This window comes from Pseudomonas sp. H3_E04, from assembly GCF_054668915.1.
The window spans coordinates 2006129-2062817 of the sequence record NZ_CP162797.1 but is presented as its reverse complement, the minus strand read 5'-3'; the positions used below and the strand labels follow the sequence as shown (position 1 = coordinate 2062817).

General features: G+C 60.3%; 52 protein-coding genes (2 of these 52 cut by a window edge). 23 read left to right on the top strand and 29 right to left on the bottom strand.

Annotated elements, in window-relative coordinates:
• A protein-coding gene (locus AB4N53_RS09260) for a sensor domain-containing diguanylate cyclase (RefSeq protein ID WP_400555641.1) crosses the window boundary here: on the top strand, nt 1-542 show its 3' portion. 421 nt of this gene lie to the left of the window's left edge; only the last 542 of its 963 coding nucleotides appear in the window; its start codon lies off the left edge, out of view; its stop codon occupies nt 540-542.
• A 147-nt stretch (nt 543-689) separates the two neighbouring features.
• Here AB4N53_RS09260 and AB4N53_RS09255 read toward each other — a convergent pair whose 3' ends face one another.
• From AB4N53_RS09255 to gloB, 9 genes are all read right to left on the bottom strand, one after another.
• Nucleotides 690-3812, bottom strand: coding sequence for a hypothetical protein (locus AB4N53_RS09255; protein ID WP_460119990.1), 3123 nt, complete (start codon nt 3810-3812; stop codon nt 690-692).
• Between the two features lie 150 nt (nt 3813-3962).
• Complete coding sequence (fabI, locus tag AB4N53_RS09250; RefSeq protein ID WP_014339032.1) at nt 3963-4757, bottom strand: enoyl-ACP reductase FabI; 795 nt, start codon at nt 4755-4757, stop codon at nt 3963-3965.
• 19 nt (nt 4758-4776) lie between these two features.
• Nucleotides 4777-6387, bottom strand: a complete 1611-nt coding sequence (locus tag AB4N53_RS09245) for an ABC transporter ATP-binding protein (RefSeq protein WP_460119987.1) — start codon at nt 6385-6387, stop codon at nt 4777-4779.
• 1 nt (nt 6388) lies between these two features.
• Complete coding sequence (locus AB4N53_RS09240) at nt 6389-7408, bottom strand: ABC transporter permease (protein WP_016774153.1); 1020 nt, start codon at nt 7406-7408, stop codon at nt 6389-6391.
• Nucleotide 7409: 1 nt separating this feature from the next.
• Nucleotides 7410-8483 (bottom strand): microcin C ABC transporter permease YejB, encoded by a 1074-nt coding sequence (locus AB4N53_RS09235; protein ID WP_016774154.1) that lies wholly within the window; start codon nt 8481-8483, stop codon nt 7410-7412.
• A 4-nt stretch (nt 8484-8487) separates the two neighbouring features.
• On the bottom strand, nt 8488-10329 hold the full coding sequence (locus AB4N53_RS09230) for an extracellular solute-binding protein (RefSeq protein WP_460119985.1): 1842 nt from the start codon (nt 10327-10329) through the stop codon (nt 8488-8490).
• Entirely contained in the window at nt 10326-12158 is a 1833-nt protein-coding gene (locus AB4N53_RS09225; protein ID WP_460119983.1) for an extracellular solute-binding protein, read from the bottom strand. Before AB4N53_RS09225 ends, AB4N53_RS09230 begins: the two co-directional genes overlap by 4 nt.
• 241 nt (nt 12159-12399) lie before the next feature.
• On the bottom strand, nt 12400-13863 hold the full coding sequence (locus tag AB4N53_RS09220; protein WP_460119981.1) for a transglycosylase SLT domain-containing protein: 1464 nt from the start codon (nt 13861-13863) through the stop codon (nt 12400-12402).
• Between the two features lie 99 nt (nt 13864-13962).
• On the bottom strand, nt 13963-14730 hold the full coding sequence (gene gloB, locus AB4N53_RS09215) for a hydroxyacylglutathione hydrolase (protein ID WP_460119980.1): 768 nt from the start codon (nt 14728-14730) through the stop codon (nt 13963-13965).
• Nucleotides 14731-14796: 66 nt separating this feature from the next.
• Here gloB and AB4N53_RS09210 point away from each other — a divergent pair, with 66 nt between their 5' ends.
• From AB4N53_RS09210 to AB4N53_RS09195, 4 genes are all read left to right on the top strand, one after another.
• On the top strand, nt 14797-15555 hold the full coding sequence (locus AB4N53_RS09210) for a class I SAM-dependent methyltransferase (protein WP_130888665.1): 759 nt from the start codon (nt 14797-14799) through the stop codon (nt 15553-15555).
• An 89-nt stretch (nt 15556-15644) separates the two neighbouring features.
• Nucleotides 15645-16115, top strand: coding sequence for a ribonuclease HI (rnhA, locus tag AB4N53_RS09205; RefSeq protein ID WP_007910572.1), 471 nt, complete (start codon nt 15645-15647; stop codon nt 16113-16115).
• Between the two features lie 214 nt (nt 16116-16329).
• On the top strand, nt 16330-17088 hold the full coding sequence (dnaQ, locus tag AB4N53_RS09200) for a DNA polymerase III subunit epsilon (RefSeq protein ID WP_024012494.1): 759 nt from the start codon (nt 16330-16332) through the stop codon (nt 17086-17088).
• A gap of 298 nt (nt 17089-17386) precedes the next feature.
• Nucleotides 17387-18001, top strand: a complete 615-nt coding sequence (locus AB4N53_RS09195; RefSeq protein WP_460119978.1) for a GNAT family N-acetyltransferase — start codon at nt 17387-17389, stop codon at nt 17999-18001.
• On the opposite strand, the gene AB4N53_RS09190 is transcribed toward AB4N53_RS09195, so the two are convergent.
• Together AB4N53_RS09190 and AB4N53_RS09185 are read right to left on the bottom strand one after the other, a co-directional pair.
• A complete protein-coding gene (locus AB4N53_RS09190; protein WP_460119976.1) occupies nt 17967-18860 on the bottom strand; it encodes a LysR family transcriptional regulator in 894 nt (297 codons plus the stop codon). The two genes, AB4N53_RS09195 and AB4N53_RS09190, sit on opposite strands and share 35 nt — an antisense overlap.
• A gap of 84 nt (nt 18861-18944) precedes the next feature.
• A complete protein-coding gene (locus tag AB4N53_RS09185; protein ID WP_434765961.1) occupies nt 18945-19181 on the bottom strand; it encodes a hypothetical protein in 237 nt (78 codons plus the stop codon).
• Nucleotides 19182-19364: 183 nt separating this feature from the next.
• On the opposite strand from AB4N53_RS09185, the gene AB4N53_RS09180 reads away from it, so the two are divergent.
• Together AB4N53_RS09180 and AB4N53_RS09175 are read left to right on the top strand one after the other, a co-directional pair.
• Nucleotides 19365-19922, top strand: coding sequence for an NADPH-dependent FMN reductase (locus tag AB4N53_RS09180; RefSeq protein ID WP_039763234.1), 558 nt, complete (start codon nt 19365-19367; stop codon nt 19920-19922).
• Nucleotides 19923-20072: 150 nt separating this feature from the next.
• Nucleotides 20073-21356 (top strand): arsenic transporter, encoded by a 1284-nt coding sequence (locus tag AB4N53_RS09175; RefSeq protein WP_460119973.1) that lies wholly within the window; start codon nt 20073-20075, stop codon nt 21354-21356.
• 115 nt (nt 21357-21471) lie between these two features.
• Here the strand turns inward: AB4N53_RS09175 and AB4N53_RS09170 are convergent, their stop codons facing one another.
• Complete coding sequence (locus AB4N53_RS09170; RefSeq protein WP_460119971.1) at nt 21472-22422, bottom strand: DUF1853 family protein; 951 nt, start codon at nt 22420-22422, stop codon at nt 21472-21474.
• A gap of 114 nt (nt 22423-22536) precedes the next feature.
• Between AB4N53_RS09170 and AB4N53_RS09165 the strand changes: the two genes are divergently transcribed.
• From AB4N53_RS09165 to pepN, 6 genes are read left to right on the top strand one after another with little or no spacing between them, the layout of a single operon-like run.
• The gene (locus AB4N53_RS09165; RefSeq protein ID WP_041480619.1) at nt 22537-23427 is read left to right on the top strand and encodes an NAD(+) kinase; all 891 of its coding nucleotides are present in this window, start codon (nt 22537-22539) and stop codon (nt 23425-23427) included.
• Nucleotides 23427-24398 carry a metallophosphoesterase gene (locus AB4N53_RS09160; RefSeq protein WP_460119969.1) on the top strand — a complete coding sequence of 324 codons (972 nt, stop codon included), beginning with the start codon at nt 23427-23429 and terminating at the stop codon, nt 24396-24398. Before AB4N53_RS09165 ends, AB4N53_RS09160 begins: the two co-directional genes overlap by 1 nt.
• The gene (locus tag AB4N53_RS09155; protein ID WP_460119967.1) at nt 24395-25264 is read left to right on the top strand and encodes a rhomboid family intramembrane serine protease; all 870 of its coding nucleotides are present in this window, start codon (nt 24395-24397) and stop codon (nt 25262-25264) included. The genes AB4N53_RS09160 and AB4N53_RS09155 overlap by 4 nt, the downstream gene beginning before the upstream one ends.
• Before the next feature lie 35 nt (nt 25265-25299).
• On the top strand, nt 25300-25560 hold the full coding sequence (locus AB4N53_RS09150; protein ID WP_016774215.1) for a YeaC family protein: 261 nt from the start codon (nt 25300-25302) through the stop codon (nt 25558-25560).
• Complete coding sequence (locus tag AB4N53_RS09145; RefSeq protein WP_460119964.1) at nt 25557-26387, top strand: DUF2797 domain-containing protein; 831 nt, start codon at nt 25557-25559, stop codon at nt 26385-26387. The genes AB4N53_RS09150 and AB4N53_RS09145 overlap by 4 nt, the downstream gene beginning before the upstream one ends.
• A 10-nt stretch (nt 26388-26397) precedes the next feature.
• Nucleotides 26398-29055, top strand: a complete 2658-nt coding sequence (gene pepN / locus AB4N53_RS09140) for an aminopeptidase N (RefSeq protein ID WP_460119962.1) — start codon at nt 26398-26400, stop codon at nt 29053-29055.
• A 110-nt stretch (nt 29056-29165) separates the two neighbouring features.
• Here the strand turns inward: pepN and katG are convergent, their stop codons facing one another.
• Entirely contained in the window at nt 29166-31439 is a 2274-nt protein-coding gene (gene katG / locus AB4N53_RS09135) for a catalase/peroxidase HPI (protein WP_460119960.1), read from the bottom strand.
• A gap of 260 nt (nt 31440-31699) precedes the next feature.
• On the opposite strand from katG, the gene AB4N53_RS09130 reads away from it, so the two are divergent.
• Nucleotides 31700-32128, top strand: a complete 429-nt coding sequence (locus tag AB4N53_RS09130; RefSeq protein WP_460119958.1) for a hypothetical protein — start codon at nt 31700-31702, stop codon at nt 32126-32128.
• A 9-nt stretch (nt 32129-32137) separates the two neighbouring features.
• Here AB4N53_RS09130 and AB4N53_RS09125 read toward each other — a convergent pair whose 3' ends face one another.
• Nucleotides 32138-34348, bottom strand: coding sequence for an LTA synthase family protein (locus tag AB4N53_RS09125; protein ID WP_460119956.1), 2211 nt, complete (start codon nt 34346-34348; stop codon nt 32138-32140).
• Between the two features lie 325 nt (nt 34349-34673).
• Between AB4N53_RS09125 and AB4N53_RS09120 the strand changes: the two genes are divergently transcribed.
• Complete coding sequence (locus AB4N53_RS09120) at nt 34674-35690, top strand: ABC transporter substrate-binding protein (protein WP_460119954.1); 1017 nt, start codon at nt 34674-34676, stop codon at nt 35688-35690.
• A gap of 218 nt (nt 35691-35908) precedes the next feature.
• On the opposite strand, the gene AB4N53_RS09115 is transcribed toward AB4N53_RS09120, so the two are convergent.
• Together AB4N53_RS09115 and AB4N53_RS09110 are read right to left on the bottom strand one after the other, a co-directional pair.
• Nucleotides 35909-36388, bottom strand: a complete 480-nt coding sequence (locus AB4N53_RS09115) for a copper chaperone PCu(A)C (RefSeq protein ID WP_460119952.1) — start codon at nt 36386-36388, stop codon at nt 35909-35911.
• Nucleotides 36388-36993, bottom strand: a complete 606-nt coding sequence (locus AB4N53_RS09110; protein ID WP_016774221.1) for an SCO family protein — start codon at nt 36991-36993, stop codon at nt 36388-36390. The genes AB4N53_RS09115 and AB4N53_RS09110 overlap by 1 nt, the downstream gene beginning before the upstream one ends.
• 275 nt (nt 36994-37268) lie before the next feature.
• Between AB4N53_RS09110 and AB4N53_RS09105 the strand changes: the two genes are divergently transcribed.
• The gene (locus AB4N53_RS09105) at nt 37269-38195 is read left to right on the top strand and encodes a Gfo/Idh/MocA family protein (protein ID WP_460119950.1); all 927 of its coding nucleotides are present in this window, start codon (nt 37269-37271) and stop codon (nt 38193-38195) included.
• 117 nt (nt 38196-38312) lie between these two features.
• Here the strand turns inward: AB4N53_RS09105 and AB4N53_RS09100 are convergent, their stop codons facing one another.
• Complete coding sequence (locus AB4N53_RS09100; RefSeq protein WP_460119948.1) at nt 38313-39050, bottom strand: Fic/DOC family protein; 738 nt, start codon at nt 39048-39050, stop codon at nt 38313-38315.
• The gene (locus AB4N53_RS09095; RefSeq protein WP_217850025.1) at nt 39047-39310 is read right to left on the bottom strand and encodes a hypothetical protein; all 264 of its coding nucleotides are present in this window, start codon (nt 39308-39310) and stop codon (nt 39047-39049) included. The genes AB4N53_RS09100 and AB4N53_RS09095 overlap by 4 nt, the downstream gene beginning before the upstream one ends.
• Before the next feature lie 206 nt (nt 39311-39516).
• Here AB4N53_RS09095 and ycaC (AB4N53_RS09090) point away from each other — a divergent pair, with 206 nt between their 5' ends.
• Both ycaC (AB4N53_RS09090) and AB4N53_RS09085 read left to right on the top strand, forming a co-directional pair.
• The gene (gene ycaC / locus AB4N53_RS09090; protein WP_016774235.1) at nt 39517-40146 is read left to right on the top strand and encodes an isochorismate family cysteine hydrolase YcaC; all 630 of its coding nucleotides are present in this window, start codon (nt 39517-39519) and stop codon (nt 40144-40146) included.
• A 143-nt stretch (nt 40147-40289) separates the two neighbouring features.
• A complete protein-coding gene (locus AB4N53_RS09085; protein ID WP_460119946.1) occupies nt 40290-40490 on the top strand; it encodes a hypothetical protein in 201 nt (66 codons plus the stop codon).
• Between the two features lie 34 nt (nt 40491-40524).
• Here the strand turns inward: AB4N53_RS09085 and AB4N53_RS09080 are convergent, their stop codons facing one another.
• Nucleotides 40525-41151: an XRE family transcriptional regulator gene (locus AB4N53_RS09080; RefSeq protein WP_460119944.1), complete on the bottom strand. Its 627-nt coding sequence runs from the start codon at nt 41149-41151 to the stop codon at nt 40525-40527.
• A gap of 46 nt (nt 41152-41197) precedes the next feature.
• On the opposite strand from AB4N53_RS09080, the gene AB4N53_RS09075 reads away from it, so the two are divergent.
• Entirely contained in the window at nt 41198-41893 is a 696-nt protein-coding gene (locus AB4N53_RS09075; protein ID WP_110645813.1) for a B3/B4 domain-containing protein, read from the top strand.
• Between the two features lie 1083 nt (nt 41894-42976).
• Here the strand turns inward: AB4N53_RS09075 and AB4N53_RS09070 are convergent.
• On the bottom strand, nt 42977-43714 hold the full coding sequence (locus AB4N53_RS09070) for an SDR family oxidoreductase (protein WP_460119941.1): 738 nt from the start codon (nt 43712-43714) through the stop codon (nt 42977-42979).
• A gap of 127 nt (nt 43715-43841) precedes the next feature.
• Complete coding sequence (locus tag AB4N53_RS09065) at nt 43842-44723, bottom strand: helix-turn-helix domain-containing protein (protein WP_460125401.1); 882 nt, start codon at nt 44721-44723, stop codon at nt 43842-43844.
• A gap of 258 nt (nt 44724-44981) precedes the next feature.
• Here AB4N53_RS09065 and AB4N53_RS09060 point away from each other — a divergent pair, with 258 nt between their 5' ends.
• On the top strand, nt 44982-45746 hold the full coding sequence (locus AB4N53_RS09060; RefSeq protein WP_460119939.1) for an SDR family NAD(P)-dependent oxidoreductase: 765 nt from the start codon (nt 44982-44984) through the stop codon (nt 45744-45746).
• Between the two features lie 174 nt (nt 45747-45920).
• Nucleotides 45921-46838: an AraC family transcriptional regulator gene (locus AB4N53_RS09055; protein ID WP_460119937.1), complete on the top strand. Its 918-nt coding sequence runs from the start codon at nt 45921-45923 to the stop codon at nt 46836-46838.
• On the opposite strand, the gene AB4N53_RS09050 is transcribed toward AB4N53_RS09055, so the two are convergent.
• Both AB4N53_RS09050 and AB4N53_RS09045 read right to left on the bottom strand, forming a co-directional pair.
• Nucleotides 46839-47768 (bottom strand): LysR family transcriptional regulator, encoded by a 930-nt coding sequence (locus AB4N53_RS09050; RefSeq protein WP_460119935.1) that lies wholly within the window; start codon nt 47766-47768, stop codon nt 46839-46841. It lies immediately after the preceding gene.
• Between the two features lie 94 nt (nt 47769-47862).
• The gene (locus AB4N53_RS09045) at nt 47863-48573 is read right to left on the bottom strand and encodes an SDR family NAD(P)-dependent oxidoreductase (RefSeq protein ID WP_460119933.1); all 711 of its coding nucleotides are present in this window, start codon (nt 48571-48573) and stop codon (nt 47863-47865) included.
• A 265-nt stretch (nt 48574-48838) separates the two neighbouring features.
• Between AB4N53_RS09045 and ycaC (AB4N53_RS09040) the strand changes: the two genes are divergently transcribed.
• The gene (gene ycaC / locus AB4N53_RS09040) at nt 48839-49468 is read left to right on the top strand and encodes an isochorismate family cysteine hydrolase YcaC (RefSeq protein ID WP_460119931.1); all 630 of its coding nucleotides are present in this window, start codon (nt 48839-48841) and stop codon (nt 49466-49468) included.
• A gap of 1184 nt (nt 49469-50652) precedes the next feature.
• Here ycaC (AB4N53_RS09040) and AB4N53_RS09035 read toward each other — a convergent pair.
• The 3 genes from AB4N53_RS09035 to AB4N53_RS09025 all read right to left on the bottom strand — a co-directional run bounded on the left by AB4N53_RS09035 (nt 50653) and on the right by AB4N53_RS09025 (nt 52905).
• Nucleotides 50653-51351, bottom strand: a complete 699-nt coding sequence (locus AB4N53_RS09035; protein WP_460119929.1) for a tRNA (adenine(22)-N(1))-methyltransferase — start codon at nt 51349-51351, stop codon at nt 50653-50655.
• A 130-nt stretch (nt 51352-51481) separates the two neighbouring features.
• Complete coding sequence (locus AB4N53_RS09030) at nt 51482-52531, bottom strand: NAD(P)-dependent alcohol dehydrogenase (protein WP_460119927.1); 1050 nt, start codon at nt 52529-52531, stop codon at nt 51482-51484.
• A gap of 146 nt (nt 52532-52677) precedes the next feature.
• Nucleotides 52678-52905: a hypothetical protein gene (locus AB4N53_RS09025; protein WP_460119925.1), complete on the bottom strand. Its 228-nt coding sequence runs from the start codon at nt 52903-52905 to the stop codon at nt 52678-52680.
• A 166-nt stretch (nt 52906-53071) separates the two neighbouring features.
• On the opposite strand from AB4N53_RS09025, the gene AB4N53_RS09020 reads away from it, so the two are divergent.
• Nucleotides 53072-53281, top strand: a complete 210-nt coding sequence (locus AB4N53_RS09020; RefSeq protein WP_076563378.1) for a hypervirulence associated TUDOR domain-containing protein — start codon at nt 53072-53074, stop codon at nt 53279-53281.
• Here the strand turns inward: AB4N53_RS09020 and AB4N53_RS09015 are convergent.
• The 3 genes from AB4N53_RS09015 to AB4N53_RS09005 all read right to left on the bottom strand — a co-directional run.
• Nucleotides 53278-54531, bottom strand: a complete 1254-nt coding sequence (locus AB4N53_RS09015) for an NAD(P)/FAD-dependent oxidoreductase (protein WP_460119922.1) — start codon at nt 54529-54531, stop codon at nt 53278-53280. The genes AB4N53_RS09020 and AB4N53_RS09015 overlap by 4 nt on opposite strands.
• Complete coding sequence (locus AB4N53_RS09010; protein WP_460119920.1) at nt 54521-56113, bottom strand: aldehyde dehydrogenase (NADP(+)); 1593 nt, start codon at nt 56111-56113, stop codon at nt 54521-54523. The genes AB4N53_RS09015 and AB4N53_RS09010 overlap by 11 nt, the downstream gene beginning before the upstream one ends.
• Before the next feature lie 63 nt (nt 56114-56176).
• Nucleotides 56177-56689, bottom strand: partial view of a dihydrodipicolinate synthase family protein gene (locus tag AB4N53_RS09005; protein WP_460119918.1) — the 3' portion only. The gene runs 435 nt beyond the window's last position; only the last 513 of its 948 coding nucleotides appear in the window; its start codon lies off the right edge, out of view; its stop codon occupies nt 56177-56179.

Genomic DNA, 56689 nt, shown 5'->3' with positions numbered 1-56689 from the left:
AAGAGCGCGCGCTGCTGCGCGACCTCGCGGAAATGGCCGAGCAGGAGTTGATGGCGGTGCAAATGGCGAGCATGGATGAACTGACGCTGCTGTCCAATCGCCGTGGGTTCAAGCAGCTGGCCCAACATGCACTGGATGCTTGCGCGCGCCTCAATCGCCCGGCGACGCTGCTGTTTTTCGACCTCAACGATTTCAAGCAGATCAACGATCTGTACGGCCATGCCGAAGGTGACAGTGCGCTGAAGACCTTCGCCGATGTGCTGCGCATTGCCTTTCGCGAGAGCGACGTGGTCGGGCGCTTGGGCGGCGATGAGTTCGTCGCGTTGCTGACCGGCTCCAGCCACGTTGAAACCACGCGGATCATGGCGCGGCTCAAGGAAATCCTTGAAGAGCGCAACGCCACGTTGCACCGAGGTTATGCGATTCGCTTCAGTGTCGGCCAGATCGAATACGACCCCACGCGACACGAAACCGTCGACCGCCTGCTGGCCGATGCGGATGGCGCGATGTATGCGCACAAACAGGCGCTGAAAGGCTGTTAGCTCCGGCGCAAATCATAGGTAGGTGTGAGCCTGCTCGCGATGGCGGTGTACCCGTCGGCGCTGAAGTCACAGACAAAATGCGATCGCGAGCAGGCTCACTCCTACGGGGTTCGACGGTGCTGATGTTCCAGCACAGTGCCCGCCAGGTCAGCGCTTGGGTGGACTCAGCTGCTGATAAAACGCCAGCCATTTTTCATGACAAGCTTCAGCATCCTTGAGCGCAGGCGCAATCAGCGCTTCGCGCAGAGCCTGCGCTTGATAGGCGTCGAACAGGTGCTGCACAGCGGTGCTGGCGATGGCGTTAACCTTGTTGGAAGCGAAGGTGTCGGGTACCGCGGTGCGGCTTTGTTTCGCCAGCGGTGCGCCTTGAATCTCCAGCTGAGTGATGAACCCTTTGCAGGTCGCGTTTGCACGTGGCGCGGTGCCTTGCCGATAGGCATCGGCATCGAACGGCAGCGATTTCGCCAGGTCTTCGGCTGATGACGGGGTGAGCAACGCGATGTCGACATCCCGACGCAACAGCACTTCATTCCTGCAGGTAAGGATTTCGAATACCCGGGTTGGCGTACCCTTCAGCACGGCAAGGATGGCAAAGGGCGCAACGGTGCCGGCCGTTGATGGGTCTGCGCTCGAGGACACTGGCCGCAGGGCGAGCAGTTGGAGGGTGTTGTCCTCGATGTCCGTGCGTTGCGCCAGCGGCAACCGGCAGAACGCTTCCTTGATCAGGGCGATATGGGCATCTTTCATTTGCTGCAGCCGAGTGCCGAGCGCTGCGTGGAAAAGGCTTGCCACGTTACTCAACCTGGCCAATGACGGAAGAATGGGCGCCAGTTGCAACTGCGCATTGCTGGAGCTCCAGCCTTGCATGGCGCCTGTCAGCTTCGCGGCCTGATGCAGTTCGCTCAGAGAATAAGACGTTGCCGGGCCATCATTGCTCGACGTTGCAAGGGACAGGACCTTGTCTTCGAGATGCGCATTGTCGGCGAACACTTTGCGCAGATCCGTTTGAGCAATGCTGGCCGGCGTTGCAAAGGCCATGAGAAATGCCCGGTGGTACAAACCGCGCATGAGCCGGTTGTGGTTGCGAAATACCTGATCAGCCTGGCTTAGCGCGGCGGCGTCATACCCCGTCTGCGGACATCCGGCGTTACGCGTCACCAAACCCCTGGCGACCGCCCAATCGAGAACGATCGAGGCGCATGCACCGCCGCGCAGGAATTTGTAGAAATCTGCAGGAGCCGGGCCTTTCACCAAGGCCCTGAGTTGTTCGGATGTCATCAGGCGCGCCACGCCAGGCAGACGGTTTTCGATATACAGCACGACCTGTTTCAACCTGACCCAGTTCACGCAACTCATGTACGCAATTGATGCAGGAATATCGCGCAGGAGAAATTCCGGCGCGATCCCTGACAACAGGAGATGGGTGGCCAGCGTCTTGTTTTTGATCTGCGCCAGTTGCGGTTGGTGGTCGATGAACCGTCTCACCTCGTCATAACGTTCGCCCCAGAAATAAGGGTCTTGCAGGCATTGGCCGATGATTCGGTGCAGGTCTGCACCGGCGCTCGGTTCCAGACTGAGAATCAGCGCCGCGAGCAACAGGCGGTCGCGGTTGGTCGCCACCAGCCGTTTGTTCTGGGCCGGCGGAGCGAGTTTTTTCAATAGCTGGTTGCCCAGTGTACGAGCGCGTGGCGTGATTAGGATTCGGCTGATCAGGTAGTCGGCCCTGGCCTTGAGCGTCGCGAGCGGCAAGTCGGTATCAACGCCTTCGCTCAGATAGTCGAACAACGGTACCGAGTCTTTGGGCAGAAACGTTTGGGTAGTCTCGATGATGATCTGGCGCTGCGCAGCGCTGAATCGAGCGGTCTGTCTGCCAGGCTGGCCGAGCAGATACCAATGGTTCATGTGCCCGGGGCGCATGTGCAGATTGATCTTGTCCCAGTGTGCGAAGGACAGCGCCTGCTGCGCTGTTTTCGGCAATGGCAGCTCGTAGAAGCGCAACATCTGCGCAAGCGTGACTTGTCCGTTGGAACGCAAGGCGCCGCCGGCTTTGCCAGCCTTGGCTTTGAGCTGGTCGCGATAGAGTTTCAAATCGGCGTGGTCTTCTACCTGCGCCGTCAATGTGACCCAGCCTTTCGCGCTGGCAGTGCCGATATGGCCCGATTCGGTCACCAGCAAGCGACTGTTCGCGGGCAAGCCATGCTGCTGCAGAATGGCCTGGAAATCGGCGTTTGCACTGAGTACTTGCAAGCCTCGCTGGCCGATTACCATCCACTCCGCCAGCGCAGACTCCGGATGAGGTTCGCTTGACTCCTCGTAATCGATCTTCGCCGTCGGCTCCTTGTTCCAGCTCAGCGCTTCGAGGCGGCGGACGATGTGCCGGGCGTCTTCCACGTCGGCAAAGTCCTCGCGATAGCGGCGGATGGGGTCGCCGGTCTGCACGTAATCGCTGACATAGGGCAATTCCGGCCAGCGCTGTTGTCGCAGGCGCTGCGCAAGCGCTTTGGCGGCTCGGGCATCTTCTGGCAATGGGAATTCATAACGACCGAGAAGCTCGCCCAGTTTTAGGCGCGGCCCTCTGACGGGAGCGGAGACAGAGTCCGAAGTGAGCGTCACCGGCGAGTCGAGAAAGCCGCGCTGCTCGAACGGATCGCTTGCCAGCAATACCTCATCGATTCGATCGGCGATGGCCTTGAAGTCCTCCAGTTGCGCGTTGCGCTCCTTGACCAGCGCTGAAGTCGTCTGGCCATTTTCATCGATAGCCGCCAGACCGCTGGTCTTCAACTCAGCAACGATCACTCGTGCCTGAATCGCGTTTTGCGGTTCCGGATAACCGTAGAACGCCAGCACCACACGCCGTGGAAAGCGATACAGCGGGTTGGCGGATTTCCCGCCGATATAAGGCAGCCCCAACCCCGCCGGATCGATACGTTCGGAGATCGACAGCAGCATTGGCGCCATCTGCCACCAGCCGGAATCATCTTCCAGAGTGAAGCTGCGAACGCCGGCGCTGCCGTTCGAGGGGATCTGCGCTTGCAAGGTGTCGCCCTTGATCTGCAGGGTATCCAGATCAATGTCGAAGCGGCTGGCCCAGTCGAGAAATTCGGGGCGTTCGAGGGCCGTCCAGTAAAGCTCCATCCATTCGCGCAGCAGGCACGGACGCGGAACCTCCAGCGAGCGTGCAGGCGTGGTGGCGCTGACCACCGGTACGGCGGTCAATTCCGCGATGAGATTCTGGATCAGTGTCTGTTCATGTACCGGTCTGTCGTTCATCTGCGCCTCCTTGGCGGCTGGTAAGCATTGAGCACCGAGTATCGAAGCCAGGGCAGGGCGGTTGGCGGTACATATGTAGTGATCCGAGGTTTTCTGCAGGCATAAAAAAACCCGCCAGAAGCGGCGGGTTTTTTATCGGCTACAGGAAGATCACTCTTCGATGTTGCCCATCGCGGTGGTGTTGAAGCCGCCGTCGACGTACATGATTTCACCGCTGATGCCCGACGCCAGGTCGGAGCACAGGAAGGCGCCGGCGTTGCCGACTTCTTCGATGGTGACGTTGCGGCGCAGCGGCGTTTGCGCTTCGTTGGCGGCCAGCATCTTGCGGAAGTTCTTGATGCCGGAGGCGGCCAGGGTGCGGATCGGGCCAGCCGATACGCAGTTGACGCGGGTGCCGTCCGGACCGAGGGAACCGGCCAGGTAACGGACGCCGGCTTCCAGCGAAGCCTTGGCCATGCCCATCACGTTGTAGTTCGGCATGGTGCGCTCGGCGCCCAGGTACGACAGGGTCAGCAGGCTGCCGTTGCGGCCTTTCATCATTTCGCGGCCGGCTTTGGCCAGGGCCACGAAGCTGTAGGCGCTGATGTCGTGAGCAATGCGGAAACCTTCACGGGTGGTGGCTTCGGTGAAGTCGCCGTCCAGTTGGTCGCCCGGGGCGAAGCCGACGGAGTGCACGATGCAGTCCAGGCCGTCCCACTTCTTGCTCAGTTGTTCGAAGACCTTGGCGATTTCTTCATCGCTGGCCACGTCGCATGGGAAGCACAGCTCAGGGCTCGAACCCCAGCCTTGTGCGAACTCTTCGACGCGACCCTTGAGTTTGTCGTTCTGATAAGTGAAGGCAAGCTCAGCGCCCTCGCGATGCATGGCGGCGGCGATGCCGGATGCGATGGACAGCTTGCTGGCGACACCGACGATCAGTACGCGCTTACCGGCGAGAAAACCCATGTGTTGCTCCTCTTTCAGGTTATTGCGCAGCGGCTGGTGCCAGAAAAGCGGCTTCCAGCAACTGCTGTGTATACGGATGTTGGGGGGCGGCAAAGATACTTTGCGCGTCTCCCTGTTCGACCACTTGGCCATGCTTGACCACCATCAGCTGGTGGCTCAGCGCTTTGACGACAGCCAGGTCATGGCTGATGAACAAATACGTCAGGTTGTACTTGGCTTGCAGTGAACGCAACAGCTCCACCACTTGCCGCTGCACCGTGCGGTCGAGCGCCGAAGTCGGCTCGTCCAGCAGGATCAGCGCCGGTTTCAGCACCAGGGCCCGGGCAATGGCGATTCGCTGCCGTTGCCCACCGGAAAATTCGTGGGGGTAGCGGTGCCGGGTTTCCGGATCCAGACCTACCTCCTTCAATGCCGCAATAATCGCCGCTTCCTGTTCGGCGGCGGTGCCCATCTTGTGTATCCGCAGGCCTTCGCCAACGATGTCATTGACGCACATGCGCGGGCTCAGGCTGCCAAACGGGTCCTGAAACACCACCTGCATTTCCCGCCGCAGCGGGCGAACTTCACTCTGCGTCAGGCAGTCTAGCTGCTTGCCTTCAAAGCGGATCGCGCCTTTGCTGCCGATCAGCCGCAAAATCGCCAGACCAAGGGTGGATTTGCCGGAACCGCTTTCGCCGACGATCCCCAGGGTCTGGCCCTGAGGCAGGCTGAAATTGATGCCATCCACTGCCTTGACGTAATCCACCGTGCGCTTGAGCAGGCCTTTCTTGATCGGGAACCAGACTTTCAGGTCCTCGACTTCGAGCAGCGGCGCGCCGATTTCATTGCTCGCCGGGCCGCCGCTGGGCTCCGCGCCGAGCAATTCCCGAGTGTACGGATGCTGCGGCGAACGGAACAGCTCTGCGCACGATGCCTGTTCGACGATGCAACCGCGCTGCATGACACATACGCGATGCGCAATTCTTCGCACCAGGTTCAAATCGTGACTGATCAGTAGCAGCGACATGCCCAATCGAGCCTGAAGTTCCTTGAGCAAATCGAGGATTTTCAGCTGAACGGTCACGTCCAGCGCGGTGGTCGGTTCGTCGGCAATCAGCAATTCCGGCTCGTTGGCCAGGGCCATGGCGATCATTACCCGCTGGCGCTGACCGCCGGACAATTCATGGGGCAGGGCCTTGAGGCGCTTGTGCGGCTCGGGAATGCCGACCATCTCCAGCAGCTCCAAAGTGCGCTTTGTCGCGACTTTGCCGCTGAGGCCCTTGTGGATGCCGAGCACTTCGTTGATCTGCTTCTCGATCGAGTGCAGCGGATTGAGCGAAGTCATCGGCTCCTGAAAAATCATGGCGATGCGGTTGCCACGGATGTGGCGGATGGTCTTCTCGCTCAAATTCAGCAGGTTTTGCCCGGCGTAATTGATGCTGCCGGCCGGATGCCGCGCCATGGGGTAGGGCAACAGGCGCAGGATCGAATGCGCCGTCACCGATTTGCCCGAGCCCGATTCGCCGACCAGCGCCAGGGTCTCGCCGCGCTTGATGTCGAAGCTCACACCCTCGACCACACGGTGTACCCGCTCGCCGAAACCGAATTCGACGGCGAGGTCACGCACTTCGATCAGATTATCCTGATTCATTTCACTTCCTCGGGTCGAAGGCATCGCGAGCGGACTCGCCGATAAACACCAGCAGACTCAACATCAGCGCCAGCACGGCAAACGCGCTCATGCCCAGCCACGGCGCCTGCAGGTTGGATTTGCCCTGGGCGACCAGTTCGCCCAGCGACGGGCTGCCCGCCGGCAAGCCGAAACCGAGGAAGTCCAGCGCGGTGAGGGTGCCGATGGCGCCAGTGAGGATGAACGGCATGAAGGTCATGGTCGAGACCATGGCGTTGGGCAGGATGTGGCGGAACATAATCGCGCCGTTCTGCATGCCCAGCGCGCGGGCGGCGCGCACGTATTCCAGATTGCGGCCACGCAGGAACTCTGCGCGCACCACGTCGACCAGGCTCATCCACGAGAACAGCAGCATGATGCCCAGCAGCCACCAGAAATTCGGCTGGACGAAACTGGCGAGGATGATCAGCAGGTACAGCACCGGCAGCCCCGACCAGATCTCGAGAAAACGCTGCCCGGCCAGATCGACCCAGCCGCCGTAGAACCCCTGTAGCGCCCCGGCAATCACGCCGATGATCGAGCTCAGCACGGTCAAGGTCAGCGCAAACAGCACGGAAATGCGGAAACCGTAGATCACCCGCGCCAACACGTCGCGGCCCTGATCGTCGGTGCCCAGCAGGTTGTCCGCCGAAGGTGGCGCCGGGGCCGGGACTTTCAGGTCGTAGTTGATGCTCTGGTAGCTGTAGGGGATCGGTGCCCACAGAATCCACGCGTCCTTGGCCTTGAGCAGCTCACGGATGTACGGACTCTTGTAGTTGGCTTCCAGCGGGAATTCGCCACCGAAGGCGGTTTCCGGGTAGCGCTTGATCGCCGGGAAATACCAGTTGTTGTCGTAATGCACGACCAGCGGTTTGTCGTTGGCAATCAGCTCGGCGCCCAGGCTCAGGCCGAACAGAATCAGGAACAGCCACAGCGACCACCAGCCACGCTTGTTGGCCTTGAACAGTTCGAAGCGCCGGCGGTTGAGAGGGGACAGGTTCATCTCAATGCTCTCTGCTTGCAAAGTCGATACGCGGATCGACAAAGGTGTAGGTCAGGTCGCCGATCAGTTTCACCACCAGCCCGAGCAGGGTGAAGATGAACAGGGTGCCGAACACCACCGGGTAATCGCGGTTGATCGCCGCCTCGAAACTCATCAGGCCGAGGCCGTCGAGGGAGAAAATCACTTCCACCAGCAACGAGCCGGTGAAGAAAATGCCGATGAACGCCGAAGGAAAACCGGCAATCACCAGCAGCATGGCGTTGCGGAACACGTGGCCGTAGAGCACGCGATGGCGGGTCAGGCCTTTGGCTTTGGCGGTCACCACGTACTGCTTGTTGATTTCGTCGAGGAAACTGTTCTTGGTCAACAGGGTCATGGTCGCGAAGTTGCCGATCACCAGCGCGGTGACTGGCAGTGCCAGGTGCCAGAAGTAATCGAGGATCTTGCCGCCCAGGCTCAGCTCATCGAAGTTGTTGGAAGTCAGCCCGCGCAGGGGGAACCAGTCCAGATAACTGCCGCCGGCAAACACCACGATCAGCAGGATCGCAAACAGAAACGCCGGGATCGCATAGCCGACGATAATCGCCGAACTGGTCCAGACGTCGAAGTGGCTGCCGTGCCGCGTGGCCTTGGCGATCCCCAGCGGGATCGACACCAGGTACATGATCAGCGTGCTCCACAGCCCCAGCGAGATTGACACCGGCATCTTTTCCTTGATCAGGTCGATGACCTTGGCGTCGCGGAAGAAACTGTCGCCGAAATCCAGCTGCGCGTAGTTCTTGACCATGATCCACAGACGTTCCGGGGCCGATTTGTCGAACCCGTACATGTGCTCGATTTCCTTGATCAGCGCCGGGTCCAGGCCCTGCGCGCCACGGTAGGACGAACCGGCCACCGCCACCTCGGCACCGCCGCCGGCAATCCGGCTGGTGGCGCCTTCGAAACCTTCGAGCTTGGCGATCATCTGCTCGACCGGCCCGCCGGGCGCGGCCTGGATGATCACGAAGTTGATCAGCAGGATGCCGAACAGGGTCGGGATGATCAGCAGCAGTCGCCGAAAGATATACGCCAGCATCTGATTACTCCGTGCCCGCAGGGTCGGCTTGCAGTTGGGTTTCGACTTCTACGGCAGGCTTGGCGTCAGGCTTGACCCACCAGGTGTTGATGCCGATGTCGTACTTGGGCGAGGTTTTCGGGTGGCCGATGTGGTTCCAGTAGGCCACGCGCCAGCTCTTGATGTGCCAGTTGGGCACCACGTAGTAGCCCCATTGCAGTACGCGATCCAGCGCGCGGGCGTGGGCCACCAGACTTTTGCGCGAGTCGGCGTTGATCAGGCTCTCCACCAGTTGGTCAACGGTCGGGTCTTTCAGGCCCATGCTGTTGCGGCTGCTCGGTTTGTCGGCGGCGGCGCTCATCCAGTATTCGCGCTGCTCGTTGCCCGGCGAGTTGGATTGCGGAAAGCTGCCGACCATCATGTCGAAGTCCCGCGAGCGCACGCGGTTGATGTACTGCGAGACGTCGACGCGGCGGATCACCAGATCGATGCCGAGGTCGCTGAGGTTGCGCTTGAACGGCAGCAGCACGCGTTCGAACTCGGTCTGGGCGAGGAGGAATTCGATCACCACCGGTTTGCCCGTGGCATCGACCATTTTGTCGTCGACGATCTTCCAGCCGGCCTCTTGCAGCAGTTGATACGCCTCGCGCTGCTGGGTGCGAATCATGCCGCTGGCGTCGGTCCTGGGATTTTCAAAGGCTTCGCTGAACACCTGGGCCGGCAGTTTGCTGCGGAACGGCTCGAGGATCGTTCGTTGTTCGGCGTCCGGCAGGCCGGTGGCGGCCATTTCCGAGTTCTCGAAGTAACTGCGAGTGCGCACGTAGGCGCCGTTGAACAATTGCTTGTTGGTCCATTCGAAATCGAACAGCAGGCCCAGCGCCTGACGCACGCGCACATCCTGGAATACCGGACGGCGCAGGTTGAAGACGAAGCCCTGCATGCCGGTCGGGTTGCTGTTGGGGATCAGTTCCTTGATCAAACGGCCCTCGGTGACCGCCGGAACGTTATACGCGCTGGCCCAGTTCTTCGCAGTCATCTCCAGCCAGTAATCGAACTGCCCGGCCTTCAGCGCTTCGAGGGCGACGGTGTTGTCGCGGTAGTAATCGGTGGTCATCGTGTCGAAATTGTAAAAGCCACGGTTGACCGGCAAGTCCTTGCCCCAGTAATCCTTGACCCGTTCGTAACGTACCGAACGCCCGGCCTTCACTTGGGTGACCTTGTACGGGCCGCTGCCCAGCGGGATTTCCAGATTGCCCTTGTTGAAGTCGCGACTGGCCCACCAGTGTTTCGGCAGGACCGGCAACTGGCCGAGGATCAGCGGCAGCTCGCGGTTGTTGCTGTGCTTGAACTTGAACAGCACTTTCAGCGGGTCTTCGGCGACGGCTTCGGCGACGTCGTTGTAGTAGCCGCGAAACATCGGCGAGCCTTCCTTGGTCAGCGTCTCGAAGCTGAACACCACGTCTTCGGCACGCACCGGATGGCCGTCGTGGAAGCGTGCCTCCGGGCGCAGGTAGAAGCGCACCCAGCTGTTGTCGTCGGCTTTTTCGATCTTGCTGGCAATCAGGCCATACTCGGTGAACGGCTCGTCGAGGCTGTGTTTGGTCAGGGTGTCGTAGATCTGGCCGATGTCATCGGCGGGCACGCCTTTGTTGATGAACGGGTTGAGGCTGTCGAAGCCGCCGAACCCGGCCTGGCGGAACACGCCACCCTTGGGCGCATCGGGATTCACGTAGTCGAAATGCTTGAAGTCGGCCGGGTATTTCGGCGGCTCGTTGTACAGGGTCACGGCGTGTTGCGGGGCGGCCCAGGCCAGCCCGGCGAACAGCAAGCCGCCGGCCTGCACGAGCAGGGTGCGAACAGCGTTCATCGATCTTTCTCCGAAGACTTCAGCCACCATGCGCTCAGGCCCAGGGTGTAGGGCGGCGTGGTGACAAAGGCCAACCGGTTGCGGTAGGCCAGACGGTGATAATTGAGGTACCAGTTGGGAATGCTGTAGTGCTGCCAGAGCAGCACGCGGTCGAGCGCCTTGCCGGCGGCGACCTGCTCGTCGCGGGTGCGCGCGGCGAGCAGTTGTTCGAGCAGGTGATCGACCACCGGATTGGTGATGCCCGCGTAATTCTTGCTGCCCTTGACGTTCACCTGGCTGGAATGGAAGTACTGCCACTGCTCGAGGCCCGGGCTTAAGGTCTGGCCGAGGGTCATCGAGATCATGTCGAAATCGAATTGGTCGAGGCGCTGTTTGTACTGGGCGCGATCGACGGTACGCAGGCGCGCGTCGATGCCGATGCTGTTGAGGTTCTCGATGTACGGCTGATAGAGGCGCTCCAGGCTCGGATTGACCAGCAGCAGTTCGAAGCGCAGCGGTTGGCCGTCAGCGTTCTGCAAGCGCTGGCCGTGGAGTTTCCAGCCGGCTTCGGCGAGCAGGGCGACGGCCTTGCGCATGGTCTCGCGCGGGATGCCACGGCCGTCGGTTTTCGGCAGGGTGAACGGCTCGGTGAACAGCCTGGCCGGGAGCTGATCCTTGTACGGCTTGAGCATCAGCCATTCATGCCCGACCGGCAGGCCCGAGGCGGTGAATTCGCTGTTGGGGTAGTAACTGGTGGTGCGTTGATATGCATCGCTGAACAACGCGCGGTTGGTCCACTCGAAGTCGAACATCAGGCCCAGCGCCTCGCGAGTCTTGACGTCCGAGAACGTCGCGCGGCGGGTGTTCATGAACAGGCCCTGCGTCTGGGTCGGGATCTGATGCGGGATCTGCGTTTTGATGACATCGCCACGACGTACGGCAGGGAAGTTGTAGCCGTTGACCCAGTTCTTCGCCTGATGCTCGATGTAGATGTCGAACTCACCGGCCTTGAACGCTTCGAAGGCCACATCGCTGTCGCGGTAGAACTCGACTTCCATGCGATCGAAATTGTACTTGCCGCGATTGACCGGCAGGTCCTTGCCCCAGTAATCCTTGACCCGCTCGAAAATCAGCTGCCGCCCCGGCGTGACTGAAGTGATGCGGTACGGCCCGCTGCCCAGCGGCGGCTCGAAGGTGGTGGCCTTGAAGTCGCGGTCTTTCCAGTAATGCTGAGGCAGTACCGGGAGCTCGCCCAGGCGCAGGATCAGCAGCGGGTTGCCCGAGCGCTTGAACACGAAACGGATGCGCTGTTTGTTGAGGATGTCGACCCGCAGCACTTCCTGCAGGGCAGTGCGATACAGCGGATGACCGTCCTTGAGCAGCGTTCGATAGGAGAACGCTACGTCGTAGGCGGTGATCGGCACGCCGTCGTGGAACCGTGCTTCAGGACGCAAATTGAACACCACCCAGCTGCGATCTTCGCTGTACTCGACCGATTGCGCGATCAAACCGTAACTCGACGCTGGCTCGTCGCCGGAGGGCGAGTATTGCCCGGTGCCGACCATCAGCGGCTCGTTGAGCTCGTTGATGCCGTACTGGAGGAAATTGGCGGTGGTGACCGGGCTGGTGCCCTTGAAGGTATACGGGTTGACCGTATCGAAGGTGCCAAACGCCATCACCCGCAACGTACCGCCCTTGGGCGCTTGCGGGTTAACCCAGTCGAAGTGGGTAAATCTGGCCGGGTACTTGAGCGTGCCGAACTGCGCATAACCATGACTTTCGGTAATCGTCGCGCTTGCGGGTGAGCTCAAGGCCAGGCTGATCAGGAGCAGGGAGAGGGCACGCTTCAAGTCAGATCCGATCCAGCGGCTTGGGCTTTGTGGGCCGTACAGTAACAGCTTGTCTGGACAGGAAAAAGATGCGGGTTAATGCCGTGTTAATCGCTTTCGATTGCATTTGCTTTTGGTGGGAGCAGGCTTGCTCGCGAATGCGGTCGGTCGGTTGCATATACAGGTGACTGATACACCGCATTCGCGAGCAAGCCCGCTCCCACAAAAGAAAAAGCCCCTGAATTCTCAGAGGCTCCCTCAATCAATGTGGCTGGTAAACCGTGAGCATCTGCCCCGGCTTCAACGCCTTGCCCGCACCGGGATTCCAACGCTTGAGATGTTGCATCTCGACGTTGAACCGCTTGGCCACCACGTACAAGGTGTCGCCGCGCTTGACCTTGTACTGGGTCTGCTGCTTGCTCTCGTCCTTGCCTTTGGTCTTGCTATTCGCCGCGACCACGGTGTTGACCCGGCCGGACTTGCGCGCCGGGGCACGCTTGGTGTTGTCCTGCATGACCAGAGTCTGGCCGACCTTGAGATTCTTGCCGGTCAGCTTGTTCCAGCGCTGCAGATCCTTGACTTCAACCTTGTTGGCCTTGGCGATGGAGCCAAGGTTGTCGCCACGCTTGACCCGATAGGCGCGTTTGAGCTGCGCCACTTCAGACGGATCGGCGCCTTCGAACACCGGTTTCAGCGAGCGCGGGCTGATCAGTTCGTCCGGGCGCATGGTCTGCAGACTGGCGGTCAGCAGTTGCGCCTTGGACGTCGGCACCAGCAAATGCTGCGGGCCGTCGATGGTGGTGCGCTGTTTGAACGCCGGGTTGAGCTGGAACAGTTCGTCTTCATCGATGTTGGCCACCGCAGCGACCTTGGACAGGTCCATGCGCTGGTTGATTTCGACGACCTGGAAGTACGGTTCGTTGGCGATCGGGTTGAGGTTGACGCCGTAGGCTTCCGGCGCCAGTACCACTTGCGACAGTGCCAGCAATTTCGGCACATAGGCCTGGGTTTCCGCCGGCAGCGGCAGGTTCCAGTAGTCGGTGGGCAGGCCGAGCTTTTCGTTGCGCTCGATCGCCCGGCTGACCGTGCCTTCACCGGCGTTGTAGGCGGCCAGAGCCAGCAGCCAGTCACCGTTGAACATGTCGTGCAGGCGAGTCAGGTAATCCATCGCAGCGGTGGTCGAGGCGGTGATGTCGCGACGACCATCGTAGAAACGCGTCTGGCGCAGGTTGAAGTAACGCCCGGTGGACGGAATGAATTGCCACAGGCCCACCGCATCGGCGCGGGAATAGGCCATCGGGTTGTACGCGCTCTCGATGACTGGCAGCAGGGCCAGTTCCAGCGGCATGTTGCGCTCTTCGAGGCGTTCGACAATGTAATGAATGTAGAGACTGCCGCGTTCGCCGGCATTCTCGAGGAAAGAGGGGTTACTGGCGAACCACAGCCGTTGTTGCTCGATGCGCGGATTGACGCCAAGGCCTTCCTGCAACTGGAAGCCCTGGCGCATGCGTTCCCAGATGTCCTGGGGCGCTACGGGAGTGGGCTTCTCGGTCAGCCAGATCGGCTTCTGCTTGGCTCGCGCAGCAATGTTCGGCGTGTGCGTCGCTTCAGTCTGCGGAGCGTGACTGGAACAGCCCGCCAGCGTGGCGGACACAGCCACCGCGATGGCTTGCGCCAGGCGGGTCAAAGCATCTGAATTGACGGACTTACGTATGGATGACGACATTGGCTGGAAGTAAGTTCCGGGCAAAAATGTCGGGCGATTCTAGAAAGCGCACCCCCTGCGGTCAACCATTGAGAATTTATGCCCCCGCCGACGCGGTCGTCAGAACGTGTCTTTCCATGCCCGCAGAGCCGCAAAAACCTCACTCGGCGCCCGGTTTTGAGCGCCTTCCCGTTCGTCCACTTTTTGTGTAACCAATGTTTCAGAAGTGCGTAAAAACGGATTGGTGAGCTTTTCCAGGGCCAGAGTCGACGGCAGGGTCATCACGCCGTTCTGCCGTTGCTCAGTGACCTTTTCCAGACGAGCGGCGACGTCCGGATTGCGCGGCTCGACGGCGGCGGCAAACTTCAGATTGCTCAAGGTGTATTCATGGGTGCAGTAGACCAGCGTATCTTCCGGCAGGGCCGCGAGCCGGCTGAGCGAGTGATGCATCTGCTCGGGCGTGCCTTCGAACAGCCGGCCGCAACCGGCGGCGAACAGGGTATCGCCGCAGAACAGCAGGCCATGGTGGTAATAAGCAATGTGTCCCAAAGTGTGACCGGGCACCGCATAGACGTCGAAGTCCCAGCCGAGCACGCTGACGGTGTCGTTGTCCTTGAGCGCTACGTCGCGCGCTGGAATGCGTTCGCTGGCCGGCCCGTAGACCTTGGCGCCAGTCGCGGCTTTCAGAAGCTCGACACCGCCGACGTGGTCGTGGTGATGGTGGGTGATCAGAATGTCGCTGAGCACCCAGCCCGGATGCGCGTCAAGCCACGCCTGCACCGGGGCGGCGTCGCCCGGATCGACCACCGCGCAGCGCTGGGTCTGGTGATCCTGTAACAACCAGATGTAGTTGTCGGTGAACGCGGGCAGGGCACTGATCTGTATCATCGTCGGAATTCGCCAAGCGGAAAACATTGGCGCATCTTAGTAGTTCCTGGCGCGTTGGAGAATGACATGACCGATAAAGCGTTCGCTCAGGCCGATCCCGACTGGCTGGCATTGATCAGCGCCGCCCGCGAATGGCTGTCGGGGCCGCTCGGGCAATTTCTGCTGGATGAAGAGCGGCGCATGCTCGACGACGAGCTCGGCCGGTTCTTCGGCGGTTATCTGGTGCATTACGGGCCGTCCGCCGAAACCCCACCGGCCGCGCCTCAAGTGCAGCGCAACGTGCGTCTCGGCGCGCCGTTGCCCGGGGTCGAGATCGTCTGCGAAGAGCAGGCGTGGCCGTTGAGCGAGCACGCCGCCGACGTAGTGGTGATGCAGCATGGCCTGGATTTCTGCCTGTCGCCCCACGGTTTGCTGCGTGAAGCTGCGAGCAGCGTGCGCCCCGGCGGGCACCTGCTGATCATCGGCATCAACCCCTGGAGCACTTGGGGGCTGCGGCATTTCTTCGCCAATGATGCCCTGCGCAAGGCGCGCTGCATCTCGCCCTCGCGGGTCGCCGACTGGCTCAATCTGCTGGGCTTCGCGCTGGAGAAACGCCGCTTCGGGTGCTATCGTCCGCCGCTCGCGTCGCCCAAGTGGCAGCACCGTCTGGCCGGCTGGGAACGCAAGGCCGGGGACTGGCAGCTGTCCGGCGGTGGCTTCTATTTACTGGTGGCGCGCAAGATCGTGGTGGGGCTCAGGCCCTTGCGCCAGGAGCGCCGCGAGCCGATGGGCAAGCTGATTCCGCTGCCGATGGCCAAGGTCAACCGCCGCCGCATCGAACCATAAACCCTCTTTATTTGTGGCCGGGCTTGTCCCGGCCACGGTCACTGTCGATCCGTGATTGGCAGGACAGGCATTTTTCTGGAAAGACTGGCATGAGCGAAAGTGTGGAAAGCGTCGACACCGTGGAACTGTTCACCGATGGCGCCTGCAAGGGCAACCCCGGCCCTGGTGGCTGGGGCGCGCTGCTGGTGTGCAAGGGCGTCGAAAAGGAACTGTGGGGCGGCGAGGCCAATACCACCAACAACCGCATGGAACTGCTCGGCGCGATTCGTGGCCTCGAAGCACTCAAGCGTCCCTGCGAAGTGCTGCTGGTCACCGACTCGCAATACGTGATGAAAGGCATCAACGAGTGGATGGCCAACTGGAAGAAGCGCGGCTGGAAGACTGCTGCGAAAGAGCCGGTGAAGAATGCCGATCTGTGGAAAGAGCTGGACGAGCAGGTCAACCGCCACAAAGTCACCTGGAAATGGGTGCGCGGACACATTGGCCATCACGGTAACGAGCGGGCTGACCAGTTGGCTAACCGTGGGGTGGATGAGGTTCGCGGTTACAAGCAGAGCTGATTTCGCTTATGAACCGTGGCGCTGCCATTCGCGAGCAGGCTCGCTCCCACATTGGAATGCATTCCCCTGTAAGAGCTGCCGAAGGCTGGGATCTTTTGATCTTGTTGTAGGAAAAATCAAAAGATCGCAGCCTTCGGCAGCTCCTACAGGGTTCGAGTCCAGCGTGTTAACATCCGCGCTTTTGCACGATTGACCCGTTGAGAGCTGAGCACTGATGGCCACCAGATCCGTTGTACTCGATACCGAAACCACCGGCATGCCGGTGACCGATGGTCACCGGATCATTGAAATCGGTTGCGTCGAACTGATCGGTCGGCGCTTGACCGGCCGGCATTTCCACGTGTATCTGCAACCGGATCGCGAGAGCGACGAGGGTGCGATCGGTGTGCACGGCATCACCAACGAATTCCTCGTCGGCAAGCCGCGCTTTGCCGAAGTCGCCGACGAGTTCTTCGAGTTCATCCAGGGCGCACAGCTGATCATCCACAACGCGGCGTTCGACGTTGGCTTCATCAACAACGAATTCGCCTTGATGGGCCAGCACGATCGCGCTGACATCACCCAGCATTGCACGATCCTCGACACCCTGATGATGGCCCGGGAACGTCACCCGGGCCAGCGCAACAGCCTCGACGCGTTGTGCAAACGCTATGGGGTCGACAACTCCGGCCGTGAACTGCACGGCGCCTTGCTCGACTCGGAGATTCTCGCCGACGTCTACCTGACCATGACCGGCGGCCAGACCAGCCTGTCGCTGGCCGGCAACGCCTCCGACGGCAATGGTACGGGCGAGGGCGCGGACAACTCGGCCACGGAGATCCGTCGTCTGCCGGTCGATCGCCAGCCAGCGCGCATCATCCGTGCGACCGAAGAAGAACTGGCGGCGCATCTGGTGCGGCTGGAGATCATCGCCAAATCAGCGGGGGCGCCGGCGTTGTGGACGCAGATTGCCGAGGCTGATGCGCAGGCCTGAAAACCTGAAGATCAAAGATCAAAAGATCGCAGCCTTCGGCAGCTCCTACGGGGATTGCATTCCATAGTAGGGACCGGCAAGGCAGCGATTTTTTGCGTTTGGCGACATGGAGCCAAGTTGCCACTCTCGCCACATTCGTCGCAACCCTCTACCCTGAGTGCACTGGTCAGGTGCAAATCTGCCGCCTCAGGACACTGAGCCTCATGTACAAAGAGTTGAAATTTGCGCTGGCAATCATCCATCGCGACAGCAAGGTCGACACTGTCGGCTGCGTCAAGGAATGAGGACTTTTCCCAGTATGCAACCGGTCATGAATCCGAAATACCCAGGGTTGTCGGTGCGCGTCGCCGATGAAGGTTTCGCGCCGTATATCTGGGGCAGTGACTTCAGTTTCGAGGTCACCGCCTATGGTGCTGCCGCGATCGGCAAACCGGTCGAGCAGTGGCCGGTGACGCCAATCGTGCCGTACCGCAAGTGCTACGGCATCGATCCGGAAGAGTTCAGCGCCTTTCACAACGCGCCCGACAGTGCGATTTTCATGGCGTATCTGGACGACGAGCCGGTCGGCCATCTGGTGATCAGTACCAACTGGAACGGTTTTGCCCACATCGATGAATTGGCCGTGCATGCCCCGGCCCGGCGCCATGGCGTGGCCAAGGCGTTGCTTGATGTGGCGCAGTTCTGGAGTCGCAAGAAGAAGCTGCCGGGCATCATGCTCGAAACCCAGAACAACAACCTCGGCGCCTGTCGTCTGTATGAGCGTTGTGGTTATGTGATCGGCGGCATCGACCAGTTGCGCTATCGCGGCATTGATGCGCACACCGCCGAAGTCGCCTTGTTCTGGTATCGCCTGTTCGACAATCCGCTGGAAAAACCACTCAGCTCGACAACATCGCCTCGGCTTGTTCCGTGACGATGGCCAGCAGTGCCTGAATCGCCGCCGACGGCGCGGTATGTTTGAACGTCAGGGCATAGAGGCAAATCGGCACCGCCGGTGACAGGGGGCAGACGTCCAGGCCACCGGCGCGGGCGCCCAGAGCGGTGAAGGGGTCGACGATGGCCAGACCTTCGCCGGCCTCGACCATGCTGCGCATCATCTGATGGGTCTGCACGCGGGTCTGAATGCTTGGCGCCGGGTGCAAGGCCTGGAGCTTGTTTTCCAGCGCCGGGCTGAGCGGATCCTGACCTTCGAGACCGACCATGGCCTGACCCGCCAGATCTGCCAGGGATATGTATTTCTGCTTGGGTTGCAGCCAGCCGTGCGGGGCGAGCAATTGCAGCTTGCCTTGGGCCAGCGGTTGGCAGTGGATATCGGGATGTTCGGGATCGTGCAGGCTCAGGCCCAGATCGCTTTCGCGTAGTAGCAGGCTGCGGACGATGTCGCGAGTCGGCGCGCTGAGCAGGCTGCAAGGTGCGTCGGGCAAGCGTCGGCGCAGGGTCGCAAGACTTTGTGGCAGTAATTGTTGGGCCAGCGGCGGGGTGCCGATGATGCGCAAGGGTGGGGCGAGGTATTGCTTGAGGCTGCTGGCCAGCCGCTGCACCGGCTCCAGCGCCTCATAGACATGCGCGATTTCCACCTGCAGGGCGCGCGCTTCGGGGGTCGATTGCAGGCGCCCGCGAACGCTGGCAAACAGCATGAACCCCAGCTGACTCTCGGCTTCGCGCAAACGCTCTTCGACCTCGGTCACCGGCAATTGCAGCCATTCGGCGGCGGTGCCCAGGTGACCGGTCTGCAAGAGCGCCTGAATCACTTCGATGTGGCGTAAACGCATGCGTGAAGTCCATGTTCAGCAGTGGGGTCAGAGGCTGAATCCTACCCCAAGTCTGCACACAAGACTTCTGCTCATAACACAGGGTTATTGAGCAACGATTGGCTCAGGTTCACGGATCAGGGTTATGCCCGACTGAACCAGCAGGTACTCGCTGTCGCTGACCTTGTTGATACGGTCGCCGATAGCCAATTTGTAGGTGGTGACGGGCTCCGAGCCGGTGAAACCGTCTGCAGACGGGTTCGATTCCTGGAATTCATGCACGGAATAAACGCGGCCTTCCGCATCTCTTGCATGAAACTGACCGACGAGTACTGCTGCCATCTGCTTAAAACCTCTGGAGATAAAACGCTTGATTTGCGGCTTTGTAGACCGTCACCAAGCTCGGTAAGTTTTCTTACAGGAAAAAAATATTCCTCACGCAGGAAAAACCATTGACCACTGGTGAAAGCGTCACTGGATCATCTATAACTAGCGACTCTTCCCACGGACCATCGAGAGTCTTCCATGAGCAATGTCTACAACGTCGCCGTAGTGGTCGGTAGCCTGCGCAAAGCATCGATCAATCGCAAAGTCGCACTGGCCCTCGCCGAACTGGCACCGGCCAATCTCAAGCTCGAGATTGTCGAAATCGGTGAACTGCCGCTGTACAACGAAGACATCGACGGCGATTCTCCGCCCGCAGCCTACAGCACTTTCCGTCAGAAAGTGGCGTCATCCGACGCGGTGCTGTTTGTAACCCCTGAGTACAACCGTTCGATCCCGGCGCCGTTGAAGAACGCCATCGACGTCGGCTCGCGCCCTTATGGCCAGAGCGCGTGGAGTGGCAAGCCTGGCGCGGTGATCAGCGTATCGCCAGGCGCCATCGGCGGCTTCGGCGCCAACCAGCACCTGCGCCAGACTTTTGTTTTCCTCGATATTCACTGCCTGCAACAGCCGGAAGCGTATCTGGGCGGTGCGGGCAACGCGTTTGATGAAGCGGGCAAGCTGAGCGATTCGGTGAAGCCGTTCCTGCAGAAATTCATCGATGCGTACGGCCAGTTCGTCGAGCAACACAAGAAATAACCGCATACACCAAACAAATGTGGGAGCGGGCTTGCTCGCGAATGCACTGTGTCAGACAAAAAATTGCTGTCTGACACAGCGCATTCGCGAGCAAGCCCGCTCCCACATTTTGATTTTCATTCCATTTTCGATATTTGAAGGCTCCTGCGAATGCTCGCTGCGTCACTGATTTTCCTGCTGACCATCACCCTCGTCATCTGGCAACCCAAAGGTCTCGGCGTCGGCTGGAGTGCAACGTTGGGCGCCGTGCTGGCGTTGATTTTTGGCGTTGTGCACCTCACGGATATCCCGCTGGTCTGGCAGATCATCTGGAACGCAACCGGCACCTTCGTGGCGCTGATCATCATCAGCCTGTTGCTCGACGAGGCTGGCTTCTTCAATTGGGCAGCGCTGCATGTGGCGCGCTGGGGCCGGGGCAGTGGGCGCAAGCTGTTTGCCTTCATGGTGCTGCTCGGTGCGCTGGTCTCGGCGCTGTTCGCCAATGACGGCGCGGCGCTGATTCTCACGCCCATCGTGATCTCAATGCTGCTGGCGCTGCGATTCTCCCCGGCGGCGACGCTGGCCTTCGTCATGGGCGCCGGGTTCATTGCCGACACGGCGAGCCTGCCGCTGGTGGTGTCGAACTTGGTCAACATCGTTTCGGCGGACTTCTTCCACATCGGCTTCAATCGCTACGCCGCAGTGATGGTGCCGGTCAATTTCGTCAGCGTTGCGGCGACGTTGGGCATGTTGCTGTGGTTCTTTCGCCGCGATATTCCAGCGGCTTACGACCCGGAACAATTGGAAAATCCGCAAACCGCAATCCACGACAAGGCCACGTTCTATGCTGGTTGGGCGGTGTTGGTGATCCTCTTGATCGGCTGCTTCGCACTTGAACCGCTGGGCATTCCGATCAGCGCCATTTCCGCCGTGTGCGCCGCGTTGCTGCTGGGCATTGCCGCGCGGGGCCACAAGATCTCCACGCGCAAGGTGATGAAAGAAGCGCCGTGGCAGATCGTGATTTTCTCGCTGGGCATGTACCTGGTGGTGTATGGCCTGCGCAATGCCGGGCTCACCAGTTATCTCGCTGGTTGGCTGGACGTGTTCGCTGAGCACGGTGTATGGGGCGCGGCCATGGGCACCGGGGTGCTGACGGCGCTGCTGTCGTCGATCATGAACAACTTGCCGACGGTGTTGATCGGCTTGCTGTCGATTGATGCCAGTCAGGCCAGCGGGGTGATCAAGGAAGCAATGATCTACGCCAACGTGATCGGCAGCGACCTGGGGCCGAAGATTACCCCGATTGGCAGTCTGGCGACGTTGTTGTGGCTGCATGTGCTGGAGCGCAAGGGCATCCACATTGGCTGGGGTTATTACTTCCGCGTCGGGATTGTGCTGACCGTGCCGGTGTTGCTGGTGACGTTGGCGGCACTGGCGGTGCGGTTGTGCATATAGACCGCGTTGCTCTTTTTGCGAGCAGGCTCGCTCCCATAGGGATCGCATTCCACATTTGAAATGCATTCTCTGTGGGAGCGAGCCTGCTCGCGAATTGGGTCAGGCACCACAAATCTCAGGCTTGGCCGGGCACATTCGGCCAAAGATCCGCCACCAGAAACAGCCGCTCAGCCTCTTCCCATTCGCCTCGGGCATTCTCGCTCAGGCGCACCATCAGCTGCGCCGGGGCCAGTGCTGGCAGGTCTTCCAGCCACAAACGCAAATCCTCATCCGCCCAGACCTGCTCCGCCGGGTAATGCGCCGGCGCGAGCCAGGCGTGGCGGGGCAGGGGTTGCCAGCGCCCGGGCGGCCGCTGCGCGACAAACGCCGGCCAGTCCTTCTGATGCAGCCAACTGCCACGCAGATGTTGCGGATGCGCGCCGTGCGGTGAATCCGCTTGCCCGGGCCACGGATACAGCAGATAACCGCCCAGCCACAATTGCGCACTGAACGTCTCGATATCCAGCGCTGCGAGCACTTCGCGGCTTTCCGGGCGCGCCGAGATCGGCAATTGATGTTCGGCCAGATGCGCCAGTTTGCGATCCAGCCGATCATGACAACCCGGTCCCAGCCACTGCGCCGGATCGCGGCCATCGCCTGCCTGCGGGCCAAGGTAGAGCTTGATTGCCAGTTCCAGATGATGCACGCCGTCGCGGTCACGCAGGAGCATGTCGAGTTCGCCGAGGGTGTGCCCGGCGCGGCGGATCGGCAGGTTGGCGGCGATCAGTTCGATGCCCGGCGCATGCTCCACGGCGAACTGCCACAGACGCTCGTAATACAGACCCAGACGCCGGGTGCGCGCCTGCGCCAGCCATTGCAGCAGGCCGTAACTGTCGCGGTCGAGCTCGCGCAGCCAGTGTTCGAGACGCTGCGGGTCGTGCACCCAGTCGCTGCCAGCCAGCGGATGGCGCTGTGGCCACGGCGTGGCGGCGAGCATCGGCGGCGCGAGGATGACCCACGCCAGGTCCCGCACTTCGGGATGGCGTAATTGATGAGGCAACTGCAACAGGTCGGGAAAGAGGATCATCTTGCGAGCATAGCCTTAAACCTGAGCCCGCCCTTGAGGCTGAAAGGATTTTGTCTATCTGGCGCTTTCGCCCATAATCGGGTTTTCGCGTTTTCGATTGTCCGCAGAGGTCCCATGGAGCAATTTCGTAATATCGGCATCATCGGTCGCCTGGGCAGTTCCCAGGTGCTGGATACCGTCCGCCGACTGAAACGCTTTCTGCTCGACCGTCACCTGCATGTGATCCTCGAAGACACCATCGCTGAAGTCCTGCCCGGCCACGGCCTGCAAACCTCGTCGCGCAAGATGCTTGGCGAAGTCTGCGACATGGTCATCGTCGTCGGCGGTGACGGCAGCCTGCTCGGCGCCGCGCGGGCGCTGGCCAGACATAATATTCCGGTGCTGGGCATCAACCGTGGCAGCCTCGGCTTCCTCACCGATATTCGCCCCGACGAGCTGGAAATCAAGGTCGCCGAAGTGCTCGACGGCCACTATCTGGTGGAAAACCGCTTCCTGCTGCAAGCCGAAGTGCGTCGCCATGGCGAGGCCATCGGCCAGGGCGATGCGCTCAACGACGTGGTGCTGCACCCGGGCAAATCGACGCGGATGATCGAATTCGAGCTGTACATCGACGGCCAGTTCGTCTGCAGTCAGAAGGCCGACGGCCTGATCGTCGCCACGCCCACCGGCTCCACTGCCTACGCCTTGTCTGCCGGCGGGCCGATCATGCATCCCAAGCTCGACGCTATTGTGATTGTGCCGATGTACCCCCATACCTTGTCGGGACGGCCGATCGTGGTCGATGGCAACAGTGAGCTGAAAATCGTCGTGTCCAAAGATATGCAGATCTACCCGCAGGTTTCCTGCGACGGCCAGAACCACTTCACCTGCGCACCGGGCGACACCATCACCGTGAGCAAGAAAGCGCAGAAGCTGCGCCTGATTCATCCGCTCGATCACAATTACTACGAGGTGTGCCGCACCAAGCTTGGCTGGGGCAGCAAGTTGGGAGGCGGAGGCGACTGATGCTCGATCCCGCGCGCAGTTACGACCTGATCGGTGACGTGCACGGATGCGCTCTGACCCTCGAACACTTGCTGGACCGTCTCGGTTATCACAAGCAGGGCGGGGTCTGGCGCCATCCGTCACGCATGGCAGTGTTCGTCGGCGACATCATCGACCGTGGCCCGCGCATTCGCGAGGCGCTGCACATCGTCCATGACATGGTCGAGGCGGGGCAGGCGCTGTGCATCATGGGCAACCATGAATTCAACGCGCTCGGCTGGGTAACTCCGGCGCCACCAGGCAGCGGCAAGCAGTTCGTGCGCGAACACACCAAACGCCATGCACGGCTGTTGCAGGAAACCCTGACTCAATTTGAAGACCATCCCGGCGACTGGCATGACTTCCAGCAATGGTTCTACGAGCTGCCGCTGTTCGTCGATGCCGGTCGTTTTCGCGTGGTGCATGCGTGCTGGGATGCCGGGCTTATCGAGCCGTTGCGGGCGTTGTTCCCCAATGGCTGCGTCGATGAGCACTTCCTCCAGGCCTCGGCCGTTCCGGGCAGCTTCGCCTGCACCGTGTTCGACCGCTTGCTGCGCGGCACTGACATGCGGCTGCCGGGCGGCTTGACCATGACCAGCGGCGACGGTCTGGTGCGTTCGTTCTTCCGCACCAAGTTCTGGGAAGACGACCCGAAAACCTACGGCGACATCGTCTTCCAGCCCGATGCATTGCCGGAACCTGTCGCGCAGACGCCGCTGACTTCAAGCGAAAAGAATTCTTTGCTGCGCTATGGCGTCGACGAGCCGTTGCTGTTCGTCGGCCACTACTGGCGCAGCGGCAAACCGGCGCCGATCCGCCCGAACCTCGCGTGCCTGGATTACAGTGCGGTGCTCTACGGCAAACTGGTGGCCTATCGTCTGGATCAGGAAACGCGTCTGGATCCGCAAAAATTCGTCTGGGTCGATGTCGAGCGGCCGGAGGTGCTGCAATGAGTGCGATAGCGGTATTGCGCCTGCCGTTGGCGGTGGATTTGAGCGGTTTCGTCAAACTGCTGCAACGCATGCAAGTGCCCCATCGGGTCAGTGAAGAGGCGGGCGAGCAGGTGTTGTGGGCGCCGGAGGAAATCAGCGAGGACGTGCGTTCGCTGTACGAGCGCTTCCCGGCCGGCGATCCGGATCAGCAACTCGACATTCCCGCAGGCCAGACCTTCAAACGACCAGGCTTCGCCGAACAGCTGAAACACGCCAAAGCCACCGGGTTCATTATGCTGTTGAGCCTGATCGTCGGTGGCTTGACCTTTCTCGGCGAAAACCTGGAAACGCTGCGCTGGCTGACCTTCCTCGATTTCCGCGTGATCGGCGAGTACATCCATTTCACGCCGCTGGCCGACAGTCTGGCGGCAGGGCAGTGGTGGCGGCTGGTCACGCCGATGCTGATCCACTTCGGCATTCTCCATCTGGCCATGAACGGCATGTGGTACTGGGAGCTGGGGCGGCGCATCGAGTCGCGCCAGGGCAGCATCAACCTGATCGGCCTGACGCTGCTGTTCAGTCTGGTGTCCAACTACGCGCAGTTCGTCTGGAGCGGCCCGAGCCTGTTCGGCGGTCTGTCCGGCGTGCTTTACGGCTTGCTCGGACATTGCTGGATCTTCCAGCTGCTGGCGCCGAACCCGGCCTATCGCCTGCCGCGCGGGGTACTGGTGATGATGCTGGTGTGGCTGGTGGTGTGCATGTCCGGGCTGATCTCGCTGATCGGTTTCGGCCAGATCGCCAACGCCGCGCACCTGAGCGGGTTACTCATCGGATGCTTCACCGGTTTGTTGGGCGGTTTGTATAACCGCCGTAAACTGGCCGTCTAAAATTTTTTGTTTCAGTAAAGAGCGCGGAGACCCTGATGTCCTCTTTCAACGACATGATCAACAACATCACCCCGGACATCTACGAAAGCCTGAAACTGGCCGTGGAAATCGGCAAATGGTCCGACGGCAACAAACTCACCGCCGAGCAGCGCGAGCTGTCGTTGCAGGCAATGATTGCCTGGGAAATCCAGAACCTGCCGGAAGACCAGCGCACCGGTTACATGGGCCCGCAAGAGTGTGCGTCGAAGTCGATCGAAGTGCCGAACATCCTGTTCAAGTCGGATGCCATCCATTGATCGAGATTGGCCGCGGTGCAATCAGCAAAATGTCGGCGCGTCTGGACGGGTCGAACGTGCAGTACGCGTTTCGTCTGGATGACGTCGAGGTGCCGGTCAACCCGTTGATCGGCAGCACGCTGCGTTTGGAGTTCTTGGGAGTAATCCATTGCACCCATTGCGGGCGCAGGACAAAAACCAGTTTCAGTCAGGGTTATTGCTACCCGTGCATGACCAAACTGGCGCAATGCGATCTGTGCATCATGAGCCCGGAGCGCTGCCATTTCGACGCCGGCACCTGCCGCGATCCCGTGTGGGGTCAGCAGTTCTGCATGACCGATCATGTGGTTTATCTGGCCAACTCGTCGGGGATCAAGGTCGGCATCACCCGTGCCACGCAGTTGCCGACCCGCTGGCTCGATCAGGGCGCGAGTCAGGCGCTGCCGATCATGCGCGTATCCACGCGCCAGCAATCGGGGTTTGTCGAAGACCTGTTCCGCAGTCAGGTGGCGGACAAGACCAACTGGCGCGCACTGCTCAAGGGCGATGCGGCGGCGGTGGATCTGGCGCAGGTGCGTGATCAACTGTTCGAAAGCTGCGCAGAAGGCCTGCAAGGTTTGCAGGAGCGATTCGGCCTACAGGCAATTCAGACGATTGCCGATGTCGAGCCGCTGGAAATCCGCTACCCGGTCGAGCAATACCCGGCGAAAATCGTCAGCTTCAACCTGGACAAGAACCCGATTGCCGAAGGCACGCTGCTGGGGATCAAGGGCCAGTACCTGATCTTCGACACCGGCGTGATCAACATTCGTAAATACACGGCTTACCAGCTCGCCGTGCATCAATAAGGATTCCAGCATGCGCACCGAACAACCGAAGATGATTTACCTCAAGGACTATCAGGCGCCCGAGTACCTGATCGACGAAACCCACCTGACCTTCGAGTTGTTCGAGGACCACAGCCTGGTTCACGCGCAACTGGTGATGCGCCGCAACCCCGAGCGTGGCGCCGGCCTGCCGCCGCTGGTGCTCGACGGCCAGCAACTTGAACTGCTCTCGGTAACGCTGGCGGACCAGGAGCTGAGTGCCGCTGACTATCAAGTCTCGGACAGTCACCTGACCCTGCAGCCGACCAGTGAAACGTTCACCCTCGACACCAGCGTGCGCATCCACCCGGAAACCAATACCGCGCTGGAAGGCCTGTACAAGTCCGGCACGATGTTCTGCACCCAGTGCGAGGCCGAGGGCTTTCGCAAGATCACTTATTACCTCGACCGTCCGGACGTGATGAGCAAGTTCACTACCACCGTCGTGGCCGAACAGCACAGCTACCCGGTGCTGCTCTCCAACGGCAACCCGATCGCTTCCGGCCCCGGCGAAGACGGCCGGCACTGGGCGACCTGGGAGGACCCGTTCAAGAAACCCGCGTACCTGTTCGCGCTGGTCGCCGGTGACTTGTGGTGCGTCGAAGACACCTTCACCACCATGAGCCAGCGCAACGTCGCGCTGCGCATTTATGTCGAGCCGGAAAACATCGACAAGTGCCAGCACGCGATGAACAGCCTGAAGAAATCCATGCGCTGGGACGAAGAGGTCTACGGTCGCGAGTACGATCTGGACATCTTCATGATCGTCGCCGTCAACGATTTCAACATGGGCGCGATGGAGAACAAGGGCCTCAACATCTTCAACTCCAGCGCCGTGCTGGCCCGCGCCGAAACCGCGACTGATGCCGCGCACCAGCGGGTCGAGGCGATTGTCGCCCACGAATATTTCCACAACTGGTCGGGCAACCGCGTGACCTGCCGTGACTGGTTCCAGCTGTCGCTCAAGGAAGGCTTCACGGTGTTCCGCGATGCCGGTTTTTCCTCGGACATGAACTCGGCGACGGTCAAGCGTATTCAGGACGTGGCGTATCTGCGCACCCACCAGTTCGCCGAAGATGCCGGCCCGATGGCCCACGCCGTGCGCCCGGACAGCTTCATCGAGATTTCCAACTTCTACACCCTGACCGTGTACGAAAAGGGCTCGGAAGTAGTCGGCATGATCCACACCTTGCTGGGCGCCGAAGGCTTCCGTAAGGGCAGCGATCTGTACTTCGAACGCCACGACGGCCAGGCCGTGACCTGTGACGATTTCATCAAGGCCATGGAGGACGCCAATGGCGTCGACCTCAGTCAGTTCAAGCGCTGGTACAGTCAGGCCGGCACGCCGCGTCTGGCGGTGAGCGAGTCCTACGACGCTGCCGCAAAAACCTACAGTCTGACCTTCCGCCAGAGCTGCCCGCCGACTCCGGACAAAGTAGAAAAACTGCCATTCGTAATTCCGGTCGAGCTCGGCTTGCTCGACAGTCTGGGCAACGAAATCGCCCTGCGTCTGGCGGGCGAAACCTCGGCACAAGGCACCACTCGGGTGATCTCGGTGACCGAGGCCGAGCAGACCTTCACGTTCGTCGACATCGACGAACAGCCGCTGCCATCGCTGCTGCGCGGCTTTTCAGCACCGGTGAAACTGAGCTTCCCTTACAACCGCGATCAACTGATGTTCCTGATGCAGCACGACAGCGACGGTTTCAACCGCTGGGATGCCGGTCAGCAATTGTCGGTGCAAGTGCTTCAGGAACTGATTGCTCAGCAGCAGAAGGGCGAGAGCCTGAAGCTCGATCCGCGTCTGGTGTCGGCGCTGCGCACGGTGCTGTCCGATGAGTCGCTGGATCAGGCGATGGTTGCCGAAATGCTCTCGCTGCCGGGTGAGGCCTATCTCACCGAGATCAGCGAAGTGGCTGACGTCGAGGCGATTCATGTCGCCCGCGAATTTGCCCGCAAGCAACTCGCCGAAGGCTTGTTCGAAGCGCTGTGGCTGCGTTATCAGGCCAACCGCGACTTGTCGAAAAAGACACCGTACGTGGCTGAGGCCGAGCACTTCGCCCGTCGCGCCTTGCAGAACATCGCCCTGTCGTATCTGATGCTCAGCGGCAAGCCGGAAGTACTGGCAGCGGCCCTGGAGCAGTTCGAAACTGCCGACAACATGACCGAGCGCCTGACCGCGCTGGCCGTGCTGGTCAACTCGCCGTTCGAAGAGCAGAACGCCCTGGCTTTGGCCAGCTTCGCGGAGCACTTCAAGGACAATCCGCTGGTCATGGATCAGTGGTTCAGCGTGCAAGCCGGCAGCACCTTGCCGGGCGGGCTGGAGCGGGTGAAGGCGTTGATGCAGCACCCGGCGTTCAACATCAAGAACCCGAACAAGGTGCGGGCACTGATCGGCGCCTTCGCCGGGCAGAACCTGATCAACTTCCACGCGGCGGACGGTTCCGGTTATCGCTTCCTTGCCGACCTGGTGATCGAACTAAACGGCTTCAACCCACAGATCGCCTCGCGCCAACTGGCACCGCTGACCCGCTGGCGCAAATACGACAGCGCGCGTCAGGCGCTGATGAAGGCCGAGCTGGAGCGGATCCTGGCGTCCGGGTCGCTGTCCAGTGATGTGTATGAAGTGGTGAGCAAGAGCCTGGCGTAACCTGCTCCGGTAGGAGCTGTCGAGTGAAACGAGGCTGCGATCTTTTGATTTTGAAGATCAAAAGATCGCAGCCTTCGGCAGCTCCTGCATGAGGCGTTGCGTTTGCTCGGTTATCGCAGGTCAAACCGATCCAGATTCATCACCTTCGTCCATGCCTTGACGAAATCGTTGACGAACTGCGTCTTGGCATCGGCGCTGGCATACACCTCGGCCAATGCGCGCAATTGCGCATTCGAGCCGAACACCAGATCCACCCGAGTCGCCGTCCATTTCGCCGCCCCGGTCTTGCGCTCGCGACCCTCGAACTCGTCGGCATCCCGCGAGGTCGGCGTCCACTCCACGCCCATGTCCAGCAGGTGGGTGAAGAAGTCATTGCTCAGCGCTTCGGTTTTATCGGTGAAGACGCCATGTCGCGTCTGGCCGACGTTGGTGTTCAATACCCGTAAACCACCCACCAGCACGGTCATTTCCGGTGCGGTGAGGGTAAGCAATTGCGCCTTGTCGATCAGCAGGGTTTCTGCCGCAACCGTGTATTTGCCTTTGCTGTAATTGCGGAAACCATCGGCGATCGGTTCGAGGAAGCCGAACGATTCGACATCGGTCTGCTCCTGCGAAGCATCGACGCGGCCCGGCGAGAACGGCACCGACACTGAATGCCCGGCGTTTTGCGCGGCTTTCTCCACCCCGGCATTGCCGGCCAGCACGATCAAGTCAGCCAGCGAGATTTTCTTGCCACCGGCCGCGCCGTTGTTGAACTCGTTCTGAATGCCTTCCAGTGTGCTCAGCACCTTGTCCAGTTGCTCGGGCTGGTTGGCCTGCCAGAACTTCTGTGGGGCCAGACGCAAGCGCCCGCCGTTGGCACCGCCGCGCTTGTCTGAACCGCGGAAGGTCGACGCCGCCGCCCACGCGGTCGAGACCAGTTGTGACACCGACAGTCCTGAAGCCAGCACCTTGTTTTTCAGCGCAGTGGCGTCGCTGTCATCGATCAGCGGATGCGTTACGTCGGGCAGCGGGTCTTGCCAGAGCAATTCCTCTTGCGGCATTTCCGGCCCGAGGTAGCGAGAGAGCGGACCCATGTCCCGGTGGATCAGCTTGTACCAGGCGCGGGCGAACGCGTCGGCGAGTTGATCAGGATTGGCCAGGAAGCGCCGCGAGATCTGTTCATAGGCAGGATCGAAGCGCAGCGCGAGGTCGGAGGTCAGCATGGTCGGCGAGAGCTTCTTGCTCGGATCGTGAGCGTGGGGAACAGTGCCCGCACCCGCGCCGTTTTTCGGTTGCCACTGATTGGCGCCTGCCGGACTTTTGGTCAGCTCCCACTCGAAGCCGAACAGGTTTTCCAGATAGTTGTTGCTCCATTGCGTGGGCGTGGTAGTCCAGGTGACTTCCAGACCGCTGGTAATGGTGTCGGCGCCTTTGCCGGTGCCGAAGGCGTTTTTCCAGCCCAGACCTTGCTGCTCCAGACCTGCCGCTTCCGGCTCTGGGCCGACATTGTCGGCAGGGCCGGCGCCGTGGGTCTTGCCGAAGGCATGGCCGCCGGCGATCAGCGCCACGGTTTCTTCATCGTTCATGGCCATGCGGCCGAAGGTTTCGCGGATATCCTTGGCCGAGGCCACCGGATCCGGGTTGCCCTCAGGACCTTCCGGGTTCACGTAGATCAGGCCCATCTGTACGGCAGCGAGGGGGTTTTCCAGATTGCGTTCGCCCTGATCGGTGCGGCTTTCTTCGCGGCCATGCAAATCGGGCTCAGCCACCAGCGTGCCGTCGCCGGGCTCCTGCACCGGGCCATTGCTCTTGCCGTAACGGTTGTCGCCGCCGAGCCACTCGGTTTCCGAACCCCAGTACACATCTTCATCCGGTTCCCAGACATCGGCGCGGCCACCGGAAAAACCGAAGGTCTTGAAGCCCATGGATTCCAGCGCGACGTTGCCGGTGAGCACGATCAGGTCGGCCCAGGAAATGTTGCGTCCGTATTTCTGCTTGATCGGCCACAGCAAGCGGCGGGCCTTATCGAGGCTGACGTTGTCCGGCCAACTGTTGAGCGGCGCAAAGCGTTGCTGACCGGAACCGGCGCCCCCACGGCCGTCGGCGGTGCGATAGGTCCCGGCGCTGTGCCAGGCCATGCGCACGAACAGCGGACCGTAATGGCCGAAGTCGGCCGGCCACCAGTCCTGAGAATCAGTCATCAGCGCTTTGATGTCTTGTTTCAGCGCCTGGAAGTCGAGGCTTTTGAAGGCTTTGGCGTAGTCGAAGTCCTGGCCCAGCGGATCGGACTTGGGGGAATGCTGGCTGAGGATTTTCAGATTGAGTTGATTCGGCCACCAGTCACGGTTCGTCGTACCGCCGCCGGCGGCGTGGTTGAACGGGCATTTCGATTCGTTTGCCATGTTCGTATCCCTATCAGGTCTGCGGCCGGCTCGTGCCGACTTCGGACTGGTAAGGCTAGACCCGAGTTGGCAAGTCGGCTAATAGCCGCAGTCTTGGCAGGCGATAGGCAGGCTCTTTTGCTAGCGCGATATCGTGATGCAAAAGCGGCGTTATTTCGTAGCGATCTTAAAAACTGTCAGCTTTGACAGTGGTTGATACCACGCAATCACAATATGTTGGAGTCAACGCAACGTCACCTTTACCTCAAGGGAATATCGACATGTCTCAGGACAGAACAAGTGACCTTATGAACAAACGAAATGCTACCGGTAGCTTTGTCGCGTTTCTCGATGACGATAAATTTCTGGAGAGCAAGTTATGTGTTTATGCAGAGACCGAGAAGGAATTTATCATCATCGGAACTGACGATTTTAAACACACGGTGGATTTGTCTGTTCCGAATTCGTTGGAGGGAGATGGGCCTCACACAGTGACTTTTCCAACCATGGGACGGTATTGGAAGGTTGTGATCAATCATTTTGACCAACCCATTATTGAGGGTGAACTCATCGTCACCTTTGCCAATTTTCGCAAAACCGTAACAGGCACTTTTGCTCTGGATCTGGGAAAAGCCGGGAAAGTGACAGGCAATTTCGATCTTACACTCGATACCCCAAGGCAAAGTGACAGGCGAGCGCAGCCTTTATAAATAAAGACGTCAACTCGATTGCGCGGTGTCGTCCTCGGGCACGTCATCAAGAATGTCATCCTGCCCAGGCAGTTCAGTGATCACGCTGAAGTCCGAGACCTCGACCGCGCCATTGCCATAGCCCAGCAAATGAAACGAGAAGGCTTTGCGCGGCTGCGGGTTTTCAAAGCTGAAATCCATCTCCAGCGGCTGATCCGCCGTCGCCACCATTTCAGCCGGCAGGCCCAATTGCACGTCCTGTTCGAATTCCTTGGCCTTGAGCTGAATGTACGCCGCCTGCTGCGGATCGACCGAGCGCACGGTCAGGCGTACGCGGGTGTGTGAGCCTTTGGGCATTTCCAGGTATTGCGCGCCAATCAGGTTGTCGGCCCAGTCATCCTTGATCTGCGCTTGCAGAGGGATGATGTTGTTGCTCCCGAACTGGTAGCGATGATTGAGTGGTGTGCGCAGCAACGACAAGTCCAGGGCATCGGCGCGTGCGGCAATCTGTCGGGCCGGATGGCCGCTGTAGGTGCCTTTGTAGATGGCGCTTTCGGCGATGAAGCCGGCGCTTTGGTAGTAGCGGCAGCGGCGCGGCAGGTCGCACTCGGAGAAGATGCCCTGACCGTTGTGGTAGCGCAGTTTGCCGTTGGTGAAGGACATGATCTCGCGACCGGTATCGTAGTCGCGGAACAATGACCGCCCGCTCAGCGCAGTCGGCACCGGCAGGTCGAAATAGTCGAGAATCGAAGTGCTCAGATCGACGTGGCCGTAAACCCCGGCATTCAGACGCGGCAGCTGAGCCTGTTCCGGTGCCAGCGTCAGATTGAAACCCCATGACGAGGCCAGACGCACGCCGTCGATGCCATGGGATTCATCCGAGGTGATGACTACCAGCGTGTCCTTTAGAACACCTTGGCGTTCCAGTCCTGATAAAAACTGGTCCAGCGCATCGTCCAGATAACCGACGGCAGCCTGCTTCGGTGTTTCATAGCGCTGCAGATAATCGTCCGGTGCGGAGTAGGGCTGGTGGGTACCGACTGTCAGCAGCGTGAGCATCCACGGCTGTTTCTGTTTTTTCAGTTGGTCGACATAATCCAGCGCACCTTCGAAGAACGCCTTGTCATCCTTGCCCCACGGGAACTCCAGATAGTTGCTGTTGCTGAACCATTCCAGGCCATGGGTCGCATCGAAACCGATGTGCGGCATGATTTTGTCTTTGGCCATGAAGCGCAGGCCCGCGCCCTGCAAGTAATGAGTGCTGAAGCCGTGTTCGCGCAGCTGCGCCGGCAGGCAGGCCTGATTGCGCTCGTTGAGGGTGAGCATTTCCACGCCTTTGGGCGTGCCGTTGTTGAGCTTGTCGTAGTCACCGCACAGCATGGCGTACAGACCACGAATGGTTTGGTGGGTGTGCAGCACGTAATCCGGGGTGTTCATGCCGCGCTCGGCCCAGCGGCTGAGGTTGGGCATCAGGTCTTCCTGGTAATGACTGCCGATCGCTTCGCGGTTGGCGCGGATGTAGGCGCCGGGAATACCTTCCAGGGCAATGATCAGCACATTGCGCGCCTGACCCGGCGCAGCCAGCAGCTTCTGGCCATTGAGGTCAACGTCGGTGAGCCCGGCCATCGCCGGTGTGGGTTCTTCAACGTCGCCGTCCAGCCATTCCTCGGCCTGGATCTGCAGGTCGGCGACTTCGCTGGCGAGCAATTGATGCGGCAGGTTGTAAAGGCGCCAGGCGTCGCCGTCATTCGGCCACAGGTTTTGCGCTCCCCAATGTGCGGCGAACAACACGATTGGCGCGGCCCAGACAGAGCGAGGCAGAGCAGGGCGAGACAGGCCGCGACCAACAAACTGAGCCACCAGCCAGAAAACCAGCGCACCCAACAAAGAGATGGTCAGGGCAGGGTGCGCAAGTCCGCCGCCGGTGGAATTCTGGACGAACTGCGGATCGATCAGATAATGAATATCGGAAGGCGTCGGCAGCCGACCCACGGCGCTGACCAGTTCTGCCGTAGCGATCGCCAGCAGCGCCCAGAACACCAGCACTGGCAAGGCCAGCCACCACGCGCGGCGATGCAGCGCCACGATCAGCAGACTGCCGACGGCCAGGTCCGAGAGAAAGCCCAGCGGTGCCGACCAGCCCAGGGCCACACGCAGGCACACCGGCACCATCAATACCAGAACGATCAGGGAAACGAGGCGGGCATTCGGCCGCCGCAGCCAGTTGAAAAGAACGCTCACAAAAAGGCCTGCATGTCATCAAAGGGTCAAAAAAGTGTGGGTGATGATACCAAGAGCAGGAAGGCTGATCGGCTTTTTAAACCTGCGGCTGGCGATCCCTGAAATTTCCGGCGCCCGCAGCGGATGGGGGTTTCGAGCCTTAGAGCCGTTTTCAGAAGGGGCAGTTTTTTGTTTCAGACTGTTGTAGGCCTCTCCACCACTGATGAATATTCTCACCAGGCGTCGAGTCGCTCAGTGCTATAGATATGCGATAAAGGTATTTAATTTCTATTTTTTATAGCTATAAAGTCAGGCCTTTCAGCCATCCCCATGCTGCGAGGTTGTCATGGCCACACCGTTCAAACGTTCTGCGCTGACTCTGTTGGCTGCTACTCTGGCAGCGGGTGCGCTGTTCAGCAGCTTCGCCCAGGCCGAGGGCAAGATCAGCATCGCCCAGCAATTCGGCATCGGTTACCTGATTCTCGACGTCGTGCGCGATCAACAGCTGATCGAAAAACACGGCAAGGCCCAGGGCCTGGAGATCAAGGTCGACTGGAACAGCATTTCCGGCGCCACGGCGATGAACGAGGCGCTGCTTACCGGAGCGCTGGACGTCGTCTCGGCCGGCGTGCCGCCGATGCTCACCGTATGGGATCGCACCAAGGGCAAACAGAACGTCAAAGCCATCGCCGCGCTGGGCTCGATGCCCAATTACCTGCTGACCAACAACCCGAACATCAAAACCCTTAAGGACTTCAGCGACAAGGACCGCATCGCCGTGCCAGCCGCTGGCGTGGGTTTCCAGTCGCGCACCCTGCAGATTGAAACCGCCAGGGAATTCGGAGACGAGCAGTTCAAGAAGTTCGACAACATTTCAGTCAGCCTGCCGCACCCGGACGCTACCGCCGCGCTGATTGCCGGCGGCTCGGAAATCAACTCGCATTTCTCCAGCCCACCGTTTCAATACCAGGCGCTGCAAAACCCGAACGTGCACAAAGTGTTGAGTTCCTACGACATCCTCGGCGGCCCGGCGACGTTCAACGTGCTCTACACCACGGAAAAATTCCACGACGAAAACCCGAAAACCTACAAGGCGTTCTATGACGCACTGGCCGAAGCCGAGAAGATCATCAAGGCCGACAAACCCGCCGCCGCCCAAGCCTACATCCGCGTCGAACAATCGAAACTGCCGCTGGCACTGGTAGAGCAAATCGTCAAAGACCCGGAGATCGACTTCACCGTCGTACCGCAACGTACCTTCATCTATGCCGAGAAATTGCAGGAACTGGGTGTGTTGAAGAACAAGGCAGCGAGCTGGAAGGATTACTTCTTTGAAGAGGCGCATGGTGGTGCGGGGAGTTGAGGCTTGGATATCACCCAGAATTAATGTGGGAGCGAGCCTGCTCGCGAAAGCGCAGTTTCAGCCACAGATGATTTGACTGACCTGATGCCTTCGCGAGCAGGCTCGCTCCCACAGGTTTAGGGGCTTAAGCCTTCTACCGGCCAATAAAAAACGGGGCGGCCCGATCATCGATCAGGCCGCCCCGTTTTATGTCGGGCGAACAGTTTTTCAGGCAGCGATCAATGCATCTTGCTGTGATCGTGGCCGCCCATGTTGGTCAGCGCGCGAACCGGTGCTTTGACTTCGATGGTTTCTTTCTCGCCCTTGGCGTTTTCCACGGTCAGGGTCAGCGGCACGCTGTCGCCTTCCTTCAACTGACCGGTCAGGCCCATCAGCATCACGTGGTAGCCGTTCGGGTCGAAGCTCACGGCTTTGCCGGCTGGCAGCTCAACCGATTTCACCGGGCCCATGGTCATCACATCGTTTTTCATGCTCATTTCATGAATCTGCACGTCCTTGGCCACTGGCGAGGCAACGCTGAGCAGCCTGCTGTCGGTGTCGGCAGTGACGGTCATGAACGCGCCGCTGGCGGACTGGGTCGGCACGGTGGCACGGACCCAGGCGTCGTCGATTTTGGTCTGCGCCGACACCTGGAAGGCCAGGCCGAGCAGGGACAGTGCACATACGGTGCGTTTGAGGTGATTCAGAACGGGATGCATCAGCAGACCTCCATAACAGTAAGCAAATCTTCCGTGCACTCTTGAGCCGTCAGCGAAGTGGACAGGCCCAGGCGCAACTCACCACGCGAGTCATAGACGTAGCTGGTGGACGTATGGGAGATGGTGTAGGTGTCGCCGGCCGGGACTTTCTCGTAGAACACGTCGAATTCCTTGGCGGTGGCCTTGGTTTCCTCAAGCGTGCCGTACAGCGCGACGAAGCTCGGGTCGAAGGCTTTGACGTAGGCGTCGAGGATCTGCGGCGTATCGCGCTCGGGGTCGAGGGTGATGAACACCACTTGCAAACGATCGCCGTCGCGGCCCATGAGTTTCTTGATCTGCGCGGCGCGGGCCAGGGTGGTGGGGCAAACGGCCGGGCACTGGGTGAAGCCGAAGAAGATCATCGGCATCATTCCGCGAAAGCTCGACAGCGACATGGTTTCGCCTTCGGGGTTCTTCAGCTTGAAGGTGCGTCCGAGGATCTTGTCGCTCAGATCCTTGCCGTACTTGTACGACAGTTGGCCACGGGTATCGCAACCGGCGAGCAGGCCGAGCCCGAGTACGCCCATTCCCGCAAGTACCTTGCGGCGAGTCAACAAAGCCGTCATCTAATACCGCCTTTTGCAGCCCGCGAGTCGGCAGGACTGGCGGGGGGTTAACCGTAAAAGCGCCGCATGATAGCAAACTGAGGCTGATCGCCGGCCGCCGAACGCCGCGCGGTGCCGGATCGGGCGACAAAAGGTGTAAGAAGAAATGACGGATACACCTCATTCGTCCGTTGTGATCAGAGTCGATTTAAATAGTATGACGATTGGAGGCGGGCGCAGAAACACGTACTCTTGCCGCTGCGCTGCAAAGACCAAAACAACAACAGGAGTCTGTAATGCAACCGATTCGTCTCGGCCTGGTGGGCTACGGCAAGATCGCCCAGGATCAACACGTCCCCGCCATCCTCGCCAACCCCGCGTTCCAGTTAGTGGCGGTCGCTACCCAAGGCAAACCTTGCGCCGGGGTGGAAAACTTCCAGTCTCTGGGCGAGCTGCTCGAGAACGGCCCGACCGTCGATGCGATTGCGTTCTGCACGCCGCCGCAAGGGCGCTTCGCGCTGGTGCAACAGGCATTGGCGGCCGGCAAACACGTGCTGGTGGAAAAACCGCCCTGTGCAACGTTGGGCGAGGCCATGGCCCTGGTCGATCAGGTCGCCGAACAGGGTGTCAGCGCTTTGTTCGCCTGGCATTCACGCTATGCGCCGGGCATCGCCGCCGCCCGCGACTGGCTGGCCAGCCGCACCCTGCAAAGCGTACAGATCGACTGGAAGGAAGATGTACGCAAATGGCATCCGGGTCAGGCATGGATCTGGCAACCGGGCGGCCTCGGTGTGTTCGACCCGGGCATCAACGCCTTGTCGATCATCACCCACCTGTTGGCGCTGCCGCTGTTTGTCGAAGCCGCCCAGCTGCGCGTGCCGAGCAACTGCCAGTCGCCGATTGCCGCCTCGATCAAAATGTCCGATGCGCATCAGCTGGACGTGCGCGCCGAGTTCGATTTCGACCATGGCCACGACGAACTGTGGAGCATCGAAATCCGCTGCGCCGAAGGCGTCCTGCGTCTGGACAATGGCGGTGCGGTGCTGAGCATCGACGGCGTGCGCCAACGCGTGTCGGAGGAGGGCGAGTACGCAGCGGTCTATCGCCACTTCCAGCAATTGATCGGCGACAAGGCCAGCGACCTCGACCTGCAACCGTTGCGCCTGGTGGCGGACAGTTTCTTTGTCGGTAGTCGGGCGTTGGTTGAACCGTTTTACGATTGAGTGAATTTCAGCTTGAGTCGTCAGGGCGCGTAAGCAGGTCTGCGTCGCCCAGACGGCAAGGTCAAGAGACTGGCTGCCAGACAACTAACGCCTGCTTTTAACAGCAGGCTTCTGCAGTCACTTTATTGGCTGCGTTCTGTAGGTTTCATACAGTTGCTGAATGTCGGGATTGTCCAGATTCGCGTAGACGATTCCTTCCTTGTCCAAACCGTCCAACCCTTTGATATCGCCAATCACTCCGGGCCATTCCTCACGGCTTGAGATGTCTACGACGTGAGGCTTCAGATAATCGTCCAGGTAGCCTCTGGAAGGATCGCGGATCTCGTCGCTGAGCGCCCGTAAATACGCATCTTTGTTGGTCTTCGACCAATCGATGGCAAACTTGGCCCGGTAGCACAGTTCCATGTGAACAAGCAGGATAGTCCGCCCATTACCATCCAGAAACGGATGAGCGAAAGCCAATTGGCCCATCACCTCGCCAGGGCGCTCGTGGAAGCGTTTTTTGTTTGCAGCCAGCTCCAGCGCATATTCGACGGATCTTTTGATCAGCTCAGGTCGCTCGAAAGGTGTGTGATGCGGATCGTCTTTTGATCCTTTGAAAACCGCGAGGTGGGGAACCAGCTCATTCCTGTCTTTGCCTGACCATGGGTAGAAACCGGCAAACAGGATTTCATGAGTTCTGAGTACCGCTTGATAGTCGATGGATCTTTTTTTTGCCAGATGAGCAAGGGCGTCTTCGATACTGGCTTCGAAAGAGAGATGTTCCGATTCCTTTACTTCAGCCGGGTCTTTCAGCTTGAGCGAGTTGCGAAGGTAGCCTTCAGTTTCGAAATCGCCGAAGGGGTCGAACGTCATGCGCTGAGCTGCTTCTTCGAATGCCTTTTTTCCTGAAGGTAACGTCCTTGTAAGGCCATGATTTCAGACTTGTTCAAGACACCCTTTCGCTTCAGGTTGACCAGCAGTTGCTCAACACTGTCCAGTTCAACGGCATCACCGGCGAGCCGCGTTATCGTCACCGCCATGCGACTCAGGCCGTCACGCTCGGCGCCTACCCTGTGTTTTTCCGCGAGCTTGCGAACTTCGCTCGCGACGCTGTCAGTGGCTGATTCGCTCATTGTTAATCCCTCGTTTTCTCTGTCGGAGCATAGCATGGCGACGTTCTGGCGGATTAACCGTCGAGCATTTTCAACGTTTGCCATTGTCCGGTTTGAGTGGACGGTGAAACGCTTTTCAGCCGATTTATCCCTTTGCTGTGCGTCAGTAATCTGTACCCAACTTGAACGCAACAACAAAACTTCAAACTTGAAAAGGGACGCACTCCATGACCACTCCAACCTACAACCGCCTGAACAAAGACGACGCTATCGTGCTGCTGGTTGACCACCAGACCGGTCTGATCTCGCTGGTGCAGGACTTCTCGCCGAACGAGTTCAAGAACAACGTGCTGGCGCTGGCGGATCTGGCCAAGTTCTTCGACCTGCCAACCATCCTCACCACCAGCTTCGAACAAGGCCCGAACGGCCCGCTGGTACCGGAGCTGAAAGAGATGTTCCCGGACGCGCCGTACATCGCTCGCCCAGGTCAGATCAATGCTTGGGACAACGAAGACTTCGTCAAGGCAATCAAGGCCACCGGGCGCAAGCAGATCATCATTGCCGGTGTGGTAACGGATGTGTGTGTAGCGTTCCCGACCCTGTCGGCGCTGGCGGAAGGTTTTGATGTGTTCGTGGTGACTGATGCGTCCGGCACCTTCAACACCACCGTGCAGCAAGCCGCGTGGAGCCGCATGACTCAGGCCGGCGCGCAGATGATGAACTGGTTCTCGGTGGCCTGTGAGCTGCACCGCGACTGGCGCAACGACATTGAAGGCCTGGGTAACCTGCTGTCGCAGCGGATTCCCAACTATCGCAACCTGATGAACAGCTACTCGGCGCTGACGCAGCAGAAGTAAGCCTCCAACACAACGCAAAAGCCTGCCTCGAAAGCAGGCTTTTGCGTTTTCTACAGAAAGCCGTTCGTCCATTGCCGGGCACTTGTCACGCGCCGGCATTTCACACATTCAGGTACCTATCGCTGAACACCTCGGAGACCGACATGGACATTGATGAAAACGCACCGGGCAACCAGTCGCAACAAGCCGTGACGCGCACCACCGACAACGAGACCGGGCACGATCCCAAGCGCGAAAACCCCGAGGCGCCTTTGCCGCCGGACGATGAGGCGCCTGTAGAAGAAGACATGTCGGATGTGGATGCGGCCAATTCGGTTTCGACGGAGCATCCGCCGTCACGCTGAGTGAGCGATTTAATCGATGCCTCCCACTCTGGAATTAGAGTGAGAGGCTCTCCCGCGCACCCTGATGCAGTTCAGTAACCGACATTGTGAAAACCAGTTTCGCTCGCCCATGGTTGGCATACCCATGCGCCACATCGGTCCGCGCCACCGCCGAACACCCAGGCCCGACAATCAGCTCGGCATCGCCAACCTGCAAATGCAACGTGCCTTTCTCGACATGAAACAGCTCTGTGGTGCCATTCGGGTGACCGGCTGAAGCAAATGACTCGCCGGGAAACAACTCCCAGCGCCACAACTCGAGCATGTTCGGGCCGCTGGTGCCGGCCAGCAGGCGCGCTGATCCACCCAGCTCACCGGTCCATAGCGTGGGAATGTCCTGACTATCAATCAGGTGCGCCGTCGGAGTGTCGGCGACATTGACGAAATCCGCCACGGACAAGCCCAGCGCCGCGGCGATTTTGCACAATGTCGCGATGCTAGGGTTGGCCGAGCCTTTCTCGATCTCGACCACCATGCCTTTGCTCACGCCGGAGCGTCTGGACAGCTCATCCAGGGTGATGCCTTGTTGTTTGCGCGCCTGTTTGAGCGTGCGCGACACCGCCGCGCTGACGGTCTCAACGTCGGCGCCGGCTTCGGTCGATATATTGACTTTCTTGGTCATTGATCGCTAGCATCGTTTGAAATTCGGGTATGAGGGGGATTCTGGGATGCTGTCTGTCGTGCCGTCAATCGATCCGGCTGTTGCGCAACTCGCGCCGGGCTTCAGAGCGCTGAGTATTGTCGTGCAAGCGGCGCCGATTACTCAGGCATACGTGGCCGGTGAAGCACTGGCCAAAGCTTGCCAGATCGTCGCCAACGGTGGCCCGGCATGGGCGCCCGCGCACTTGCAGGCCTGGGCGGACGTGTTTCGCCAGTTCGGTGCCAAGCCGCAGCGCACGCCGTGCTCGGCCGAGGCTCTGCGCAAACGGGTGTTGCGCGACGGCGAGTTGCCGAGCATCGATCCGGTGGTTGATCTGTACAACGCCATCAGCCTCGAGTACGCGATTCCGGTCGGCGGCGAGAATGCGCAAGCCTACATAGGCTCACCGCGTCTGGTCGTCGCCGATGGCAGCGAACCGTTCGACACGATGAAAGAAGGCCAGCCCGCGCACGAATTCCCGGACGCTGGCGAAGTGGTCTGGCGCGATGACCAAGGCGTGACCTGCCGGCGCTGGAACTGGCGCCAAGGCGTGCGAACCCGCCTTGATGCGCAGGCGCAGCACATGTGGTTCATCCTCGAAAGCCTGCCGGCGATGCCGCTGGAAGCGCTGACCGAGGCCGGCGACAAGCTCATCGAAGGCCTGCAGCAAATGATGCCCGGCGCCGAGATCGAAAGCATGTTGATCGGGCCGGGAGCGCGTTAGGTTAGATATGAGTGCCAGCCCATTTCGTCAGCGGCACCGCGATTGCCTGTGAGAGCGAGCCTGCTCGCGAAGGCGGCGGTACATTCAACATCATGTTCGCCTGACCCAGCGCTTTCGCGAGCAGGCTCGCTCCCACAATGTTCCGTGTTGACCAATGATTTGGTGGTGCCACAAAAAACCTGTGGGAGCGGGCTTGCCCGCGAAGGCGGCGGTGCATTCAACATCATGTTCGCCTGACTCACCGCTTTCGCGAGCACGCTCGCTCCCACAATGTTCCGTGTTGACCAATGATTTGGTGGTGCCACAAAAAACCTGTGGGAGCGGGCTTGCCCGCGAAGGCGGCGGTATATTCAACATCATGTTCGCCTGACTCACCGCTTTCGCGAGCAGGCTCGCTCCCACAGTGTTCCGTGTTGACCAATGATTTGGTGGTGCCACAAAAAACCTGTGGGAGCGAGCCTGCTCGCGAAGACGGCGGCACATTCAACATCCTATTCGCCTGACCCAGCACTTTCGCGAGCAGACTCGCTCCCACAATGTTCCGTGTTGACCATTGATTTGGTGGCGCCACAACCACACTGTGGGAGCGAGCCTGCTCGCGAAGACGGCGGCACATTCAACCTCTTTGCCGGCTGATCCACCGCTTTCGCGAGCAGGCTCACTCCCACAATGTTCCGTGTTGACCATTAATTTGGTGGCGCCACTAATTCCCTGTGGGAGCGAGCCTGCTCGCGAAGACGGCGGCACATTCAACCTCTTTGCCGACTGATCCAGCACTTTCGCGAGCAGGCTCGCTCCCACAATGTTCCGTGTTGACCATTGATTTGGTGGCGCCACAAATTCCCTGTGGGAGCGAGCCTGCTCGCGAAGACGGTGGTACATCCAACATCTTTGCCGGCTGATCCAGCGCTTTCGCGAGCAGGCGCGCTCCCACAGTCTTCCGTGTTGACCAATGATTTGGTGGCGCCATGAATTCCCTGTGGGAGCGAGCCTGCTCGCGAAGACGGCGGCACATTCAACATCTTTGCCGACTGATCCAGCACTTTCTCGAGCAGGCTCGCTCCCACAGATTGACTCCTGGTTTCAATAAGGGCTCGCGGTCGGGCGGACGATCAGTTCGCTGACGTCGACGTCTGCCGGTTGTTCGACGGCGTAGGCAATCGCGCGGGCGATGGCTTCGGCGGGGATGGCGATCTTGCGGAAAGACTTCATCTCCGCGCGGCCACCTTCGTCGGAGATGCTGTCGGCCAGTTCCGATTCAGTCACGCCCGGTGCGATGACAGTGACGCGGATATCGCCGCCGACTTCCTGGCGCAGGCCTTCGGAAATCGCCCGTACCGCATATTTGGTCGCGCAGTACACCGCCGCAGTCGGGCTGACCGCGTAGGCACCGATCGAGGCGATGTTGATGATCTGCCCGGCGCGCTGGCGCTGCATCAACGGCAGGCTGGCGGCGATGCCGTGGAGTACGCCACGGATGTTGACGTCGATCATGCGGTTCCACTCATCGACCTTCAGCGCATCCAGCCGTGACAACGGCATCACGCCGGCATTGTTGACCAGCACATCGACGCGGCCGTAGTGCTCCACGGCAAAATCGACGAAGCGCTGCACATCCTGCTGATCGGTGACGTCCAGTGCGCGGAACTGCGCGTGGCCACCGGCGCCGTTGATCTCTTCGGCAATCACTGCCAGACGCTCGGTGCGCCGTGCACCCAACACCACTTTGGCGCCACGGGCGGCGAGCAGGCGTGCGCTGGCTTCGCCGATGCCGCTGCTGGCGCCGGTAATCACGATCACTTTGTCTTGAATGTTCAGCATGACGTCGTCCTCTTCTATGTGCCCGTGAGTGGGCTTGGAAGAAGATTAAGTGCGGCGGCTCATGGGTTATTAATCGATTCCTCCACCGGATTTGCCCAATTCTGCTGCGTCGCTTTTCGAACGTTCTTTAACCGCCGCGTGGTGCATCGCGATAGGCACTCGGAGTTACCCCGACTTCACGGCGGAATACCTGGGAAAAGTGGCTGGGGCTGGAGTAGCCAACCTCCAGGCCAATGTCGATCACGCTGCGTGCGGTCTCCAGCAACAGATGACGCGCGCGGCTGATGCGCAGGCGGATGAAGTATTGCGAGGGCGATAAACCGGTGGCGCGCTTGAAGGTGCGGCTGAAGTGGTAGTCGCTCAGCTCAGCGACTGCGGCCAGATGACTGAGGCTGAAATCCTCCGCGAGATGCGCATTCATGGCTTCGATCACCCGACGCAGTTTGTAGGCGGGCAGGGCGTTGTCGCGGCGCGGGTTGCTGTCGGGGTCGAGATAATGACGCAGCAAATGAATCGCCAACGCCTGAGCCAGGCTGTGCACCAGCAGTGCGCTGGGCTGGCGCTGTTGTGTGAGTTCGATTCGTAATTGCTCAAGAATGAAGCTGACCTGCTCGTCACGCGCACCGGACACATCGACAAACGTCACTGCACCCGCCTGTTCGCCGAACGCTTCGCGCGCCGCTTGTTCGATCAGGCCCAGACCGAGGTACAGGTGCATGACTTCGAAGACCTCGCAACCTTCGGTTTGCCAGCGCATTTCGTAGGGTTCGCGGGTGTTGGTCAGGAAGAAGTCGCCCGCCGTGACCTGGCTCGCCTGCCACTCTCCGCCCAACGAACGTTCTTCGACCCGGGCAGTGCCAACCAGTACCAGCACCAGCAGCGGTTCGGCCACGCATGGCACGCGGATCGGCTCGAGCAGGGTTTGATGGCGGAACAACTGCACCACCGCATCCTTGATCTGCGGCCGCGCCATCGTCGTTTCCGCAACACCGGGCAGATGCTCCGGCATGGCTTCGGCGGCGATGCGCGCGGGCTGGCTGATTGTTGGTGTAGCGGGGCTGGCAGGGGGCACAGGACGCTCCATCAAAAGCTTCGGCTGTGAATGATTTTGCAGGTTAGGGCGGGCGGGCAGGAAATTCCAGCGCAAAACTCCGACAGTCCCGGCAATCGCCCGAAAGCCCGGCGGCGGACAGTGCGCGACAGTGAAGGCGTGTTTACGACCGCGCCATCAGGCGCAACACCGATTCGCTATCGAGGAGTTAAAACCATGACTGATTTCAACCACACCCTGCCTCAAGAAGTCGCCGGTAAAGTTGCCCTGGTCACTGGCGCGGCCAGCGGCATCGGCAAGGCGATCGCGCTGATGCTGCACGCTCGCGGGGCCAAGGTGATTGCCGAAGACCTCAACCCGGCTGTCGAAGCACTGGCTCGTCCCGATCTGGTGCCGCTGGTGGCGGACATCACCGAGGACGGCGCCGCCGAACGTGCAGTAGGCCTTGCCGTCGAGCAGTTCGGGCGCCTGGATATTCTGGTCAACAACGCCGGGATCATCATCAACAAAGCGGTGATCGACATGAGCCGCGACGACTGGGAAAAGATCCAGGCAGTGAATGCCACGGCAGCTTTCCTGCACTGCCGCGAAGCGGTCAAGGCGATGATCCCGAACAAGTCCGGTGCAATCGTCAATATTGCTTCCTATGCGTCGTACTTTGCCTTTCCGACCATTGCCGCCTACACCGCTTCCAAAGGTGCGCTGGCGCAATTGACTCGTACGCTGGCCCTGGAAGTCATCGAACACGGCATTCGCGTCAATGCCATCGGCGTCGGCGATGTGGTGACCAATATCCTCAATGATGTAGTTGAGGACGGCCAAGGGTTCCTCGCGCAGCACGGCGAAGCGGCGCCGATCGGTCGGGCGGCGCAGCCGGAAGAGATCGCCGAAATCGTGACCTTTCTTGCCTCCGGCCGCGCCAGTTTCATGGTCGGCTCGGTGGTCATGGCCGATGGCGGCATGACGGTAACGGCGGGTTGATAGTGGGGTGAGAAACCAAGGGCGCGTGTGAGAACGCGCCCATGGCTTTGCCGCGATCACGAGCACGCAGAATCAGGCAAATCTGCAGCATCTTTGATCTAGTCGCCGCTGGGTAAAACTGGCTAATCTTCCTGGGCAGTTGACCCACCTTCGTCTGCTTTCGAGGCCCTTTGCATGGATAACCACGACGCTTCCATCCTCCACGACACGGCGGTGTATCGCGCCGAACTGGTGCGCTTGCTGACTCAACGCTTCGACGCGCCGGGCACCTACGAAACCGCGATTGCGCCGCTGCACGTGATCCGTTTCGATGGGCCGTCCGAGCTGATTCATGTCGTGCACCGTCCGGCGCTATGCCTGATCGTGCAGGGGCGCAAGGAAGTCGGGCTGGGTGACGAACGTTTCCTCTACGACCCGTTGAATTACCTGGTGGTGTCGGTGACGTTGCCGGTGTCAGGACGGGTGATCGAAGCCTCGCCCGAAGCACCGTATTTTTGCGTTCGGCTGGATTTCGACCCGGCGCAACTGACGCAACTGATTGCCGAATCGCCGCTGACCGGCATGCCGCAGGACGCCGGGCGCGGGATGTTTCTCGACAAAATCGACGTGACATTGCTCGACACCATGCTGCGTCTGGTGCGCCTGCTCGATAATCCGCGCGACATTGGCATGCTCGCGCCGATGGTGTTGCGTGAGCTGTATTACCGCCTGCTGCGCGGCCAGCACGGGCATCTGTTGTATGAAATCGCCGTCAGCGATTCGCAGACCCATCGGGTCACGCGGGCCATCGACTGGCTGAACAAGAATTTCACCGAGCCGCTGCGCATCGACGCGCTGGCGCAGGTGGCCAATCTGAGCAATTCGGCGCTGCATCACCGCTTCAAAGCCGTCACCGCGATGAGCCCGCTGCAGTATCAAAAACAGCTGCGCCTGCAAGAGGCGCGGCGGCTGATCATCAATGAAGGGCTGGATGTGTCCAGCGCCTGCTATCGCGTCGGCTACGAAAGTGCCTCGCAGTTCAGCCGCGAATACAACCGCCAGTTCGGCTGCCCGCCGTCGAAGGAACTCAGCCGCCTGCGTCAGACCGGTTGATTACCGCGCGGGTCCTGCCCATTCCTCACGAAACCCCAACAGAAAATCCACAAACGCCCGCACCCGTTGCGGCACATAGCGGCCGTGCGGGTAGAGCAGGGTGTAGGGGCGCGAACGTCCGGCGTACGGTTGCAGTACTTCAATCAGGCGGCCATCGGCGAGTTCCTGCTCGACGATGAAGCGGTAAGTCTGAAACAGTCCGGCGCCGTGCTTGGCCAACGTCACACCGCCGAGCACATCGTCGGAGCAGGAATAGCCCCCGTCAGAGACCACTTCCAGGTCTCTGCCGTTTTCCTGGAACAGCCAGGAAATCCGCCGCCCACTGCTGGGTAATTCGAACTGGATGCACTCATGCTCGATCAGGTCGTCGAGGGTCTGCGGCGTGCCGGCTATGTGCAGATATTCGGGGGCGGCAACCACAACCAGACTGGCGTCTTCCAGAAGGCGCGCGATCAGGGTCGAGTCCGGTTGCGCGCGTACGCGTATCGCCAGGTCGTAGCCTTCTTCAACGAAGTCGATATTGCGATTGCCCAAGTGCACGTCGACCGTGACCTCGGGGTACAGTGCGCGAAATTTCGGCAGCAGCGGCAGGATGCGGTGGTGCCCGTAGGTGGTTGGCAGGCTGATGCGCAAGCGACCTGAGGGCGAAGTCTGTGCGCCCATGACTTCCTGCTGCGCTTCGATCAGTTGCGTCAGGGCCTGGCTGCATTGTTCGAAGAAGCTCCGTCCGGCGTCGGTGAGGCGGATGCTGCGCGTGGTGCGGGCAAACAGTCGCGAACCCAAGCGTTGCTCCAGACGCAGAATCGACCGGCTCACGGCCGCCGGCGTGACCCCGGCCAGTTGCGCAGCGGCGGTGAAGCTGCCGGCTTCGGCGGCTAGGCAGAACAGTTCGATACTGCCTAACTGCAAGTCTTCAAAATGGCGTTTCATTGTGGCTCGCACCGAGGTTCGACGGACGTTCATCCTCTGTGTACCACAACCAACGACGCCGCCGGTATCCACCGGCGGCGTTGCAGGGTTTCGATCAATGGCCGGCGCTCTGGCCTCCGTCGACATGCAGGATCTCGCCAGTGACGAAATTTGCACCGTCGAGGTAGAGGATCGCTTGCACGATGTCGTCGATTTCCCCCATGTGGCCGACCGGGTGCAGGCTGCCCAGCGCCTGATGGGTTTCCTCGGCGTGCATCGGCGTCTTGATGATGCCCGGCGACACGGCGTTGACCCGGATGCCGCGCTTGGCGTACTCGATCGCCAGGGATTTGGTCGCGGCGTTGATGCCACCCTTGGTCAGCGACGCCAATACCGACGGCACGCCATCGATTGCATGATCGACCAGGCTGGTGGTCACGCTGACGACGTGGCCGTTGCGGTGTTTTTCCATCTCCGCGATGGCCAGTTGCGAAATGTAAAAGAAGCCACTCATGTTGGTCGCCACGACCTGGGCATAGTCCGCCTGGCTGTAAGCGGTGAACGGCTTGGCCAGAAAGATCCCGGCATTGTTGATCAGCGTATCGACGCGACCGAACCGGGCCACGGCAGCACGAATCACGCGCTCGGCGGTTTGCGGATCGGCAATGTCACCGGCGACGGTCAGGACATCCGGGTCGCTCGACTCTTTGATCGAGCGCGAGGTAGCGACCACTTGATGGCCAAGGGCGCGAAAGCCTTCGACCAGACCTGCACCAATGCCTTGCGAGGCGCCGGTGATGACAACTACTTTTTTCGATGTGCTCATGATGATTTCCTCTGTCGCTTGCCCGTCGGAATGGCGGGTGGCTGTTGGAGAGGACTTTAGAAAGTTGCGAGGAGTTGATAAATGGGGGCTGAGGTACTTCATTTGTACTGTGGTGTATCTAATCGGAGCGAGACTTGAACGATTGTCTCGTTTGAGTGGACGGTGAAACGCTTTTCAGCCGATTTATCCCTTTGCTGTGCGTCAGTAATCTGTACCCAACTTGAACGCAACAACAAAACTTCAAACTTGAAAAGGGACGCACTCCATGACCACTCCAACCTACAACCGCCTGAACAAAGACGACGCTATCGTGCTGCTGGTTGACCACCAGACCGGTCTGATCTCGCTGGTGCAGGACTTCTCGCCGAACGAGTTCAAGAACAACGTGCTGGCGCTGGCGGATCTGGCCAAGTTCTTCGACCTGCCAACCATCCTCACCACCAGCTTCGAACAAGGCCCGAACGGCCCGCTGGTGCCGGAGTTGAAAGAAATGTTCCCGGACGCGCCGTACATCGCTCGCCCAGGTCAGATCAACGCGTGGGACAACGAAGACTTCGTCAAGGCAATCAAGGCCACCGGGCGCAAGCAGATCATCATTGCCGGTGTGGTAACGGATGTGTGTGTAGCGTTCCCGACCCTGTCGGCGCTGGCGGAAGGTTTTGATGTGTTCGTGGTGACTGATGCGTCCGGCACCTTCAACACCACCGTGCAGCAAGCCGCGTGGAGCCGCATGACTCAGGCTGGCGCGCAGATGATGAACTGGTTCTCGGTGGCATGCGAACTGCACCGCGACTGGCGCAACGACATTGAAGGCCTGGGTAACCTGCTGTCGCAGCGGATTCCCAACTATCGCAACCTGATGAACAGCTACGCGGCCCTGACGCAGCAGAAGTAAGTTCATCACTCACGCAAAAGCCTGCTGTGAAAGCAGGCGTTTTTGCGTTGGCGAATTGAAACACGGTCAACTGTAGAAGCGAGCCTGCTGGCGATTGCGGTACACCAGTCTAAGAAAATGCCGAATGTACCTGCGCTTTCGCGAGCAAGCCCACTCCCACATTGGCTATGCGTTGCGCTACATGTCCCAAGCCAATCCCAATCCCCTGTGGGAGCGGGCTTGCCCGCGAAAGCGGCGGCATATTCAACATCCATGTCAGCTGACGAACCGCAATCGCGAGCAGCCTCACTTCCACAGAACAATGCATTTTTCCTGACAAAACACCGTCAACTGTAGGAGCGAGCCTGCTCGCGATAGCATTGGACCAGTCAATGAAGATGCTGGATGTTCCGACGCCTTCGCGAGCAAGCCCGCTCCCACATTGGTTATGTGCTACACCACAAATTTCAAGCCGATCCCGAATCCCCTGTGGGAGCGAGCCTGCTCGCGATTGCGGTACACCCGTCAATGAAGATGCTGGATGTTCCGACGCTTTCGCGAGCAAGCCCGCTCCCACATTGGTTATGTGCTACACCACAAATTCCAAGCCGATCCCGAATCCCCTGTGGGAGCGAGCCTGCTCGCGATTGCGGTACACCCGTCAATGAAGGTGCTGGATGTTCCGACGCCTTCGCGAGCAGGCCCGCTCCCACATTGGTTACGCGCTACACCACAAATTCCAAGCCGATCCCGAATCCCCTGTGGGAGCGAGCCTGCTCGCGATTGCGGTACACCCATCAATGAAGATGCTGGATGTTCCGACGCCTTCGCGAGCAAGCCCGCTCCCACATTGGTTATGTGCTACACCACAAATTCCAAGCCGATCCCGAATCCCCTGTGGGAGCGAGCCTGCTCGCGAATGCGGTACACCCGTCAATGAAGGTGCTGGATGTTCCGACGCTTTCGCGAGCAAGCCCGCTCCCACATTGGTTATGTGCTACACCACAAATTCCAAGCCGATCTCGAATCCCCTGTAGGAGCGAGCCTGCTCGCGATAGCATTGGACCAGTCAATGAAGATGCTGGATGTTCCGACGCTTTCGCGAGCAAGCCCGCTCCCACATTGGTTATGTGCCACACCACAAATTCCAAGCCGATCCCGAATCCCCTGTGGGAGCGAGCCTGCTCGCGAAGAGGTCGGCACAGTCACCCGAGCAATTCGTTGATCCACTGCATTTCTTGCCTCAGCGCCCGAATTTTGTCCTCCGGCAACGCCTGTTGCGCGCGCGTGAACTGCCCCAAGGTCTTCTGCCGCTGACTCAGCCTGCGTTGCCACTTGTGCAGAAAGGCAGGGCTGCGCGTCTGCAGATGCAGCGGTCCGAAAAACAATTCCCTGGTGTTGTAAGTCAGCGGTTCAACGGCTGGCTCGGCCACGATGATTTCGTAGTCGAAGCGGTTCTCGTGCAGCACCTCCTCACCGATGATCCGATAGCCGTTGTCCATCAGCCACTGGCGCAACGGTTGTTCGCCACCGTTGGGTTGCAGGATCAATCGTTCGTTGCCGTTGAGGTGGACTTTGCCGTTTTCGAAGATGTCGCGAATGGTTTCGCCACCCATGCCGCACAGGGTGATGGCGCTGATCGCATCGTCAGGTTTGATTGCCGCCAGGCCATCGGCCAGGCGCACGCTGATCTGGCCGTGCAGGTCGTTGTCCTTAACGGTGCGTTGCGCCGAGTGAAATGGCGTCAACGTGACCTCGCCAGCCACCGCCGCTGTAATAAGTCCGCGGCGCATCAGGGCAACGGGCAGATAGGCGTGATCGGAGCCGATATCGGCCAGTCGTGCGCCGACCGGCACGTGAGCGGCGACGCGTTCAAGGCGCATGGACAATGTCTGTTGGTTCAACGGCGACCCCTGTTCACCCAACGGTGGAAAAAGGGGTGCGACTCTGGCGAGCAACGCGGGCGCTGTCAAATCGCGCCGATGGAATCTCTAAAGCCATCGGCAGCACTTCGCTGCCGATGGACATTGGCGCTTAGCCGGCGAGGGTTGCGTTGTCGATGACGAAACGGTATTTCACATCGCCCTTGAGCATGCGCTCGTAGGACTCATTGATCTGGTCGGCACGGATCAATTCGATGTCGGAAACGATGCCGTGCTCGGCGCAGAAATCCAGCATTTCCTGGGTTTCAGGGATGCCGCCGATCATCGAACCGGCGATGGTGCGGCGCTTCATGAGCAGGTTGAACACGTTCGGCGACGGATGCGGCGAGGCGGGCGCGCCGACCAGGGTCAAGGCGCCGTCGCGCTTGAGCAGCACGAGGAAGGCGTCGAGATCGTGCGGCGCTGCGACGGTATTGAGGATGAAGTCGAAGCTCTTGGTGTGTGCCGCCATTTCCTCGGCATTGCGCGACACCACCACTTCATCCGCCCCCAGAGCCTTGGCCGCTTCACGCTTGGATTCGGAGGTGGTGAACGCGACCACGTGGGCGCCCATGGCGTGGGCCAGTTTGATGCCCATGTGACCGAGGCCACCGATGCCAACCACGCCGACTTTCTTGCCGGGCCCGGCGTTCCAATGGCGCAGCGGCGAATAAGTGGTGATGCCGGCACAGAGCAGTGGCGCGACGGCGGCCAGTTGCGCCTCGGGATGACGGATGCGCAACACATAGCGCTCGTGCACGACGATGTTTTGCGAGTAACCGCCGAGGGTCCAGCCCGGTGCGTCCGGGGTCGGAAAATTGTAGGTGCCGATCATGCCGTCGCAGTAATTTTCCAGACCGGATTCGCAGTCATCGCAGTGCTGGCAGCTGTCGACGATGCAGCCGACACCGACCAGATCGCCGACCTTGTAGCTTTTGACGTGATCGCCGACCGCCGAGACGCGGCCGACGATTTCATGGCCGGGAACGCAGGGGAATTGCGTGCCAGCCCATTCCGCGCGCACCTGGTGCAGGTCGGAATGGCAGATGCCGCAAAAGGCGATATCGATTTGTACGTCGTGCGCCGCCGGGGCACGGCGGTTGATCTGCATTGGCTCAAGAGGTTTGTCGCCAGCGTGGGCGCCGTAAGCGTGTACAAGCATGTGAGCATCCTCCATGGGTAGTCGGACGCTCATTGTTGCGCCTGGAGCTGGGCGCGAAGTAGTGCATTTCTGTGCCATGCTTGCCTGATTCTGCCGTTGACCGCACAAGCCAAAGGCAGCCGAATGTCACGGCTGCCTTTCCAGGCTCAGCGCGGATTGGGCTGGTTGTCCATCTCGGCGTTATCGGTTTCCTGACGTACGCGCTCCGGGTCCAGGCCGGTATCGTCATCATCCAGCGGGATTTCGCCTTCGTTGTCGGGCAGTTCGTCGATGCCGCGCTCCTTCATCGGATCGACCTCGGTACGCCCCGGACTCAGCGGGCCGGGGGGAGTTGGGAGCGGATCGTCACTTTGCTTGCCTTGATCGTTGTTCATTTCACACCTCGTCATGGCCGTTTTCTACGGCTTGTGCAGGTTGGAGGTGCGAGCGATTTTCGCCGTTCGATTTTTTTGCCTGCCTTCGGTCGCCTCGCAAAGAAAGCGGAATTTCTCCGACGCGCGCGGCTCCATAAACCAACAAGCCAGAGGCGAGGACGCAGTGATGAGCAGTTCATTCAAAGTCGGCGACGCGGTGCGCTGGAATTCCGAGGCCGGCGAGATCCACGGCAAAGTGGTCAAGGTGCACACCCGCGACACCGAGTTCATGGGCCGCCACCGCCCGGCCTCGAAAGACGCGCCGCAGTACGAGGTCAAGAGCGACAAGACCGGCCATCTGGCCATGCATCACGGCGACGCGCTGAAGCACGTTTAGAAACGTGCCAGTCGGTAGGGCTCGGTATTGGGCAACGCGAGGGTGGCGCCTGAAACCATTTTTCCGATCATCTCAGCTGTGACCGCCGCTTGAGTCAGACCCAGATGCTGATGACCGAAGGCAAGTAAGACCTTGCCGTCGCAGACCTGGTCGATCACTGGCAGCGAATCCGGCAGCGACGGGCGAAAGCCCATCCATGGAGTTGCGTTATCAGCGTTCAGATCCTTGCGAAAAAGGCCTTGGCTCAAACGCTGCAACTGCCAGGCGCGCGCCATGTTAGCTGGCCGCTCCAATCCGGCGAACTCGACCGTGCCGGCCAGGCGCAGGCCCTCGCGCATCGGCGTCATGATGAATTTGCGTTCCAGCGAGGTGACGGGGAAGGGCAGGCGATCATGCTCACGCGGCAGCATCAGGTGATAGCCACGTTCGGTGTCCAGCGGTACTTGCTTGCCAGTCAGCGCGGCGGTGAGTTTCGCCGAATGCGCACCGCAGGCCAGTAACACGCGGCTGGCCGTCACACCGCTGTTGCCCGTCACCAGTAAAACGCCGTTTTCCTGTACGTAGCCGCCCTGAACCTGCTGCTGGAGAAAACTCACACCGCTGCTCCGAGCCGCTTCAACCAGTGCACAAACCACCCGATAGGGATCAAGGAAATGCCCGGTGCGCGGGAAGAACAGTCCGCCCTGAAGCTGCTCACTGAGTTGCGGCGCGGTCTGGCGGATCGCCCCGGCCTGCCAGTAATCCACCGGCACCTGCTGCTGATGCAGTCGTGCCTGCAAGGCTTCGATGGCCTGCCGGGATTCAGGTTTTTCGAACACCAGTAACGAGCCGTCAACCTTGAGCAGATCCGCGCGCTGGATTTCGCTAAGCAAGCGCTGCCACGCGTCGAGACTGCTTTCATTGAGCGCGCGCAGGCCGGCGACGGTTTTCTGAAAAGGCTCGGGCCGCAGATTCAGCAGCAGCCGGGTGAACCACGGTAGGGCGCGCGGCAGGTATTTCCAGTCCAGGCGCAGCGGCCCCATCGGGTCCATGAGCATGGCCGGCAAACGCTTGAGGATCGACACGTCTGCAATCGGAAATACCTGCTCGGTGGCCAGATGCCCGGCATTACCGAACGAAGCGCCATGCCCCGGTGCCTGTTGATCGATGACCACCACGCGCAAACCCTGGCGGGCCAGGCGCAGTGCGCAAGCCACGCCAATGATCCCGGCGCCGACCACGGCGATGTCGTGCGAAGGATTATTCGCCATGGTGTGTCGCTTCCCGCTGGCCATCGAGCAGGCGCCGAAGGTTGAGCGGATTGGCCTGTTGCAGCGCCGTCGGCAACAAGCTGTCGGAGAAATCCTGATAGCACACCGGCCGCAGAAAACGCAGGATCGCCGCAGTGCCCACAGAGGTGCTGCGCGCATCCGAAGTTGCCGGGTAAGGCCCGCCATGCACCATCGCCTCGCAGACTTCCACGCCGGTCGGCCAGCCGTTGACCAGCAGTCGCCCGGCCTTGCGCTCCAGGGTTGGCAACAACGCACGCGCCAAAGCAAGGTCAGCGTCATCCATGTGCAGAGTCGCGGTCAGTTGGCCTTCCAGATGTTCGCAGATCTGACGGACTTCCTCGTTACTGCTGCATTGCACGATCAGCGATGCAGCGCCGAAGACCTCGGCTTGCAAGCGATGATCGGCAAGAAAATCCGCTGCCTCGGTACTGAAGACCTGCGCCTGACACTGATTCAGGCCGCTGCCGGGTTCGCCAGTTGCTACCGCGCGTGCACGGGAATTGTCTTGCAAAGCCGTCACGCCCGCTTGATAGGCGCCGAAGATGCCGGGCGTGAGCATGGTTTGCGCCGCGCTGCGCGGGATCAGTTCCGCTACCGCGCCGAGAAACCCGTCGAGCGCCGGGCCTTTGCGGGCAATCAACAATCCCGGGTTGGTGCAGAACTGCCCGGCGCCCAGTGTCAGCGACGCGACAAATCCTTCGGCCAATGCCTGCGTCCGATTTTCCAGCGCAGCAGGAAACAGCAATACCGGGTTGATCGAACTCATTTCCGCATACACCGCAATCGGCTCCGGCCGCGCTTGCGCTGCTTTCATCAAGGCCTGCCCGCCAGTGCGCGAACCAGTGAAACCAGCGGCTTTGATGCGCCAGTCGCTGACCAGCGCGATACCGACTTCGTACCCTGAATCGAACAACAAGGAAAACACGCCCTCGGGCAGACCGCAGGCCTTGACCGCTTGCGCGACTGCGCGGCCGATCAGTTCGCTGGTACCCGGATGGGCGGTGTGAGCCTTGACGATTACCGGGCAACCGGCCGCCAGCGCTGCGGCGGTGTCGCCACCGGCCACGGAAAATGCCAGCGGAAAGTTGCTCGCACTAAACACCGCGACCGGCCCCAGGGCAATCTGCCGCTGGCGCAAGTCGGAGCGCGGCAGTGGCTGGCGTTCCGGTTGCGCATTATCGACGCGCACGTCCAGCCATTCACCGGCGCGTACCGTGCGGGCGAACAGGCGCAATTGCTGGCAAGTACGCCCGCGTTCACCCTCGAGGCGGGCGCGCGGCAAACCGGTTTCGGCGTGGGCGCGTTCGATCAGTTCATTGCCGAGGTTTTCGATGTGCTCGGCAATGCTTTCCAGAAATGCCGCACGGGTGCTCAGGCTGGTTTCGCGATAGGCGTCTTGTGCTGTCCACGCCAGCGCGCAGGCCTGTTGCACCTGTTCGGCCGACGCGCCGGTGTATTCCGGAGCAAGTGCCTCGTTGGTCGCCGGATTGATCCCGCGAAAGGCCGGACGATTGCCCGCCACGGCTTGTTGGCCGATCAGCATGTTGCCCGTCAGAGTCATGGTGTCTTCCTGTGAGATGAGCGAGGCCTGCCGCGAATCGTGATGACTCGCGGCAGGTGGCGGTCAGGCGAAGTTCTGCTCGGCCGACCAGTTTTCGTACCAGTGACGGAACAGCGAATATTGCTTCTCGGCATAGCGCCGTTGCGAGTCGCTCAGCACATCGGTTTCGTTGAAGTGCAGGGTGTATTCCTTGTCGCCGTTGAGCACCATCAAGTGTTTGTAATACAGCACCAGATCGCAACCTTCGTCGAACGATGACAGCACCGCCAGCGCCGACTCCAACTCCCGCGCCTGACGCCGGGCCTTGGCATCGCCTTGCGCGGCCTGCTTGCTCAGCGCGACCAGTTGCAGCACTTCGCGCGGCAGGGCGTTGCCGATGCCGGTGATCGCGCCGGTGGCGTTGCAATTGACGAAACCGTGCACCACTTGCGTGTCGACACCGACCATCAGGGTCACGTCGTCATCTTTGGAGGTGATGTTCTCGGCTGCGTAGCGCAGGTCCGCGCCGCCGCCGAATTCCTTGAAGCCGATCAGGTTCGGGTATTCGCGGCGCAGTTCGAAAAACAGATCGGCGCG

Excerpts from the sequence above, each read along its gene's own strand:
- AB4N53_RS09255 (WP_460119990.1), bottom strand. The coding sequence starts at position 3,812 with ATGAACGACAGACCGGTACATGAACAGACACTGATCCAGAATCTCATC.
- fabI (WP_014339032.1), bottom strand. The coding sequence starts at position 4,757 with ATGGGTTTTCTCGCCGGTAAGCGCGTACTGATCGTCGGTGTCGCCAGC.
- AB4N53_RS09245 (WP_460119987.1), bottom strand. The coding sequence starts at position 6,387 with ATGAATCAGGATAATCTGATCGAAGTGCGTGACCTCGCCGTCGAATTC.
- AB4N53_RS09240 (WP_016774153.1), bottom strand. The coding sequence starts at position 7,408 with ATGAACCTGTCCCCTCTCAACCGCCGGCGCTTCGAACTGTTCAAGGCC.
- AB4N53_RS09235 (WP_016774154.1), bottom strand. The coding sequence starts at position 8,483 with ATGCTGGCGTATATCTTTCGGCGACTGCTGCTGATCATCCCGACCCTG.
- AB4N53_RS09230 (WP_460119985.1), bottom strand. The coding sequence starts at position 10,329 with ATGAACGCTGTTCGCACCCTGCTCGTGCAGGCCGGCGGCTTGCTGTTC.
- AB4N53_RS09220 (WP_460119981.1), bottom strand. The coding sequence starts at position 13,863 with ATGTCGTCATCCATACGTAAGTCCGTCAATTCAGATGCTTTGACCCGC.
- gloB (WP_460119980.1), bottom strand. The coding sequence starts at position 14,730 with ATGATACAGATCAGTGCCCTGCCCGCGTTCACCGACAACTACATCTGG.
- AB4N53_RS09210 (WP_130888665.1), top strand. The coding sequence starts at position 14,797 with ATGACCGATAAAGCGTTCGCTCAGGCCGATCCCGACTGGCTGGCATTG.
- rnhA (WP_007910572.1), top strand. The coding sequence starts at position 15,645 with ATGAGCGAAAGTGTGGAAAGCGTCGACACCGTGGAACTGTTCACCGAT.
- dnaQ (WP_024012494.1), top strand. The coding sequence starts at position 16,330 with ATGGCCACCAGATCCGTTGTACTCGATACCGAAACCACCGGCATGCCG.
- AB4N53_RS09195 (WP_460119978.1), top strand. The coding sequence starts at position 17,387 with ATGCAACCGGTCATGAATCCGAAATACCCAGGGTTGTCGGTGCGCGTC.
- AB4N53_RS09190 (WP_460119976.1), bottom strand. The coding sequence starts at position 18,860 with ATGCGTTTACGCCACATCGAAGTGATTCAGGCGCTCTTGCAGACCGGT.
- AB4N53_RS09185 (WP_434765961.1), bottom strand. The coding sequence starts at position 19,181 with ATGGCAGCAGTACTCGTCGGTCAGTTTCATGCAAGAGATGCGGAAGGC.
- AB4N53_RS09180 (WP_039763234.1), top strand. The coding sequence starts at position 19,365 with ATGAGCAATGTCTACAACGTCGCCGTAGTGGTCGGTAGCCTGCGCAAA.
- AB4N53_RS09175 (WP_460119973.1), top strand. The coding sequence starts at position 20,073 with ATGCTCGCTGCGTCACTGATTTTCCTGCTGACCATCACCCTCGTCATC.
- AB4N53_RS09170 (WP_460119971.1), bottom strand. The coding sequence starts at position 22,422 with ATGATCCTCTTTCCCGACCTGTTGCAGTTGCCTCATCAATTACGCCAT.
- AB4N53_RS09165 (WP_041480619.1), top strand. The coding sequence starts at position 22,537 with ATGGAGCAATTTCGTAATATCGGCATCATCGGTCGCCTGGGCAGTTCC.
- AB4N53_RS09160 (WP_460119969.1), top strand. The coding sequence starts at position 23,427 with ATGCTCGATCCCGCGCGCAGTTACGACCTGATCGGTGACGTGCACGGA.
- AB4N53_RS09155 (WP_460119967.1), top strand. The coding sequence starts at position 24,395 with ATGAGTGCGATAGCGGTATTGCGCCTGCCGTTGGCGGTGGATTTGAGC.
- AB4N53_RS09150 (WP_016774215.1), top strand. The coding sequence starts at position 25,300 with ATGTCCTCTTTCAACGACATGATCAACAACATCACCCCGGACATCTAC.
- pepN (WP_460119962.1), top strand. The coding sequence starts at position 26,398 with ATGCGCACCGAACAACCGAAGATGATTTACCTCAAGGACTATCAGGCG.
- katG (WP_460119960.1), bottom strand. The coding sequence starts at position 31,439 with ATGGCAAACGAATCGAAATGCCCGTTCAACCACGCCGCCGGCGGCGGT.
- AB4N53_RS09130 (WP_460119958.1), top strand. The coding sequence starts at position 31,700 with ATGTCTCAGGACAGAACAAGTGACCTTATGAACAAACGAAATGCTACC.
- AB4N53_RS09120 (WP_460119954.1), top strand. The coding sequence starts at position 34,674 with ATGGCCACACCGTTCAAACGTTCTGCGCTGACTCTGTTGGCTGCTACT.
- AB4N53_RS09115 (WP_460119952.1), bottom strand. The coding sequence starts at position 36,388 with ATGCATCCCGTTCTGAATCACCTCAAACGCACCGTATGTGCACTGTCC.
- AB4N53_RS09110 (WP_016774221.1), bottom strand. The coding sequence starts at position 36,993 with ATGACGGCTTTGTTGACTCGCCGCAAGGTACTTGCGGGAATGGGCGTA.
- AB4N53_RS09105 (WP_460119950.1), top strand. The coding sequence starts at position 37,269 with ATGCAACCGATTCGTCTCGGCCTGGTGGGCTACGGCAAGATCGCCCAG.
- AB4N53_RS09100 (WP_460119948.1), bottom strand. The coding sequence starts at position 39,050 with ATGACGTTCGACCCCTTCGGCGATTTCGAAACTGAAGGCTACCTTCGC.
- AB4N53_RS09095 (WP_217850025.1), bottom strand. The coding sequence starts at position 39,310 with ATGAGCGAATCAGCCACTGACAGCGTCGCGAGCGAAGTTCGCAAGCTC.
- ycaC (WP_016774235.1), top strand. The coding sequence starts at position 39,517 with ATGACCACTCCAACCTACAACCGCCTGAACAAAGACGACGCTATCGTG.
- AB4N53_RS09085 (WP_460119946.1), top strand. The coding sequence starts at position 40,290 with ATGGACATTGATGAAAACGCACCGGGCAACCAGTCGCAACAAGCCGTG.
- AB4N53_RS09080 (WP_460119944.1), bottom strand. The coding sequence starts at position 41,151 with ATGACCAAGAAAGTCAATATATCGACCGAAGCCGGCGCCGACGTTGAG.
- AB4N53_RS09075 (WP_110645813.1), top strand. The coding sequence starts at position 41,198 with ATGCTGTCTGTCGTGCCGTCAATCGATCCGGCTGTTGCGCAACTCGCG.
- AB4N53_RS09070 (WP_460119941.1), bottom strand. The coding sequence starts at position 43,714 with ATGCTGAACATTCAAGACAAAGTGATCGTGATTACCGGCGCCAGCAGC.
- AB4N53_RS09065 (WP_460125401.1), bottom strand. The coding sequence starts at position 44,723 with ATGCCGGAGCATCTGCCCGGTGTTGCGGAAACGACGATGGCGCGGCCG.
- AB4N53_RS09060 (WP_460119939.1), top strand. The coding sequence starts at position 44,982 with ATGACTGATTTCAACCACACCCTGCCTCAAGAAGTCGCCGGTAAAGTT.
- AB4N53_RS09055 (WP_460119937.1), top strand. The coding sequence starts at position 45,921 with ATGGATAACCACGACGCTTCCATCCTCCACGACACGGCGGTGTATCGC.
- AB4N53_RS09050 (WP_460119935.1), bottom strand. The coding sequence starts at position 47,768 with ATGAAACGCCATTTTGAAGACTTGCAGTTAGGCAGTATCGAACTGTTC.
- AB4N53_RS09045 (WP_460119933.1), bottom strand. The coding sequence starts at position 48,573 with ATGAGCACATCGAAAAAAGTAGTTGTCATCACCGGCGCCTCGCAAGGC.
- ycaC (WP_460119931.1), top strand. The coding sequence starts at position 48,839 with ATGACCACTCCAACCTACAACCGCCTGAACAAAGACGACGCTATCGTG.
- AB4N53_RS09030 (WP_460119927.1), bottom strand. The coding sequence starts at position 52,531 with ATGCTTGTACACGCTTACGGCGCCCACGCTGGCGACAAACCTCTTGAG.
- AB4N53_RS09025 (WP_460119925.1), bottom strand. The coding sequence starts at position 52,905 with ATGAACAACGATCAAGGCAAGCAAAGTGACGATCCGCTCCCAACTCCC.
- AB4N53_RS09020 (WP_076563378.1), top strand. The coding sequence starts at position 53,072 with ATGAGCAGTTCATTCAAAGTCGGCGACGCGGTGCGCTGGAATTCCGAG.
- AB4N53_RS09015 (WP_460119922.1), bottom strand. The coding sequence starts at position 54,531 with ATGGCGAATAATCCTTCGCACGACATCGCCGTGGTCGGCGCCGGGATC.
- AB4N53_RS09010 (WP_460119920.1), bottom strand. The coding sequence starts at position 56,113 with ATGACTCTGACGGGCAACATGCTGATCGGCCAACAAGCCGTGGCGGGC.